55 protein-coding genes and 2 tRNA genes (2 of these 57 only partly in view) are annotated in these 56,197 nt (G+C 74.1%); 28 read left to right on the forward strand and 29 right to left on the reverse strand.

The window, feature by feature from the left end; all coding sequences use genetic code 11:
* Nucleotides 1-46, reverse strand: the 5' end (the start) of a protein-coding gene (locus Sya03_RS25680) for a methyl-accepting chemotaxis protein (protein ID WP_203940972.1). The gene continues 1,580 nt to the left of window position 1, outside the view; 46 of the gene's 1,626 nt are visible here — the first part of the coding sequence; its start codon is at nt 44-46; the stop codon falls past the left edge of the window.
* A gap of 60 nt (nt 47-106) precedes the next feature.
* A complete protein-coding gene (bcp, locus tag Sya03_RS25685; RefSeq protein WP_203940973.1) occupies nt 107-577 on the reverse strand; it encodes a thioredoxin-dependent thiol peroxidase in 471 nt (156 codons plus the stop codon).
* Nucleotides 578-680: 103 nt separating this feature from the next.
* On the opposite strand from bcp, the gene Sya03_RS25690 reads away from it, so the two are divergent.
* The 5 genes from Sya03_RS25690 (at nt 681) to Sya03_RS25710 (ending at nt 3,825) form a co-directional block, all read left to right on the forward strand.
* Nucleotides 681-1,382 carry an energy-coupling factor ABC transporter permease gene (locus tag Sya03_RS25690; RefSeq protein WP_203940974.1) on the forward strand — a complete coding sequence of 234 codons (702 nt, stop codon included), beginning with the start codon at nt 681-683 and terminating at the stop codon, nt 1,380-1,382.
* Nucleotides 1,379-1,720, forward strand: coding sequence for a PDGLE domain-containing protein (locus Sya03_RS25695; protein WP_203940975.1), 342 nt, complete (start codon nt 1,379-1,381; stop codon nt 1,718-1,720). The genes Sya03_RS25690 and Sya03_RS25695 overlap by 4 nt, the downstream gene beginning before the upstream one ends.
* Complete coding sequence (gene cbiQ / locus Sya03_RS25700; protein ID WP_203940976.1) at nt 1,721-2,485, forward strand: cobalt ECF transporter T component CbiQ; 765 nt, start codon at nt 1,721-1,723, stop codon at nt 2,483-2,485. It begins immediately after the preceding gene.
* A gap of 7 nt (nt 2,486-2,492) precedes the next feature.
* Complete coding sequence (locus tag Sya03_RS25705) at nt 2,493-3,263, forward strand: energy-coupling factor ABC transporter ATP-binding protein (RefSeq protein WP_203940977.1); 771 nt, start codon at nt 2,493-2,495, stop codon at nt 3,261-3,263.
* 79 nt (nt 3,264-3,342) lie between these two features.
* Nucleotides 3,343-3,825: a GNAT family N-acetyltransferase gene (locus tag Sya03_RS25710; protein ID WP_203940978.1), complete on the forward strand. Its 483-nt coding sequence runs from the start codon at nt 3,343-3,345 to the stop codon at nt 3,823-3,825.
* Here Sya03_RS25710 and Sya03_RS25715 read toward each other — a convergent pair.
* From Sya03_RS25715 to Sya03_RS25730, 4 genes are read right to left on the reverse strand one after another with little or no spacing between them, the layout of a single operon-like run.
* Nucleotides 3,791-4,807 carry a hypothetical protein gene (locus Sya03_RS25715; RefSeq protein WP_239107837.1) on the reverse strand — a complete coding sequence of 339 codons (1,017 nt, stop codon included), beginning with the start codon at nt 4,805-4,807 and terminating at the stop codon, nt 3,791-3,793. The genes Sya03_RS25710 and Sya03_RS25715 overlap by 35 nt on opposite strands.
* Entirely contained in the window at nt 4,804-5,517 is a 714-nt protein-coding gene (locus Sya03_RS25720; protein WP_203940979.1) for a DsbA family protein, read from the reverse strand. The genes Sya03_RS25715 and Sya03_RS25720 overlap by 4 nt, the downstream gene beginning before the upstream one ends.
* On the reverse strand, nt 5,514-6,008 hold the full coding sequence (locus tag Sya03_RS25725) for a MauE/DoxX family redox-associated membrane protein (protein ID WP_370871971.1): 495 nt from the start codon (nt 6,006-6,008) through the stop codon (nt 5,514-5,516). The genes Sya03_RS25720 and Sya03_RS25725 overlap by 4 nt, the downstream gene beginning before the upstream one ends.
* A 43-nt stretch (nt 6,009-6,051) precedes the next feature.
* Nucleotides 6,052-6,612, reverse strand: a complete 561-nt coding sequence (locus tag Sya03_RS25730; protein WP_239107839.1) for a sigma-70 family RNA polymerase sigma factor — start codon at nt 6,610-6,612, stop codon at nt 6,052-6,054.
* A gap of 143 nt (nt 6,613-6,755) precedes the next feature.
* On the opposite strand from Sya03_RS25730, the gene Sya03_RS25735 reads away from it, so the two are divergent.
* From Sya03_RS25735 to Sya03_RS25745, 3 genes are all read left to right on the forward strand, one after another.
* Nucleotides 6,756-8,435 carry a copper resistance CopC/CopD family protein gene (locus tag Sya03_RS25735; RefSeq protein ID WP_203940982.1) on the forward strand — a complete coding sequence of 560 codons (1,680 nt, stop codon included), beginning with the start codon at nt 6,756-6,758 and terminating at the stop codon, nt 8,433-8,435.
* Nucleotides 8,436-8,449: 14 nt separating this feature from the next.
* Entirely contained in the window at nt 8,450-9,178 is a 729-nt protein-coding gene (locus Sya03_RS25740; protein ID WP_203940983.1) for a YcnI family copper-binding membrane protein, read from the forward strand.
* A 157-nt stretch (nt 9,179-9,335) separates the two neighbouring features.
* Nucleotides 9,336-11,999 (forward strand): hypothetical protein, encoded by a 2,664-nt coding sequence (locus Sya03_RS25745; RefSeq protein ID WP_203940984.1) that lies wholly within the window; start codon nt 9,336-9,338, stop codon nt 11,997-11,999.
* 199 nt (nt 12,000-12,198) lie between these two features.
* Here the strand turns inward: Sya03_RS25745 and Sya03_RS25750 are convergent, their stop codons facing one another.
* Nucleotides 12,199-13,350, reverse strand: coding sequence for a glycosyltransferase family 87 protein (locus Sya03_RS25750; RefSeq protein ID WP_203940985.1), 1,152 nt, complete (start codon nt 13,348-13,350; stop codon nt 12,199-12,201).
* Nucleotides 13,351-13,421: 71 nt separating this feature from the next.
* On the opposite strand from Sya03_RS25750, the gene orn reads away from it, so the two are divergent.
* Both orn and Sya03_RS25760 read left to right on the forward strand, forming a co-directional pair.
* Nucleotides 13,422-14,012 carry an oligoribonuclease gene (gene orn / locus Sya03_RS25755; protein WP_203940986.1) on the forward strand — a complete coding sequence of 197 codons (591 nt, stop codon included), beginning with the start codon at nt 13,422-13,424 and terminating at the stop codon, nt 14,010-14,012.
* 69 nt (nt 14,013-14,081) lie between these two features.
* A tRNA-His gene (locus tag Sya03_RS25760) sits at nt 14,082-14,157 on the forward strand.
* A gap of 62 nt (nt 14,158-14,219) precedes the next feature.
* On the opposite strand, the gene Sya03_RS25765 is transcribed toward Sya03_RS25760, so the two are convergent.
* Complete coding sequence (locus Sya03_RS25765; protein ID WP_203940987.1) at nt 14,220-14,444, reverse strand: hypothetical protein; 225 nt, start codon at nt 14,442-14,444, stop codon at nt 14,220-14,222.
* A 94-nt stretch (nt 14,445-14,538) separates the two neighbouring features.
* Here Sya03_RS25765 and Sya03_RS25770 point away from each other — a divergent pair, with 94 nt between their 5' ends.
* On the forward strand, nt 14,539-15,282 hold the full coding sequence (locus Sya03_RS25770) for an ankyrin repeat domain-containing protein (RefSeq protein WP_203940988.1): 744 nt from the start codon (nt 14,539-14,541) through the stop codon (nt 15,280-15,282).
* 57 nt (nt 15,283-15,339) lie between these two features.
* Here Sya03_RS25770 and Sya03_RS25775 read toward each other — a convergent pair whose 3' ends face one another.
* A complete protein-coding gene (locus Sya03_RS25775; RefSeq protein WP_203940989.1) occupies nt 15,340-16,560 on the reverse strand; it encodes a L,D-transpeptidase in 1,221 nt (406 codons plus the stop codon).
* Nucleotides 16,561-16,725: 165 nt separating this feature from the next.
* On the reverse strand, nt 16,726-17,952 hold the full coding sequence (locus tag Sya03_RS25780; RefSeq protein ID WP_203940990.1) for a L,D-transpeptidase: 1,227 nt from the start codon (nt 17,950-17,952) through the stop codon (nt 16,726-16,728).
* A 153-nt stretch (nt 17,953-18,105) separates the two neighbouring features.
* Here Sya03_RS25780 and Sya03_RS25785 point away from each other — a divergent pair.
* Nucleotides 18,106-18,181: transfer RNA gene (locus tag Sya03_RS25785), tRNA-Lys, on the forward strand.
* Between the two features lie 247 nt (nt 18,182-18,428).
* Here Sya03_RS25785 and Sya03_RS25790 read toward each other — a convergent pair.
* The 5 genes from Sya03_RS25790 to Sya03_RS25810 form a co-directional block, all read right to left on the reverse strand.
* A complete protein-coding gene (locus Sya03_RS25790) occupies nt 18,429-19,103 on the reverse strand; it encodes a hypothetical protein (RefSeq protein ID WP_203940991.1) in 675 nt (224 codons plus the stop codon).
* Between the two features lie 101 nt (nt 19,104-19,204).
* Nucleotides 19,205-20,212, reverse strand: a complete 1,008-nt coding sequence (locus tag Sya03_RS25795) for an endonuclease/exonuclease/phosphatase family protein (RefSeq protein ID WP_239107841.1) — start codon at nt 20,210-20,212, stop codon at nt 19,205-19,207.
* A 206-nt stretch (nt 20,213-20,418) separates the two neighbouring features.
* Nucleotides 20,419-21,996, reverse strand: coding sequence for a methyl-accepting chemotaxis protein (locus Sya03_RS25800; RefSeq protein WP_203940992.1), 1,578 nt, complete (start codon nt 21,994-21,996; stop codon nt 20,419-20,421).
* A gap of 186 nt (nt 21,997-22,182) precedes the next feature.
* Nucleotides 22,183-22,812 carry a hypothetical protein gene (locus Sya03_RS25805; RefSeq protein ID WP_203940993.1) on the reverse strand — a complete coding sequence of 210 codons (630 nt, stop codon included), beginning with the start codon at nt 22,810-22,812 and terminating at the stop codon, nt 22,183-22,185.
* Nucleotides 22,813-22,880: 68 nt separating this feature from the next.
* Nucleotides 22,881-24,140 carry a hypothetical protein gene (locus tag Sya03_RS25810; protein ID WP_203940994.1) on the reverse strand — a complete coding sequence of 420 codons (1,260 nt, stop codon included), beginning with the start codon at nt 24,138-24,140 and terminating at the stop codon, nt 22,881-22,883.
* Nucleotides 24,141-24,366: 226 nt separating this feature from the next.
* Between Sya03_RS25810 and Sya03_RS25815 the strand changes: the two genes are divergently transcribed.
* Together Sya03_RS25815 and Sya03_RS25820 are read left to right on the forward strand one after the other, a co-directional pair.
* Nucleotides 24,367-25,125 carry a SigB/SigF/SigG family RNA polymerase sigma factor gene (locus Sya03_RS25815; protein WP_203941151.1) on the forward strand — a complete coding sequence of 253 codons (759 nt, stop codon included), beginning with the start codon at nt 24,367-24,369 and terminating at the stop codon, nt 25,123-25,125.
* Between the two features lie 149 nt (nt 25,126-25,274).
* Nucleotides 25,275-25,709, forward strand: coding sequence for a response regulator (locus Sya03_RS25820; RefSeq protein ID WP_203940995.1), 435 nt, complete (start codon nt 25,275-25,277; stop codon nt 25,707-25,709).
* Here Sya03_RS25820 and Sya03_RS25825 read toward each other — a convergent pair.
* Nucleotides 25,630-26,343: a hypothetical protein gene (locus Sya03_RS25825; protein ID WP_203940996.1), complete on the reverse strand. Its 714-nt coding sequence runs from the start codon at nt 26,341-26,343 to the stop codon at nt 25,630-25,632. The two genes, Sya03_RS25820 and Sya03_RS25825, sit on opposite strands and share 80 nt — an antisense overlap.
* Nucleotides 26,344-26,440: 97 nt before the next feature.
* On the opposite strand from Sya03_RS25825, the gene Sya03_RS25830 reads away from it, so the two are divergent.
* From Sya03_RS25830 to Sya03_RS25840, 3 genes are all read left to right on the forward strand, one after another.
* On the forward strand, nt 26,441-27,142 hold the full coding sequence (locus tag Sya03_RS25830) for a hypothetical protein (RefSeq protein ID WP_203940997.1): 702 nt from the start codon (nt 26,441-26,443) through the stop codon (nt 27,140-27,142).
* Nucleotides 27,139-27,495 (forward strand): transcriptional regulator, encoded by a 357-nt coding sequence (locus tag Sya03_RS25835; protein ID WP_203940998.1) that lies wholly within the window; start codon nt 27,139-27,141, stop codon nt 27,493-27,495. The genes Sya03_RS25830 and Sya03_RS25835 overlap by 4 nt, the downstream gene beginning before the upstream one ends.
* Before the next feature lie 107 nt (nt 27,496-27,602).
* A complete protein-coding gene (locus tag Sya03_RS25840; RefSeq protein WP_203940999.1) occupies nt 27,603-27,971 on the forward strand; it encodes a YciI family protein in 369 nt (122 codons plus the stop codon).
* Between the two features lie 45 nt (nt 27,972-28,016).
* Here the strand turns inward: Sya03_RS25840 and Sya03_RS25845 are convergent, their stop codons facing one another.
* The 3 genes from Sya03_RS25845 to Sya03_RS25855 form a co-directional block, all read right to left on the reverse strand.
* A complete protein-coding gene (locus Sya03_RS25845; protein WP_203941000.1) occupies nt 28,017-30,146 on the reverse strand; it encodes an MMPL family transporter in 2,130 nt (709 codons plus the stop codon).
* Between the two features lie 263 nt (nt 30,147-30,409).
* Entirely contained in the window at nt 30,410-32,014 is a 1,605-nt protein-coding gene (locus tag Sya03_RS25850) for a methyl-accepting chemotaxis protein (protein WP_203941001.1), read from the reverse strand.
* A 135-nt stretch (nt 32,015-32,149) separates the two neighbouring features.
* A complete protein-coding gene (locus Sya03_RS25855; protein ID WP_203941171.1) occupies nt 32,150-32,344 on the reverse strand; it encodes an NUDIX hydrolase in 195 nt (64 codons plus the stop codon).
* Nucleotides 32,345-32,472: 128 nt separating this feature from the next.
* On the opposite strand from Sya03_RS25855, the gene Sya03_RS25860 reads away from it, so the two are divergent.
* From Sya03_RS25860 to Sya03_RS25880, 5 genes are all read left to right on the forward strand, one after another.
* The gene (locus Sya03_RS25860; protein ID WP_239107842.1) at nt 32,473-32,844 is read left to right on the forward strand and encodes a GNAT family N-acetyltransferase; all 372 of its coding nucleotides are present in this window, start codon (nt 32,473-32,475) and stop codon (nt 32,842-32,844) included.
* 32 nt (nt 32,845-32,876) lie between these two features.
* On the forward strand, nt 32,877-33,335 hold the full coding sequence (locus Sya03_RS25865; RefSeq protein ID WP_203941002.1) for a Fur family transcriptional regulator: 459 nt from the start codon (nt 32,877-32,879) through the stop codon (nt 33,333-33,335).
* Nucleotides 33,328-35,550: a catalase/peroxidase HPI gene (gene katG / locus Sya03_RS25870; RefSeq protein WP_275411485.1), complete on the forward strand. Its 2,223-nt coding sequence runs from the start codon at nt 33,328-33,330 to the stop codon at nt 35,548-35,550. Before Sya03_RS25865 ends, katG begins: the two co-directional genes overlap by 8 nt.
* Nucleotides 35,551-35,604: 54 nt before the next feature.
* Nucleotides 35,605-36,063, forward strand: coding sequence for an SRPBCC family protein (locus Sya03_RS25875; RefSeq protein ID WP_203941004.1), 459 nt, complete (start codon nt 35,605-35,607; stop codon nt 36,061-36,063).
* A gap of 73 nt (nt 36,064-36,136) precedes the next feature.
* Nucleotides 36,137-39,229: a DUF3427 domain-containing protein gene (locus Sya03_RS25880; protein WP_203941005.1), complete on the forward strand. Its 3,093-nt coding sequence runs from the start codon at nt 36,137-36,139 to the stop codon at nt 39,227-39,229.
* 10 nt (nt 39,230-39,239) lie between these two features.
* On the opposite strand, the gene Sya03_RS25885 is transcribed toward Sya03_RS25880, so the two are convergent.
* On the reverse strand, nt 39,240-39,413 hold the full coding sequence (locus Sya03_RS25885) for a hypothetical protein (RefSeq protein ID WP_203941006.1): 174 nt from the start codon (nt 39,411-39,413) through the stop codon (nt 39,240-39,242).
* A 75-nt stretch (nt 39,414-39,488) separates the two neighbouring features.
* Nucleotides 39,489-39,692 carry a cold-shock protein gene (locus Sya03_RS25890; protein WP_203941007.1) on the reverse strand — a complete coding sequence of 68 codons (204 nt, stop codon included), beginning with the start codon at nt 39,690-39,692 and terminating at the stop codon, nt 39,489-39,491.
* A gap of 266 nt (nt 39,693-39,958) precedes the next feature.
* Here Sya03_RS25890 and Sya03_RS25895 point away from each other — a divergent pair, with 266 nt between their 5' ends.
* Nucleotides 39,959-40,621, forward strand: coding sequence for a class I SAM-dependent methyltransferase (locus tag Sya03_RS25895; protein ID WP_239107843.1), 663 nt, complete (start codon nt 39,959-39,961; stop codon nt 40,619-40,621).
* A gap of 129 nt (nt 40,622-40,750) precedes the next feature.
* Here Sya03_RS25895 and Sya03_RS25900 read toward each other — a convergent pair whose 3' ends face one another.
* Complete coding sequence (locus Sya03_RS25900; RefSeq protein ID WP_203941009.1) at nt 40,751-41,494, reverse strand: class I SAM-dependent methyltransferase; 744 nt, start codon at nt 41,492-41,494, stop codon at nt 40,751-40,753.
* Nucleotides 41,495-41,653: 159 nt separating this feature from the next.
* Here Sya03_RS25900 and Sya03_RS31680 point away from each other — a divergent pair, with 159 nt between their 5' ends.
* A complete protein-coding gene (locus tag Sya03_RS31680) occupies nt 41,654-42,985 on the forward strand; it encodes a chitosanase (protein WP_203941010.1) in 1,332 nt (443 codons plus the stop codon).
* Here the strand turns inward: Sya03_RS31680 and Sya03_RS25910 are convergent.
* A complete protein-coding gene (locus tag Sya03_RS25910; protein WP_203941011.1) occupies nt 42,978-43,313 on the reverse strand; it encodes a YnfA family protein in 336 nt (111 codons plus the stop codon). The genes Sya03_RS31680 and Sya03_RS25910 overlap by 8 nt on opposite strands.
* A 147-nt stretch (nt 43,314-43,460) precedes the next feature.
* Between Sya03_RS25910 and Sya03_RS25915 the strand changes: the two genes are divergently transcribed.
* Nucleotides 43,461-43,952, forward strand: a complete 492-nt coding sequence (locus Sya03_RS25915) for a hypothetical protein (RefSeq protein WP_203941012.1) — start codon at nt 43,461-43,463, stop codon at nt 43,950-43,952.
* Nucleotides 43,953-44,007: 55 nt separating this feature from the next.
* Here Sya03_RS25915 and Sya03_RS25920 read toward each other — a convergent pair whose 3' ends face one another.
* Entirely contained in the window at nt 44,008-46,710 is a 2,703-nt protein-coding gene (locus Sya03_RS25920) for a lipopolysaccharide biosynthesis protein (protein ID WP_203941013.1), read from the reverse strand.
* 256 nt (nt 46,711-46,966) lie between these two features.
* On the reverse strand, nt 46,967-47,848 hold the full coding sequence (locus Sya03_RS25925; RefSeq protein WP_203941014.1) for a DUF6910 family protein: 882 nt from the start codon (nt 47,846-47,848) through the stop codon (nt 46,967-46,969).
* Between the two features lie 96 nt (nt 47,849-47,944).
* Between Sya03_RS25925 and Sya03_RS25930 the strand changes: the two genes are divergently transcribed.
* Nucleotides 47,945-50,218 carry a putative bifunctional diguanylate cyclase/phosphodiesterase gene (locus Sya03_RS25930; RefSeq protein ID WP_203941015.1) on the forward strand — a complete coding sequence of 758 codons (2,274 nt, stop codon included), beginning with the start codon at nt 47,945-47,947 and terminating at the stop codon, nt 50,216-50,218.
* 222 nt (nt 50,219-50,440) lie between these two features.
* Here the strand turns inward: Sya03_RS25930 and Sya03_RS25935 are convergent, their stop codons facing one another.
* Together Sya03_RS25935 and Sya03_RS25940 are read right to left on the reverse strand one after the other, a co-directional pair.
* A complete protein-coding gene (locus Sya03_RS25935; protein WP_203941016.1) occupies nt 50,441-51,190 on the reverse strand; it encodes an ABC transporter permease in 750 nt (249 codons plus the stop codon).
* Nucleotides 51,191-51,192: 2 nt separating this feature from the next.
* Nucleotides 51,193-52,164, reverse strand: a complete 972-nt coding sequence (locus Sya03_RS25940) for an ATP-binding cassette domain-containing protein (protein WP_203941017.1) — start codon at nt 52,162-52,164, stop codon at nt 51,193-51,195.
* Between the two features lie 62 nt (nt 52,165-52,226).
* Here Sya03_RS25940 and Sya03_RS25945 point away from each other — a divergent pair, with 62 nt between their 5' ends.
* The gene (locus Sya03_RS25945; RefSeq protein WP_239107844.1) at nt 52,227-53,201 is read left to right on the forward strand and encodes a helix-turn-helix transcriptional regulator; all 975 of its coding nucleotides are present in this window, start codon (nt 52,227-52,229) and stop codon (nt 53,199-53,201) included.
* Between the two features lie 67 nt (nt 53,202-53,268).
* On the opposite strand, the gene Sya03_RS25950 is transcribed toward Sya03_RS25945, so the two are convergent.
* The gene (locus Sya03_RS25950; RefSeq protein ID WP_203941018.1) at nt 53,269-54,048 is read right to left on the reverse strand and encodes an ATP-grasp domain-containing protein; all 780 of its coding nucleotides are present in this window, start codon (nt 54,046-54,048) and stop codon (nt 53,269-53,271) included.
* A 108-nt stretch (nt 54,049-54,156) separates the two neighbouring features.
* Between Sya03_RS25950 and Sya03_RS25955 the strand changes: the two genes are divergently transcribed.
* A complete protein-coding gene (locus tag Sya03_RS25955) occupies nt 54,157-55,752 on the forward strand; it encodes a beta-N-acetylhexosaminidase (protein WP_308442166.1) in 1,596 nt (531 codons plus the stop codon).
* On the opposite strand, the gene Sya03_RS25960 is transcribed toward Sya03_RS25955, so the two are convergent.
* Nucleotides 55,715-56,197: the final stretch of a cytochrome P450 gene (locus tag Sya03_RS25960; protein WP_203941020.1), read on the reverse strand. 741 nt of this gene lie beyond the right edge of the window; the window shows 483 of its 1,224 coding nt (coding positions 742-1,224); its start codon lies off the right edge, out of view; the stop codon is at nt 55,715-55,717. The two genes, Sya03_RS25955 and Sya03_RS25960, sit on opposite strands and share 38 nt — an antisense overlap.

Below are 56,197 nucleotides of genomic sequence, written 5' to 3' on the forward strand. Positions count from 1 at the left end.
CGGCTACGGGGTTCAGCGCGCGGCGCTGCCGGGCGGGTGTCGGCATCGGGCTCTCCGGTGACGGCGGGGCGGACACCCGCCTGTTCGGCAGCGCGGCGGCGGATCTTCAGTTTTCGAGGCCGAGGTCCTTGCGCAGCTTGGCGACGTGCCCGGTGGCCTTGACGTTGTAGAAGGCGTGCTCGACGGCGCCGTCGGGGTCGATGACGAAGGTCGACCGGATGACGCCGGTGACGGTCTTGCCGTACATCTGCTTCTCGCCGTAGGCGCCGTACGCGGTCAGCACGGCCCGGTCGGCGTCGCTGACCAGCGGGAATGTGATGGCGTCGTGCTCGCGGAACTTCGCGAGCTTGGCGGGGGCGTCGGGGGAGATGCCGACGACCTCGTACCCGGCGGCCTGCAGCGAGGCGAGGGAGTCGCGGAAGTCGCAGGCCTGCTTGGTGCAGCCGGGCGTCATGGCGGCGGGGTAGGCGTAGAGGATGACCCGCCGGCCGCGCAGGTCCTTCAGCGACAGGCTGTCGCCGGTGTCGGTGGGGAGGGTGAAGTCGGGCGCCGGGTCCCCGGCGGTGAGACGCGTCATGACTAGTGAGACTAGTCCGCCCCACTGTTGCAAGGGATTCGCAACAACCATAGGCTCGCGGTGTCGGTGACCGCCCTCGTCGCCGGCTGGGGGAGGCACCGGCATGGAGCAGCTCGCGCTGCACATCAGCAACGGCGTGCTCGGCGGTCCCGTGGCCGCCGCGACCGCCGTCGTGGCCGCCGTCGGGCTGACGCTCTGCGTCCAGCGCGGCCGCCGCGACCTCGACGACCGGCTGGCCCCCATGGCCGGGCTGGTCGCCGCGTTCATCTTCGCCGTCCAGATGCTCAACTTCCCGGTCCTGCCGGGCGTCAGCGGCCACCTGCTCGGCGGCACCCTCGCCGCCCTGCTCGTCGGGCCGTGGGTCGGCGCGCTGTGCGTGTCGATCGTGCTGGTCGTGCAGGCCCTGATGTTCGCCGACGGGGGCGTCACCGCCCTCGGCGCCAACATCACCAACATGGCGCTGCTCAACACCGCCGTGGCGTACCTGCTGATCGTGGTCCTGCTGCGGGTGCTGCCGCGCACCCCCGCCGGGCTGGCCGCGACCGCGGTCGTCGCCGGCGTCGTCGCGGTGGTCGCGGCCGCGCTGGGCTTCGTCCTGCAGTACGCGCTGGGCGGCGCCACCGAACTCACCGCCGGCGGCCTCGGCTCCATCGCCGCCGTGATGACCGGCACCCACGCGCTCATCGGCATCGGCGAGGGCGTCATCACCGCCGTCACGGTCGTGACCGTCGCCAAGACCCGCCCCGACCTCGTGTACGCCCTGCGCGGCCTGCGCAAGCCCGACCTGGTGGAGAGTGCCGCGTGAGGAGGACGACCGGTTTCGTCATCGCCGGGCTGGTCGTGGCGCTGCTGCTCGCCGGCGTGGTGAGCAGCTTCGCCTCCGGCGCGCCCGACGGCCTCGACTCGGCGTCCACCCGCGGCTGCACCGTCGACGCCGCCGGCGAGATCACCGGCGGCACCTGCATGGCGCAGGGCGCGAAGGAGCACGAGGTCGGCGGCCCGTTCGCCGACTACACGTTCACCGGCGCCGGCGGTGACTTCGCCGCCACCGCCGTGTCCGGCGTCGTGGGCGTGCTCGTCACGTTCGCCCTCGCGGGCGGGCTGTTCTGGGCCACCCGGCGCCGCCGCGCCCCGGCGCAGTAGGTGGGCGCCGGGCACCACGTGCTGCACCTGGACGCCGACAGCCCCGTGCACCGGCTGGCGCCCGAGGTGAAGGTCGCCGCCACGGTGCTGTTCACGGTGGCCGTCGTGGCGACCCCCCGGCACGTGCTGTGGGCGTTCGGGCTGTACGCGCTGCTGCTGGTCGTCCCGGCCGTGGCGGCCCGGGTGCCGGCCGGCTGGCTGGGCCGCCGGGTGTGGATCGAGGCGCCGTTCGTGCTGCTGGCGTTCGCGCTGCCGTTCGCGGGCACCGGCGAGCGCGTCGACTGGCTCGGCCTGAGCCTGTCCGTCGACGGGCTGTACGGGGCGTTCAACGTGCTCGCCAAGGGCACCCTCGGCGTCGTCGCGTCCCTGCTGCTGGCCGCCACCACCACCCCGCGCGACCTCATCGTCGGCCTCGACCGGCTGCGCTGCCCGCAGGTCTTCACCACGATCGCCACGTTCATGCTGCGCTACCTGGACGTGCTCGTCGGCGAGGCCCGCCGGATGCGCGTGGCCCGGCTGTCGCGCGGCGACGACCCGCGCTTCCTGTGGCAGCTGCGCGGCTTCGCCGCCGGCATCGGCGCGCTGTTCCTGCGCGCGTACGAGCGCGGCGAGCGGGTGTACCTGGCGATGGTGTCGCGCGGCTACGACGGCCGGATGCCCGACGGCTGGCACGGCCCGCGCGCCGGCGTCCGGCAGTGGGCCGCGGCGGCGCTCGTCCCGCTGCCGGCCGTGGGGATCGCGGTCGCCGCCGCGGTCCTGGGATGATCGGGGAGTGGACCAGCCCCCGACCCTCGACGTCGCCGGCGTCTCCTACGCCTACCCCGACGGCCACCGCGCCCTGACGGGCGTCGACCTGCGGCTGGCGGCGGGCGAGCGGGTCGCGCTGCTCGGCCCCAACGGCGCCGGCAAGACCACCCTGGTCCTGCACCTCAACGGCATCCTGGCCGGCGGCGCGGGCACGGTCACCGTCGAGGGGCTGCCGGTCACCGCCGACCGCGCCCGCCTCGCCGAGATCCGCCGCCGCGTCGGCCTGGTCTTCCAGGACCCGGACGACCAGCTGTTCCTGCCCACGGTCGCCGAGGACGTCGCGTTCGGCCCCGCCAAGCTGGGGCTGCGCGGCGCCGAGCTGTCCGCCCGCGTCGACGAGGCGCTCGCCGCGGTCGGCATGGCCGAGCACCGCGACCGCGTCCCGCACCACCTGTCGTTCGGCCAGCGCCGCCGCGTCGCCGTCGCCACGGTGCTGGCGATGCGCCCGTCGCTGCTGGTGCTCGACGAGCCGTCGTCCAACCTGGACCCGGCGTCGCGGCGCGAGCTCGCCGACATCCTGCGCGGCCTGCCGGTCACGCTGCTGATGGTCACCCACGATTTGCCGTACGCGCTGGAGCTGTGCCCCCGCGCGGTGATCCTCGACCAGGGCCGGATCGTCGCGGACGGCCCGACGGACGCGCTGCTCGCCGACGCGGCACTGCTGGCCGCCCACCGGCTGGAGCTGCCGCTCGGGTTCGACCCGCGCCTGGCGGCCACCCAGCTCGGCCGCGGCTGACGCCGCCGCTGACGCCGCCGCCGGGGACTCCGGGCGATTTCGCCTTGCGGGCGCGGCCCGTCGCCGCAAGGATCCCCCCATGCCCGCTCAGGACGTGACGATCCGCCCGTACGACGCCGGCGACTGGGACGCGATCGCGCGCATCCACGACGCCGCCCGCCTCGACGAGCTGCGCGGCTCCGCGGCCGGCGTGGAGGCGTTCCTCACGCTCGCGCAGACGGCCGAGGGGGAGGGGCTGTTCGACGGCCCGCTGTGGGTGGCCGAGGCCGGCGGGGAGGTGGCCGGGTTCGTCGGGCTGGAGGACGACGAGGTCACCTGGCTGTACGTCGACCCGGGGCGCTACCGGCAGGGGATCGGCCGGGCGCTGCTGCGGCACGCGCTGACCGTCACCGGGCCCACGACCGAGGTCTGCGTGCTCGACGGCAACGCGGCGGCGCTGGCGCTCTACCTGGCCGAGGGCTTCGAGATCACCGAGACGCGCACCGGCCGGCTGGTCGGCAACGAGCGGTTCACCGTCACCGGCCACATCATGCACCGCCGGGTGGCGGCGCCGACCGGCTGAGCGGGCCGGGCGCGGCCGGGGCGCGCAGGCGCAGCACAGCCGCGACGGTCACGCCCGCCCCCGCCCCCGCCGCCAGCGCCACGGCCGCCCGCCACAGCCCCGCCGGCCCGGCCGCGGGCAGCACCGACGCCCCGGACACCCCGGCGTTGGTGAGGCCGCCGAACAGGGCCAGGGCGGCGCCGGTGAGGGCGAGGACGAGGTCGTTGACCCGGCGGCGCAGCAGCAGGGCCGCGCCCGCGACCGTGGCGGACACGCCGCTCAGCGCGGGCCACAGCGCCGCGCCCAGCAGGCCGAGCAGCACCTCGCCCACGCCGCGGGCCCCGGCATCGATGGTGGTCGCGGCGGCGTACCCCACCGTGGCGGGACCGGCGACGAGCAGGACCGGCGCGATCAGCGCGGCGCGGCGGCGGCCGGCCAGGTGGGCGCCGGCCGCGACGGCGGCGGCGAGCAGCAGCACGCCGGCCCACCAGCCGCCGGGCTGCGGCGGCGGCCGCCAGTCGAGCGTGCCGGTGAGCGGGTGGGTGGTGGCGCCGACGCGCAGCGGCACCGTCCAGTCGCGCAGGCGGTGCTGCCGGGTGGGGTCGGCGGCGGCCTGGGCGGGGGTGCCCTCGGCGTTCCACTGGGTGCGTTCGTCGTGCCAGCGGGCGACCGGCTCGGTGGAGGTGCGCCGCCAGTCCGGCGGCAGGGCGGGGGAGTCCGGCGAGTGGGTGTTGCGGTAGACCCCGTCGGGGCGGACCTCCAGCCAGGGCTCGCCCGCGTAGCCGAGGATCTCGACGGGGCGGCTGCCGCGGTTGGTGAGCTCCAGCTCCGTGCCGGCTCTGATCACCCGGACGGTCACGGGCAGGTCCGCCGGGACCGCGCCGACCGTGACGCGGTAGTCGGTGGCGCCCGGGTCGTCGCCGCCGTGGGCGGCGGCCGGCGCGCCGGCGGCGACGGCGAGCAGGACGCCGGCCGCCGCCGCGAGCGCGTACCGGTGCGTCACGGGTTGGCCGCGGCGACCGCTGCCTGCAGGCCGGCGGGGGAGCGGTCCTTCAGTTCCTGGCCGGCGACGTAGATGGTCGGGGTGCCGGTGACGCCGCGCTCGCTCGCCGCGTCGGTGGTGCGCTTGGCCCAGCCCCGGTACGTGCCGTCCTTGACCGTGGCGGCGAACTCGTCGCCGAGGCCGACGGACCGGCCGATCTCGACGAGGCGGTCGTCGCTGAGGCCGTCGGTGCCCTCGGCGGGCTGCTGGGCGTACAGCGCCTTGAGGTACGGCACGAACTTCCCGCCCTCGGCGGCCGCGGCGGACGCGGCGGCGGCCCGGGTCGAGTACTGCGTGCCGTTGGAGAACCGGTCGAGGATCGCGATGGGGTGGTAGGTGACGGTGATCTTGCCCTCGGCGGCGAGCTGGTCGACGGTCGGGCCGGTCTGCTGCTCGAACTGGTTGCACGCCGGGCACATGAAGTCGGCGTAGATGTCGACGGCGACCGGCCCGGTGCCCGCGGTGAACCCGGCGGCGGGCGGGGTGGCGCCGGAGTCCCCGCCGTCCTTCTGGCCCGCCCACACGGCCCACCCGATCAGGCCCGCCACGATCAGCACCACCACCGCGACGGCGCCCGCGAACAGCGCCCGCCGCTTGCGCTCCTGGGCCGCCAGGGCCTCCTTGGCCTGCCGGGCCGCCTCGGCGCGCCCGCGCTTCGTCGCAGTGCTCACTTGTCCCCCTGAATCCACGCGTCGACGGAGAGCCGCGTGCGCGGCCACACCAGCAGGAACCCGGCCAGCAGCAGGAAGCCGCCGTCGCGGGCCAGTTCGGTCAGGTACGCCGGGTCGGCGCCCGCGGCCAGGTCGCCGCCGCTGCCGAAGCAGCCGCAGTCGATGCGCAGCCCGCGCGCCCACGCCGAGGCGATGCCCGCCACGAACACCAGCAGCAGCGCCGCGGAGACGCCGGCCGTGACCCGCACGGCCACCCCGGCCAGCAGCAGCAGGCCGAGGGCGATCTCCACGAACGGCAGGACCGCGCCGACCACCTCGGCCGCCGCGAACGGCATCACCCGGTACGCGTTGACCGCGCGCCCCGACTCGGCCAGGTCGCCGACCTTGGCGAAGCCGGCGGCCAGCCACACCGCCGCCAGCCCGAGCCGGACGAGCGTGCCCAGCCACGGGCGCAGGGCCGGCCAGGCGGCCGTCCGCTGCTTCGTCACCACTGCCACGCCTCCTTAGTCGGCAGGAGTGTGCCGGGAGTTCCGATCAGGAAGCTTGGGCTTTGCTGAGAGCCGTGACCAGATCGTCCCGGGCGCGGGCCACCCGGGACCGGATCGTGCCGACGGGCACGTCCTCCACCTCGGCCGCCTCCGCGTACGACAGGCCCATCACCTGGGTGAGCACGAACGCGGTGCGCCGGTCGGCGGTGAGCCGGTCGAGCAGGTCGGTCGCGCCGAGGCGGTGCGCCGGGTCGGGCTGGTGACCGTCGGTGTGCGCCTGCGCCGTCAGCCGCTCGGTCAGCCGGCGCCCCCGCACCACCGTGCGCAGGTGGTCGGCGCAGGCCCGCCGGGCGATGCCGAGCAGCCACGTGCGGGCGCTGGACCGCCCCTCGAACGCGGGCAGCGCCCGGAACGCCCGCAGGAACGTGTCCTGCGTGAGGTCGTCGGCCGCGCCCGGGTCGACCAGCGCGGCGGTGAACCGCCACACCTCGGCCTGGGTGGCGCGCACGAACGCGGCCTGGGCGGCCGGGTCACCCGCGCGGGCGCGCAGGGCGAAGCCGGTGACGGCGTCGCCGCCGGGCGTCTCGTCGCGCTGACCGGGGATCACGGTTGGTAAGGGTACGCGGCGCGGGGACCCTGGCGGAGAGCCCATCGACCCGCCGGAAAAGGTCCACCGGCCCGGGAACTCCCCCGGCGGCGCCGACGACTATGGGACGTGCGGTTGTGTCGCGGTAGCGGTGATCGGGGAGCATGGCGTCCATGACCCTCGACCTCCCGCGCCGTCGCCGCACCGGCGCCGCCCTGCTGCTGGGCGTGCTGCTGGGCATGCTGGGCGTCCTGTTCGCGCCGGCCGCACCGGCCTCCGCGCACGCGGTCCTGCAGCGCAGCGATCCCCAGCCGGACTCGATCGTGCCGCAGGCGCCCGACCGGGTGACGCTGGTGTTCAGCGAGACCGTGCAGCTCGTGCAGGGCCGCACCCGGGTGGTGGCGCCCGACGGCTCCCGCGCCGACGAGGGCGAGCCCGTCATCGAGGGCACCACGCTGACCATCCGGCTGGGCGCCGAGGCCAAGGGCACCTACCTGGTCAGCTACCGGGTGGTGTCCGCCGACAGCCACCCCGTGTCGGGCGCGTTCACCTACTCGGTCGGCGCCGCGTCGGCGCCGCCGTCGGCGGGCGACGACGCCGCCGCGGGCGTCGACCCGGCCGTCGAGGTGGCCATCCCGGTCGTCAAGTTCCTCGGGTACGCCGGCCTGCTGCTGCTCGTCGGCCCGGTGATGGTGCTGGCGCTGCTGTGGCCGCACCGCCTCTCCCGCCGCGGGCCCGCCCGGCTGGTGTGGACCGGCCTGGGGCTGGTGCTCGGCAGCACCGTGGCGGCGCTCTACCTGCAGGCCCCGTACACCGCCGGCGGCGGGCTGTTCTCCGCCGGCCCCGGCGACCTGCGCGACGTGCTCGCCAGCACGTTCGGCGCGGTCATGCTGGTGCGCATCGGCGTGGTGATCGCCGCGGCCCTGCTGATCCGGCCGCTGCTCACCGGCTCCGGCGGCGAGTCCCGCAGCGACCTGGCCATCCTCGGCGTCCTCGGCGTCGCCGCCCTGGCCACCTGGCCGCTCACCGGGCACCCGTCGGCGTCGCCCGTGGCCGCGGTGTCCGTCGTGGTCGACGCGGTGCACCTGGGCGCGATGGCGGTGTGGCTGGGCGGCCTGGTCATGCTGCTCGGCTTCCTGCTGCGCCAGGCCGACAGCCGGGAACTCGGGGCGATCCTGCCGATCTGGTCGCGCTGGGCGGCCGTGGCCGTCGGCGCGCTGGTGCTCGCGGGCACCACCCAGGCGCTCATCGAGGTGGGCACGGTCAAGGGCCTCGTCGACACCACGTACGGCCGCATGATCATCGCGAAGGTGGCGCTGGTCGCGCTCGTGCTCGGCAGCGCGTTCTTCGCCCGCCGCCTCGTGCAGAAGCGCGTCGCCGAGGACGGCCCGACGCCGCTGCGCCGCATCATCGGCGTCGAGCTCGGCATCACCGCCGTCATCCTCGGCCTCACCGCCGTGCTGGTGCAGGTCACGCCCGCCCGCACGGCCGTCGAGACGGTCGCCACCACCACCGAGACCACCGTCGACACGGTGCTGTCCAACAACCTCTACTCGCTGCAGGTGCAGATCTTCCCCGCCGCGGCGGGCAACAACTCGATCCACCTGTACGCGTACACGCCCGACGGGCAACTGCTGCCCGTGGTCGAGTGGGTCGCCACCGCCGAGCTGCCGTCCGCCGGGGTGGAGCCGATCGACGTCGACCTGCTGCGCATCACCGACAGCCACGCCATCGGCGAGGTCAACCTGCCCGCCGCCGGCGACTGGACGCTCAAGTTCACGCTGCGCACCTCCGAGATCGACCAGGCCTCGGTCACCACGACCGTCAGCATCCGACAGCCCTAGGAAGGTTCTCCCCGATGACCCGTACGCCCCGCATGCTGCTGGCCGCCGCCGGCGCGACCGTTCTCGCCGTCCTCGCCACCGGCGCGCCCGCCCTCGCGCACGTCACCGTCAGCGCGCCCGCGGCGGTGCAGGGCGGGTACACCCGGGCCGCGGTGAGCGTGCCCAACGAGAGCGACACCGCCTCCACGGTGAAGGTCGAGCTGTTCATGCCGGAGCAGACGCCGGTCGCGTCGGTGCGCACCACGCCGATCGCGGGCTGGACGGCCACGGTGGAGAAGGGCAAGCCGGCTGTGCCGCTGGAGTCGCACGGCACGCCGGTCACCGAGGTCGTCACGAAGATCACCTGGACGGCCGCCGCGGGCGGGGGCGTGAAGCCGGGCGAGTTCGCCGAGTTCCCGCTGTCGATGGGCCCGCTGCCGGCCGCGCCGCGGCTGGTGTTCAAGGCGCTGCAGACGTACTCGGACGGCAACGTGTCCCGGTGGATCGAGGAGCCGCCGGCGGCCGGCGGCGAGGAGCCGGAGAGCCCGGCGCCGGTCCTGGCCCTGGCGGCGGCCCCCGCGGACGGCGCGGCGCCCGCGGCCACCGGCACCTCCGTCGAGGCGGCGGCCGACGACGACGACGACGCCGAGGAGTCCGAGTCGGGCCCGGCCCTCGGCCTGGGCATCGCGGGCCTGGTGGCGGGCCTCGCGGGCCTGGCCCTCGGCGCGCTGGCGTTCGCCCGGACCCGCAAGCAGAACGCCTGACAGCTCCCTCACGACGGCCCGGCGTTCACGCGCCGGGCCGTTTCCGTTGCGCCGCCTGGGCCTTATATAGCTGAACGGCCAGTTTAGTCCCTTTTAGCCTTGTATGGTCGGCCCAACGTGAAACCTTGAGGGGGGAGAGGCTATGCGGGTGGTCCGCGTGATCCTCGGATTGCTGTTGCTCGTCGTCGGGCTGCCGGCGCTGCTCGTGGGCGGGGCGTTCTGGTTCGCCATGCAGCACCGCGACGCCGGCGGCGCGTTCACCGCCACGATCGAACGCGCCGACACCGACGGGTTCGCCGTCGTCGTCCGCGACACCGACGGCGTCCTCGCCCAGGGCGCCCCGTTCACCCGCGCCGGCCAGTCCACGCTGCGCATCACCGCGGAGACCAGCACCGGCCCCGCCTTCGTCGGCATCGCCCCGACCCAGGCCGTCAACGAGTACCTCGCCAGCAGCTCCCACCTGCGCATCGACGCCATCGACCTCGCCACCGGCGACCTGCCGCTCACCGGCACCCCCGTCGACGGCGACAACCGCCAGCCGCTCAACCCCGCCGAGCAGACGTTCTGGCTGGCCAGCGGCTTCGGCAGCGTCGACTGGACGCCCTCGCAGCTGCGCGACACCCGCTACAGCCTCATCATCATGAACCCCGACTCGCGCGCCGGCCTCGAGGTCACCGCCACGGCCGAGGTCCGCCCCAGCTGGCTCAACACCACCACCTGGGCGCTGCTCGTGCTCGGCAGCATCTTCACCGCCCTCGGCACCCTGATCCTGGCGTGGCCGGGCCGCCGCCGCGAGGTCGTCTACGTCGTCGAACCCAGCCAGGTCGCCGACCTCGCCGAGCGCATCGGCGTCCCGCTGCCCACCACCCACGCCGCCCGCAAGGGCCGCGACAGCCGCCCCCGCACCCTGGCGGACACCGCCTGGCCGGCCCTCGGCCCGGCGACCGCACCGGTCTCCCCGGCCTCCCCGGCCGTCCCGGCCCCGGCCGGCTCGCCCGCCGGAACCCTGCCGTCGCTGGCCTGGCCGCCGCCCGCCGAGCTGGACGCTGCGTCCTCCTCCTCGTCCGCTGCCGAGGCCGCCGTGCCGGCGGCCCGGGACGGCAAGGACTCCGCCTCCGGCGCCGACCCGGCCGCCGCGCCGGCCGTCGTGCCCTCCGACCGCGGCGCGGCCGGGCGGGCCGACGAGGCGGCGAAGGTCGCGGCGGCGCTGGCCGCGGCGACCGCCGACCGGACTCCCACCTCCTCCTCGGCCGCCGAGGGTGCCGAGGCTGCGGCGGCCAAGGCCGCCGGGGCGTCCGCCGTCGAGGCGCAGGTGGCCCGCTCCGGCGGGCTGACCACCACGGGCAAGGGCGGCCGGTCCGCGAAGGACGGCGGCACCCGGACCGGCGACGCGCCGGCGCCGGGCGGCAAGGTCGCCGCCAGCGCGGCCGCGGCGGCGAAGGCCGCCGCGGGCGCACCCCGCGACACCGCCACCGCGCCGTCGGCCACGGCGTCGCCGGCCTCCGCGTCGTCGGCTGGTGCCGGAAAGCCCGGCACCGCGACCTCCGGCACTGCGGCCTCCGGCTCCGCGGCCTCCGGCACCGCGACCTCCGGCTCCGCGGCCTCTGGCGGCGCGACCTCCGGCACCGCGACTTCCGGCGGCGCCGCGGAGCGGCCGCCGGTGGCGCGCGGCGGGAAGATCCCGCCGTTCACCACCCCGGCGATCGACCGCCTGGTGGCGGAGCGCGGCGCCGAGGCCCGCCAGCCCACCTCCCGCAACGCCGCCGCCCGCGAGTCGGCGGCCCGCGAGCCGGGCACCCGGCAGGCCCCGAAGCAGCAGCCCGCCACGACCGGCTCGGGCCCGGACCGCGCCGCGACCGGTTCCCAGCAGGCACCCCGCCCCACCCAGCCCGAGCCGGCGGCCGCCTCGGCGGTGCCCGCCGCGTCGGCGCCCGCCAAGGTCACCGTCTCGGCGGCGGTCGGCGGCGACACCGCGGCCGGCCCGGCCTCGACGGCCGTCCCGGTGGCGCCCGCGGGATCCCGGCGGCAGGACGCGAAGGCCGCCTCCGCGCAGGACGCGGAGAAGGCCGGCACCGCGGGGGAGCGTGCCCCGGAGGCCGCCACCACGACGGCGCCGGGACAGCGCGGCAGCGGCCCCGACGAGAAGGGCGCCGACCGCGCGGCGACCCCGGCGGCCCGCCGGGCCACCGACTCCCGCCCGCCCGCAGGCGACACCGGGCCGGATACGACCGACCGGAAGGCGGCCGGCGCGAAGGCCACCGCGGCAGCCGGAGGGAAGGGCGCCGAGACCAACGCCGCCGACGGCCGGACCGACGCCAAGGGTGCCGAGGCCGCAGGCCGGGTTCAGGCCGAGAGCGCTGAGGCCGCAGGCCGGGTCCAGACCGAGAGCGCAGGCCGTGGACAGGCCGAGGGTGCCGAGTCCGCGGGCCGGGCCGAGGCCAAGGGTGCGGAGGCCGCGAGCAAGGCCGAGGCCAAGGGGGCCGACGCCGCAGGCCGGGCCGACGCCGCAGGCCGGGCCGAGACTGCGGGCCAGGCCGAGGCGAAGGGCGGCGAGGCCGCAGGTCGGGCCGGGACCAAGGGTGCCGAGGCCGGCGGGAAGGGTGGCGCCGGGAAGGGCGAGGCCGAGCACAAGCCCGCCTCCGTCGGCGCCGCCGCGTTGCAGGCCGCCGCCGAGCTGCTCGGCGGTGGGGGCGGCAAGCCGGCCCGGCGGCGTAAGACTGCCGGTGGGTTGCCCGCGACGGATGCGGATCTGGAGCCGATCATCAAGCCGACGCGGCCGCCGCGGCGGACGTCGCAGGCGCGGCCGCCCGCCAAGGGCTGAGGCACGACCGACACGGGGGGCGGGACCGGCGCTGCGGCGCCGGTCCCGCTCTGTAACTGAAGGGGCCCCCCGCGCTGCCGACGCGGGGGGCCACCTTACCGGGGGAAACGGAGTAACCGAAGGGGGACTTCGTCCGTTAAGCACAGTTTAGCCATGTGCGGACGCGATGGGTAGGTCTAGACCGAAAACCACGTACCTGCTATAAACGGGCATTCCTGGGCGCTTCCGGCCTCGCCGGGAGGAACGCGAGCAGCCCGAGCAGCGCCGGCAGGTACAGGCTCCGCACCAGCTGCACCCACAGCGGGTCGTCGGGCCGCACGGCGGCGCCCCAGTCGACGAACGACACCACCCCGAACACGCCGACCGCGTACAGCAGCGCCGCCGCGAGCCACCGGCGCAGGGCGACCAGCACGACCAGCGCCGGCACGAACCACCACACGTGGTGGGCCCAGGTGATGGGGCTGATCAGCGCCCCGGTCACGCCGGTCACCGTCAGCGCCGCCACCTCGTCGCCCGCGGCGGCGAGCCGGGCCGCGCGCCACAGCCCGTACCCGAGGACGAGCGCGACCAGGACCGCCCACAGCAACCGGCTGGGTTCCGCCGGCGCCGCCAGGCGGCTCAGCGTGCCCCACAGGCTCTGGTTGCCGGTGTAGTCGGTGCGGCCGACCCGCTCGGTCGCCCACAGCGCGTCGGTCCAGAAGGCCCACGACGCGGCCGGCGCCACCGCCGCCACCAGCAGCGTGACGCCGGCGGCGGTCGCCGCGGCGGTCGCGGCCGCGCGCCACCGCCGGGTGGCGAGCAGGTGCAGGATGAAGATGCCCGGGTACAGCTTCAGCGCCGTCGCCAGCCCGATGCCCGCGCCGGTCCAGCGTGCTTGTCGGGGTACGCCGATGAGCAGGTCGGCCAGGATCAGCACGATCAGCAGCATGTTGATCTGCCCGAACGTGACCGTCTCGCGGATCGGCTCCAGCAGGAACAGCGGCGGCACGGCGACGCCGAGGGCGAACCAGGCCGGCACCGGCGCCGGGCGGATCAGCCACCACGTCGTCACGAACACCGCGACGACCGTGCCGAGCGTGAAGACGGCGATGACCGCGCCGAGCGGCAGCTGCGCGAGCGGCCACATCAGCACGGCCGCCAGCGGCGGGTACGTGAAGTACAGCAGCCCCTGCACGCGGTCCGGCTGGGTGTAGTCGTAGAGCGGGTTGCCGTCGGTCCACCAGCGGATCGCGCTGACGTAGATGCGCAGGTCGTAGTAGTTGTGCCGGTCGCCGTACCAGAACAGCGCGGCCGCGCAGACGGCCGTGACGGCAGCGACGGCCGCGACGCGGCGCGGGGTGGATGCGGGCACGCCGCGACCCTATCGGGGACGGCATCGCCTGCTCGGCGGCACGACGCACGGGTGGCGCGTACGCTGGGCGGGTGCCTGATCTTCTGGTGTGGATCGACTGCGAGATGACCGGACTCGACCTCGGCAAGGACAAGCTGATCGAGGTCGCCGCCCTGGTCACCGACCCGAACCTGAACGTGCTCGGCGACGGCGTCGACCTGGTGATCCACGCCGACGACGCGGCCCTCGACGCCATGCCCGAGGTCGTGCGCACCATGCACGCCAAGTCCGGCCTCACCGACGAGGTGCGCGCCTCGACGGTCACCATGGCCGAGGCCGAGCAGCAGGTCCTCGACTACATCAGGCAGTACGTGCCGGAGCCGCGCACCGCCCCGCTGTGCGGCAACTCGATCGCCACGGATCGCGGCTTCCTCGCCCGCGACATGCCGGCCCTCGACGCGCACCTGCACTACCGGATGATCGACGTGTCCTCGATCAAGGAGCTGTGCCGCCGCTGGTACCCGCGGGTGTACTTCGGCCAGCCGTCGAAGGGCCTGGCGCACCGGGCGCTCGCCGACATCCGCGAGAGCATCCGCGAGCTCGAGTACTACCGGCGCACCGTGTTCGTGCCGCTCCCGGGCCCGGACGTGGAGGCCGCGAAGGCGATCGCCGCGGAGCTGTAACCCTGTCGACGGCGGGCGGTGGCGGGCCGCTATAGTTAGTCGTCGCCCGGGCTTCGGACCGGGCGCATGGTGGTCGTAGCTCAGCTGGTAGAGCACCGGGTTGTGGTCCCGGGGGTCGCGGGTTCAAGTCCCGTCGATCACCCCATCCGAGGTAACAGGTCGAGGGCCTGGTCGCGCGAGCGGTCGGGCCTTTCTTCTTGCGCGGGCTCACTCGCGCAGCAGCGTCGGCGTGCCGCCGGGCGGGGTGACGTCGCGGACGCCGAGGTACGCCAGGTCGGCGATGAACCGCTCCCGCGACACCGGACGCCCGGTGACCCAGCTCAGGTACTCGGCGTAGAGGGTGGCGGCCGGCTCCTCGCCCTCCCAGATCAGGCCCTCCCGCAGCCACGTGACGACGGTGGGGTCCGGGATGTGCTCGCTGTTCGTCGACATCGCCCGATTCTCCGCGCGCGGGGCCGCGCCCGGCATCTGGCTGCGGGCGGATGGCGACCGGCCGAAGGGTGGAACCGCCTCTAGGGTGGGCGGTGTGGCAGACGGCGTGATCCTCGACGCGGGCGATGCGCGCGCCGTGGCCGCCGTCGCGGCGATCCGCGGCGGCGACCCGGCTGCGCTGCGGCGGCTGCTGGCCGCCGAGCCGGGCCTGGCCACCGCCCGCATCCGCGACGGCGCCGCCACCCGCACCCTGCTGCACGTGGTCACCGACTGGCCCGGCCACGTGCCCGCCGGCCCCGCCACCGTGGCCGCCCTGGTGGCGGCGGGCGCCGACGTGAACGCCCGGTTCACCGGTGCGCACGCCGAGACACCCCTGCACTGGGCGGCCAGCTGCGACGACGTCGCCGTCCTCGACGCGCTGCTCGACGCGGGCGCCGACATCGACGCCGGCGGCGCCGTGATCGCCGGCGGCACCGCCCTGGACGACGCCCGCGCCTTCGGCCAGTGGCAGGCGGCGCACCGGCTCGTCGAGCGCGGCGCCCGCACGACCATCCACGACGCGGCGGCCCTCGGGCTGACCGGCCTGCTCGACCGCCACCTCGCCGCACGACCCGCGCCCGACGAGCTGGGCACGGCCCTGTGGTGGGCGTGCCACGGCGGTCAGCGCGCCTGCGCCGAGCGGCTGCTGGAGCACGGCGCGGACCTCGACCACCGGCCGCCGTGGGAGGACCTCACCCCGCTGGACGCGGCCGTCCGCGCCGGCGCCGCCGACCTGGCCGATGAGCTGCGCGCCCGCGGCGCCGCCACCGCGGCCGCCCGGCGCGGGCCCGGACGCTGAAGGGGCCGGCCCCCAGCTCGGGACCGGCCCCCTGCGACGTGCGGGGCGGGTGCGGCGCTACGACAGCGCGCTGCCCTGCTGGTACTGCTCCCAGCTCATGTTCCAGTCGGTCCAACCGTTGCCGTTCTGCAGCTTGCGCGGCGTGCCCTTCACCGTGACCGGGTCGCCCAGCATCGTGCGGGCGAACAGCCACGCCCCCTCCTTCATGGAGACGTTCACGCAGCCGTGCGACACGTTCGTGCGGCCCTGCACGCCCTCCGACCACGGCGCGGCGTGGATGAACTCGCCGCCCCAGGTCAGCCGCTGCGCGTACTCGATGTCGGTGCGGTAGCCCTCGCCTTCGGGCAGCTCGTCCATCGTGTCGAACACGGTCTTGCGCTTCTTCTCGATGACGACCATCGTGCCGCTCGACGACGGGGTGCTCTTCTTGCCGAGGCTGACCGGGATCTTCTTGACGACCTTGCCGTTCTGCGTGACCGTCATCTGCTTGGACGCGTTGTCGACCGTCATCACGAACGACCGGCCGATCTTCAGGTCGACGGTGAGGTCGGAGCGGCCGTACCAGCCGTCGCCCATCGGGACGCCGCCCAGGTTGACCGAGTAGCTGATCTTCGTGTCGGGCTGCCAGTACGCCTTCGGCCGGTAGTGGATCTCGGTCGGGCTGTACCAGTGCCAGGTGCCCTCCTGCTTCGGCGTGCTCTCCAGCACCATCCGGCGCTCCACGTCGGCGCGGTACTTCTCCGGCACCGCCCGGCCGAACCGCACGATCATCGGCATGCCGACGCCGACCGTCTGGCCGTCGCCCAGGAAGCTGGACACCCGGACCAGGTTGGCCGGCTTCCTCATGACCGTGAACGTGCTCACCGCCGTGCCGGTCCTACCCTCGGCGCCGGTCGCGGTGACCGTCGCCGTGTACGTGCCGCCCCAGGCCAGCTGCTTCGCCGGCACCCAGGACTTCCCGTCCTCGGCGGTGGTGCCCTCGACGGCCGTGCCGTCGGCGTCCGTCACTGCGATCTCGGCGTCGTCGGCGTTCGACGTGGTGAACTCGATCGTCGGCACCGCCGGCACGTCCGCCGACTCCGACGCCGGGCTGGTGATCGCCGCGGTGACCTGCGGGCCCTTGTCCTCGGCGGGGGCGCTCGCGCCGCCCTTGCCGTCGTTCCACGCGGGGGAGCCGCCACCGGTGCACGCCCCCGTCGCCAGGACCGCGGCCGTCAGCGCGGCCGCGGACGCCATCCGCCAGGCCCTGCGCCCCGATCGCCCTGCGCTCGCGTTCATGATCTCCTCATCACCCGCACGGTTCGTCCCCGACGACCCATCCTGCTCCACCACTGCCCGCCCACGGCTCCCGCATTCGTGCCACAGGGGGCAACGCCGGGGCGCAACGCGATATGCCGCCCGCCCGGCGAACCGGACGGGCGGCACAGAACGGCTGAAGAACGGTCAGGCGGCCTTCGGCGCCAGGTCGTCCGGCACCGGCAGGGCGCTGCCCTTCTTGAACTCGTCCCACGTCAGGTCCCACGCGGTCCACCCGTTGCCGGACACCAGCCTGCGCTCGGTGCCCTTCACGGTGATGGGGTCGCCGACCTTGGTGCGGTCGAACAACCAGCGGGCGTTGCTGGGGGAGAGATTGACACACCCGTGTGACACGTTGCGCCGCCCCTGATCGCCGACCGACCACGGCGCCGAGTGAATGTACTCGCCGCCCCACGTCAGGCGCTGCGCCAGGTCGATGTCGATCCGGTACCGATCCACGTTCGGGCCGGTCTCGTCGGTGGTGTCGAAGACGGTGGACTCCTTCTTCTCCATCACCACCATCGTCCCGCTCGACGACGGCGTCGACTTCTTGCCCAGGCTCACCGGCATCGTCCGCACCACGGCGCCGTCCTGGGTGACGACCATCTTCTTCGTCCTGTTGTCGACCGCCATCCGCAGGTCGCGCCCGATCTCGACCGTCGCCGACCGGTCCTGGTCGCCGTACCGCCCGCCGCCCGTCGGGTGCCCGCCGACCGCGATGCGCACCGACAGCTTCGTGCCGGCCTGCCAGAAGTCCGGCGCCCGGTAGTACGCCTGCGACCCGTTGCTCACCCAGTGCCACGTGCCCGGCTGCGGCGGATCCGAATCGACGAACATCCGCTTCTGCACGCCCGCCCGGTCCTTGGCCTTGATCCCGGGATGGAACTCGACGACCACCGGCATCGCCACGCCGTAGGTGTTGCCGTCGAACAGGTACAGGCCGGTGCCCGTCTCCTTCTGCGCCTTCGGCATCGTCGTGAAACTGATCTCCCGCGTCTGCGGTGCTCCGGCCCCGTCGGTCGCGGTGACCGTGCCCTCGTACCCCTTGCTGTTCTTCAAGGGCTTGCCCGGCACCCACCCGGAACCGTCCGCGCGCAGCTCACCCGCGACGGCCTTCCCGCCGGCCTCGCGCAGCGTGACCTCGGTCACCGTGCCGCCGGCCACCTTCGTCCCGATCTCCACGCTGACGGGTACGTCCTTCGCGCCGGCCGCCGGCGTTACCTCGAGACTGAACTCCTCGGCAGCCACCGGCGCGGCCGGCACCGACGTCGCCGGCGCACTCGGCGACGGCGGGTCCTCCGACGCCTCCGCTGAACACCCGGCCAGCGCCGCCACCACCACGCACGCCACCCACGACCGCCGCCACATCCCCATGAATCCTGCCTTGTTCCTGGTCACCCATCCGCGGGCACATCCTGCCTCACCCGTGCAACGGGTCGCGGCGGTTCGGAGGTGCGGTGGGGGGAGGGGGTAACCGGTTGGAGGGCGGTGATCGGTGCGTGCTAAGGTTTCCACCGTTGTCAGCGAGCGCCGCTAGCTCAACTGGCAGAGCAGCGGACTCTTAATCCGCGGGTTGTAGGTTCAAGTCCTACGCGGCGCACCAGCAACTACCAGGGCGTTTACCGAAGTCGGTAGGCGCCCTGAGTGCTTCCCGAGGCGTCTGACCGCAGCGGGGTCAGTGCTCATCCTCCTCGTCCCGATCCACGTCATCAGCGGAAAGCCTCCGGCTGCCGCGCGAGCTGGTCGCTTCCGGCGCGGACCGGCAGCGGCTGCGGTGGCTGAACGAGACACGACGAAGCCTGGCGCCCTCCTTGAACGGAACCCCCGGGGCGAACGCTTTCCGACGCTCGTCAGTTCACGCCGATGTCGTCCGGTCCGAGGACGCCGCCGCTGTCGGACGGCGGCGGGCGCAGGTCGAGCAGAAGCGGTTCTGCGATGGCCGCCGTGTCGACAGGGTCCGCGCAGAAAGGCGCAAGAGCGGCCATTCCCGGGTCGTACGGCAGATCGGAGCACCGCATGCGTCCCGAGCCGCCGCCACTCCAGGTCAAAATGGAGCCGCGGACTTCGCCGCCCTGACAGGACACGACGAAGTCGGCCGTGACCCGGTTGTTCATCGAGTAGGCGATCTGGTGTGCAGGGAAATTCTCGAACGGCGTGAGGTGACGGAGGTCGTCCTCGATGGGGGAGGACTCGAAGGCTGCGTTGTTTCGGACGGAAAGGCCTTCCAGTAGTGCGGGCAGCCAGCTGGGTGGGGCGTCGCCGCCGAGGACCGCCGGGTTCATCGGGGTCGTCCACGTGTTCCGCTTCACGCCACGGCTGTCGAAGGTCACCACACTGGTGACCTGGTGCTCGAACCGCGGCTCCGACCACGCGACGGACCCGTCTGCGGGTGTGCAGTCGGACGCCGCTGCGCGGGACTCGGCGGACGCCGAGGCGGATGCCGGCGGCTGGTGAGCCGATGGAATTTCGGCCGGCCGCGCGCATGCCAATGTCGTCATCGCCACCGCGATGAGTGCCGTACTCATCGAGGCGACTGTCCGCCGGACCGGCGTGGCTGTTCCCCGCAGGTGACTGCTCTGCCTCACACGAACTATGTCGGCCGGCATCTCCAGTGACTTGATGCAGATCACCACCCGGGCCCGAGTTCAGGCCCAGCCGGTATCGGCTGGGCCTGAACCCGTTTCTGACCCCACGCCGGCTCGGCCGACTCCCCGTCAGGGCAGGGTGACCGTGGCGACGATCGCGCGGTGGTCGCTGGACCGCTGGTGACCGGCGGGATCGGGGTGCCGTCGTACGGCCCCCAGGTGGCGATCAGGCCCGTGCCGAGGGCGTCGGCCGCGTCGGTGTAGCCGGTGCCGAGCACGCGGCGCATCGCGGCGTGGTCCAGCGTCGCGTTGAAGTCGCCCAGCAGGATGCGCAGCGGCCCGCCGGCGGTGGCCGGCGGCTGGGCGGCCAGGTCGGCGCGCCAGACGTCCAGCCGTTGCCGGGTGGCCGGGGCCCGCGGGTGCGCGGACTCGACGAGCACGGGCGGGCCGCCCGGGACGGCGACCGTGCCGTACGACTGGGCGAAGCCGCCGCCGTTGCGGCGCATCCCCGTGTCGCTCAGCGGGTGCCTCGACCACAGCCCGGAGCCGGTGGTGACGACCTCGGCGTTGCTCTGCCGGTGCGGCAGCTCCGCGGCGAGCCCGGCGGCGACCAGCGCGGCCTCGCCGTCCGAGGTGTACTCCTGCAACGCCAGCACGTCGACGCGGTACCGCCGGACCAGGTCGACGAGCTGCGCCGGGTCGGCGCTGCCGACGAACATGTTGGAGGTCATCACCCGCAGCTGCGGTCCGCGGGCGGCGGGCCGGTCGTCCGGCAGCGCGCGGGGCAGCACGGCACCGACCAAACCGACCGCCGCGACGACGGCCAACGCCCCGGGCAGCCACCGCCGGCGCAGCAGGGCGGCCAGCGCCAGCGGCACCGACCAGGCGGCGACGTACGGGGTGAAGGCGAACAGCTGCACGAGCGCGCTGCGTTCCCAGCCGCCCAGCCGGACCACCGCCCAGAGCAGCCCCGGCAGCACCAGGACCCACCACAGCAGGACGCCCCGCCGCCTGCGGGTCGGCGGTGGGGCGTCCTCGGTGATCGTCATGCGACAGACGGTAATCGCCGGGCGGACAGCGTCGTGCCGGTCCAGGGTGCCGTCGGCGCCCCGGGTCGGGAGCCGGCTCACGGGCACCGACGATCTCCTGGAACACCTGGTTGGCCGGCGTCCAGCGCCGCGGGTGAGCTTCCGGCGGGCCCGAGCCGAGCCCGGAGGCGCCGTGGGCGCCCGTTCTGCTGTCCGGCGGCGGGGCGCTACAGGCGGAAGCGGTCGACGATCTGGCGGAGGTCGCCCGACATGGTGGCGAGCTGACGGGCGGCGCGGTCCGCCTCCGCGGCGCCCTCCGTGGTCCGGCTGACGGAGGTGGCCACCTCGTTGATGGTGTCCGCCACGGTGCCGCCGGCCTGGGCGGCCACGGCGACGCTGCGGCTCATCTCGTTCGTCGTGACGGTCTGTTCCTCGACGGCGGAGGCGATCGTGGTCTGGAACTCGCTGATCCGGCCGATGATGTCGCTGATCTCGCCGATCGCCGTGACGGCGTTCTTCGTGTCGCCCTGGATGGCCGAGACGCGGTGGCCGATGTCCTCGGTCGCCTTCGCGGTCTCCTGGGCCAGGTCCTTCACCTCGCTCGCGACGACGGCGAAGCCCTTGCCGGCCTCGCCGGCGCGGGCCGCCTCGATGGTGGCGTTGAGGGCGAGCAGGTTGGTCTGTTCCGCGATCGCCGTGATCACCTTGATCACGTTGCCGATCTGCGCCGACGATTCTCCCAGCTTCGCCATCACGTCCGCGGTCGTGTGGGTCACGTCCACCGCGCGAGCGGCGACGCCGGCGGCCTGGGTGGCGCTGTGGCTGATCTCGCGGATGGACGCGCCCATCTGCTCGGCGCCCGCGGCGACGGTCTGCACGTTGGCGGACATGTCGGCCGCCGAGCGGGCGACGGCGGCGGCCTGGCGGGAGCCGGCGTCGGCGTTGGTGGCGCTGTCCCGGCTCGTGCGCGTCAGGTCCTGGGCGGCGTCGCCCAGGGCCGCCGAGTGACTCGTCAGGTCGTGGACGGTCCGGCGCAGCGTCTCCGAGGCCTGGCGCAGCGAGCCCGCCATCCGGCCCAGTTCGTCGTTCTGCCGGACGTCGGCGTCCTGCGAGAGGTCGCCCGCCGCGACGGCGTCGAGCACCCCGGACACGCGGCGCAGGGGCTGGACGATGAGCCGGGCCACCAGCAGCGCGATGGCGGCGGCCAGGACGACGGCCGCGAGGAACACCACGACCACGGCGGTGCGCGTCTTCGCCACCGTGGCGTCGAAGTCCTGGCCGGCGACCAGCGCCTCGTTGGCCCGGGTCGTCTCGGCGTCGAACAGCTGCTCGTAGGTCTTGCGCAGGTCGCGGTTGGGCCCGAGGGCCGCCGCCACGGCCGCGTCGCGGTTCGTGCCGTACGTGGTGAACTCCGTCTGCAGCGCCGCGAACCACGCGTCCGTCGCGGCCTGGATCCGGCCGACCGCCTCCTGCTCGCCGGCGGCCGCGATCGAGCGGGCCGCCGTCAGGCTCTCGTCGACGGCCTCCTTGCGGCCGAGCGCCTCGTCGCGGAAGTCGGTGTCACCGTTGATCAGGTAGCCGCGCTCGTCGTTCGCGGCGGCCTTCGCCGACAGGGCGGCCGTGTTCAGGTGGGTGATGTACCGGACGGCCTGCCCGATCTCCTGCGCGCGGGTGCGCTGCAGGTCGCTGATCCCGACGAGGGCGGTGCCCCCGGTGACGAGCGTGCCGACGACGGCCACCCCGGCGACGACGAGAATCTTGGTCGCGACACTGCGGTCGCGCATCCAGCGCCCCACGACGGACACACCGTTCTCCGCATCTACCGCCGCGCGGCGATTGTCACGGGCGCCCCTGTGTCGCCGTGGCGTCCGACCTCCGGTCCAAACGGTCTGACGATAGGCAGGTCACCGCGGGGGTCACGCGGCATTCGGCAAAGATGGCGGCACTGCGTCGTCTCCGGGAGTTCCGCGGCGGCGCCGGCACGAGGGCGTCTAGCCGTCGCGGGCCTCCCACCAGAAGGTGGGGGTGGCGGTGAGGCCCTGCGCGGCGGGGTCGTTCTGGATGGAGGCGGTGAACCGGTACGTCACGGTCGTGCCGGCGGTCCACGTGGTCGGCGACCCGCTGGTGGGGTCCTGCAGGCCTGAGGCGTGGCTGCCGTGGGCCGACGCCAGGCCGGCGAGCGTCCCCGAGTACATGACGCCGGACGCGGCGGCGTAGGTGGCGCTGTCCGGGGTGAAGCCGGTGCAGTCGGGCAGGGTGGTGCCGGTGGTGGTGCCGCGTTCGACGGTCAGGTTGAGGTAGGTGGCCAGGCCGGTGCCGCCGGACGCGGCGAACAGGCGCACCCGGGCGGGCACGGTGCCGGTGTAGGTCACCCGGATGCACCCGGTGACGGGGGCGTCGCCCGGCCGGCCGTCGTTCATGGTGAGCAGGGCGACCGCGGGGGTCGGCGTGTTGGCGTCCAGCGCGACGGTGCCGGCGGCGAAGGTGTTCGGCGGGTTGGCGGCGGTGCCGGAGAACGCCGCCCCGACGGTCGGCAGGCTGCCCAGCAGGCCCACGGCCGCGACGGCGGCGAGTGGGTAGAGCCACGAAACCCTCGACCGGGACGTGATGCAGGTGAGCATGCCCGGCTCCCTCCGCTTCATGACGTCACGGAAGACGATCGACCGGGCATGCCGGGAGCTGAGCGTGCTCAGGACGAGATGTCGGCCTCGACGAAGACGGCGTCGAAGTAGGGCTGACCGCCCATGGCCGTGGCGTACCCCATCCGGGCCCGCAGCGCGTTGAGCTTGGCGACGGTCCACGGGCCGCTGCCCGCGGCGACCGGGGTGGCCTTGTACTGGCCGGCGGACGTGCCGGGGCTCATGTCGCCGGACAGCACGACCCGTTCGGTGGCGTCGTCGAACAGCGACACCTTCGCGGAGTTGGCCTGGGTGGCCGAGGACCGCACGGACAGCAGGCCCTGGACGGCGTTGACGCATCCCGGCTGGGCGGTGTTCTGCAGGCCGACCTCGAGGTAGGCGTTGGCGTCGACGGCGGTCTGCTTGACGAAGTCCGTCATGGTGCTCATCGGGACGTCGTCGAGCCGGTCCCACGAGGCGCCGGTCACGGCGGTGCTGTCGTCGTTCTGCAGGTACCCGTTGGCGTCGGTCACGGCGGTGACCGAGTCGGGCGCCAGCCGGTGGATCCCGCCGGGCCCGATCGGGTAGTTGGCGGTGTCGGTGTCGACGACGATGTCGTCGAACCTGATGTCGAACATGTCGCCGGAGGTGTTGCCGCCCCAGCGCAGCGTGAAGAAGTTGCCGCTCGTGCCGGCGTAGGTGGCCTGGGTCTGGGCGACGCCGTCGACGGCCCAGTCGGCCACGTTGGGGTTCGCGGTGGTGTTCATCCGCGCGTCGACGACGTACCAGGTGCCGGCTGTCACGGTCATGCTGGACAGCTGCTTGGTGCCGGACCCGTACCCGAAGGTGAACCGCTGGGCGGCGGCGTTGTAGCCGAGCTGGCCCGACCGGGTCTGGCCGGCGTCGTTGACGAACTCCGCCAGTTGCGCCACGTCGCCGCTGGGCAGCGCGTTCAGGCGGATGGCGAACCTCGTCACGAGCGTCTTGGTCACGGCGATGGTGGTCGCCACGTACTGCTGGCTGCCGCTGGCCGACGCGTCGACGATGCGCAGGGCGTAGGCGCCGGTGCGGGGCGCGGCGGTGTCCAGGGTCGAGCCGCCGCCGTTGATGATGTTGAAGAAGCCGTTGCCGCCGGTGGTGAGCACGCCACCCTCGAAGCCGGACATCCACACCGGCGTCATCGTCCTGGCCACGCACGTGACGAACTGGGACGCCGCGCTCAACGAGCCTGTGGCCGACACGGTCGCGCTGAACGCCGCGAAGCTCTGCCGCCAGAGCGCGCTGGCCGCCAGCACGACGAGCAGGCAGACGACCACCACGATGCGCCTCACGACGGTTGTCATCGGCAGGCGGCGGCGCGCCATGAGCCTGCCGGCTCCGGTTCATCCGGCGTTCCCGGAAATCGGAATACGTCTGATAATTAGCGGGCGGAAATCACATCGACGCGACGGCGAACAATGGTGGCCGCCCGCGTTTCGGCCGCCGCGGCACAAGGAAATGTGGTGCGTAGTCGTCTCCGAGGAGCATGCGTTGACCACTACGCCGATGCACGTCCGCATGAGCCGCAGCGCCGACGAGCTGCGGGCTGACGAGTTGCTGCGGGAGTTCGCGACGGCGCCCGCCGGTGCGCCCGATCGGGAGTCGCTGCGGGCCCGCGCCATCGAGGCGTGGGTACCGATGGCCAACCGCCTCGCCCGCCGCTACGCCGGCCGCGGTGAACCCACCGACGACCTGCAGCAGACCGCGACGGTCGGCCTCATCAAGGCCGTGGACCGTTACGACGCCGACCGCGGCATCGACTTCGCCGTCTTCGCGATCCCCACCATCGTCGGCGAGATCAAGCGGCACTTCCGCGACCGCACCTGGTCGGTGCGGGTGCCGCGCCGGCTGCAGGAGCTGCGCCCGGCGATCAACGACGCCAACGACACCCTCACCCACGCGCTCGGCCGCGCCCCGACCGTCGCCGACATCGCGGCACACCTGGGCGTCACGGAGGACGACGTCGTGGAGGGCCTCGAGGGCGCCCGGGCCTATCAGGCCACGTCGCTGGCCACCCCGGTTGGGGGCGACAGCGGCGCCATGGAGCTCGGCGACACCCTCGGCGCCGAGGACGGCGGCTTCGAGCTGGCCGAGCTGCGCCTCGACCTGGGCCCCGCCCTGGCCGCCCTGGACGAGCGCGAGCGGCGGATCATCACCCTGCGCTTCTACGGCAACCTGACGCAGACCCAGATCGCGGAGCAGGTCGGCATCTCCCAGATGCACGTCTCCCGCCTGATCACCCGGGCGCTCCGCAAACTGCGCCACCGGATGGCCTGAACGGCCTACGCCGGCTGACGGGAATCCGCGAAGTGTGATTCACCGGTGATGAATGGTCGTCATCATGTCGGGGGGACTCCGCCCCATTCCCGCTGTCTCACGAGGCAACGCACGCCGCAGCATCGGGACCGGCTCGAAAGGCACACGAGATGACCACCGTTCCGATGCGGGTGCTGCTCGTCGACGACGACGACGCCGACCTGGCGCTCATCACCGAGGCGTTCGAGGGTCACCGGGTGCCGGCGCGGCTGCACGTCGCCCGGGACGGCGTCGAGGCGCTGGACTATCTGCACAGCGGAGCCGTGCGCCCGGACATGATCCTGCTGGACCTCAACATGCCGCGCATGGACGGCCGGGAGGTCCTCGCCGCCGTGAAGCAGGACCCGGCGCTGTCCGCCATCCCGGTCGTCGTGTTCACCACCTCGGACCAACCGGACGACATCACGGCCAGCTACCTGCGCCACGCGAACGCGTACGTCACCAAGCCGATGGAGCTGGACGACTTCACGGCGGCGGTCGACAGCATCCACACCTTCTACGGCGACCTGGCGGTGCGGTCCCCGGGGCTAGGAACCGGCCTGTGAGACGGCGATCGTCCAGTCGCAGCCGGACACGCTGAACCGGCCGGTGCTGACGTCGACCCGACCCGACGCCGCCGGCGTTACTGAGGCGGCCGGGGCCGGTCGCCGTGCCGGTGACGGTGAAGGGCTTGCCGCTGGGGACGTTCCAGAAGGAGTTGTCGGCACGCTGGACGCCGTCCGCCTCGAGGGTGACGACGACGGGCTGCTTCGGCTCCGGCGGCTGGGGTGCGGTGACCGGAGGCGCCGGCGGGGACTGCACGGTGATCGCGTCGTAGCGGACGGCCGCCTTCCGCGTCGCGTTGCCGCGGTACACCGCGCGGAAGGTGCCGCCGGCGGACGCGCGTACGACGCGCCGGAAGCTGCCGTTGCTCGCGGCCCGCGCCGATGCGGTGAACGCCCACGCCGTCGCGCCGCGTTCGAGGAAGTACAGGTCGACGCGGCCCGCGTTGCCGGTCCTGCCGTACTTCGCCCGGCCGGCCAGCGTCACCGGCGCGCCGCTGGTGACCGACGCGGGCGACGCCGAGAACGTCATGGTGACGGGCTTCTTCCCGGGCGCTACCTGTGCCGGCGCAGCGGTGAACAGCATCAGCACCGCCGTGCCGATGGCCGACACCAGGTGGGTGGCGCGAGACCTCACAGGGCTCCTTCCGCCGGACTGTGGCGACTCACCGTCACCAGCAGGTCAGGGATACCTTGCACTAGCGCAGACCGGTTTGCTGTGGAAACCTATTGGCATGACGACAGACACGGCCTCCGTCGGCGGCGATCCCCGCCGGCTCCTATCCGACGTGCGCGCCCTCGCCCACCGCGTGCGTCTCGACCAACGGATGACCTGGGCGGCGCTGCTCGTGCTGGCCGCGGCGACCCTCGTCGCGATCCCGTTCGACTGGTTCGGCATGCGGGTGGACTGCCGCCCCGACGGCGGCTGCACGTACGCCCGCCGGGGCATGCTCTTCTACTGGCCGGCCGCGATGGTGCTGGCGTACGCCACGATCGCCGTCCTGTACGTGCGGGCCGCGCGGGCGCGGGGGGTGGGCGCCCGGGTACTGCCGTACGCGATCACCGGCGCGGCGACGACCGTCGTGTTCCCCGCGGCCTGGCTGGCGGTGAACCTGTACTTCCGGAGCAACCCGTACCCGGACCAGCCGCTGCCGTACTGGTTCTTCGTGCTGGACCGGCTGGTCATGCCCTGGGGCATGATCGGGGTGGCCCTGCTGGTGCTGGCCTGGCTGGAGCGCAACACCGCGCTGGCGCTGTTCACCGGCGGCTACCTGGCGCTGGTGCTGCTGGTCCTGCCGATGTCCGACGGCTTCGGCCCGCCGCACTTCGGCATCCGGGCGGGCATGGCGGTGCCGCAGCTCATCGTGGGCGCCGTGCTGCTGCTGGGCGCGGCCGGGTTCGCGCTCGCCGACCGGCGCCGCAGGCGGACGCCGTGACCGACGCCCCGGAACAGGATGCCGCCCACCCCGTCGTCGGGCTCGACGACGTGGTGCACCAGCGGGTCCGGCTCGGCATCCTCACCGTCGCGCACGAGGCGCGCCGGGTCGAGTTCGGCTACCTGCGCACCCAGCTGGATCTGACCGCCGGCAACCTGTCCAAGCACCTGAGCGTGCTGGAGGAGGGCGGCCTGATCGAGGTGGAGAAGGGGTACGAGGGCCGGCGCGGCCGCACCTGGATCACCCTGACCGGCGCCGGCACGACCGCGCTGGCCGACGAGATCCGGCGGCTGAAGCTGCTCATCACCCGGGTCGAGGCGACCGTTGCGGGGGAGGACCCGGCGGGACGGTGACCGGGCCGCGAGAATTATCGCGGCGGGGTGTCCGATCCGGGGTGCGCCGTTCGTGGCGCAGTCGGAGGCGGCCGCACGGGGGTCGCCCGGGACAAGGGAGTCATGGCATGGCGCGGTACCTGATCTCGTTCGACGACGGCGCGATGGACCACATCGCCGACGGCGACCTGGCCGCGGTGGGCGAGGCGGCGCACGCGGTGATCCAGGACGCGGTGGACGCCGGCGTGTTCGTGTTCGGCGGCGGGCTGCAACGCCAGCAGGCGAGCATCGTCGGCACGGACGGGCTGGTCACCGACGGCCCGTACCCGGAGACCAAGGAGGTCGTCGGCGGGTTCGTGGTCGTCGACGTGGCCTCCCGCGAGGAGGCGCTCGCGTGGGCGGCGAAGATCGCCGGCGCCTGCCGCTGCGCGCAGGAGGTCCGGGAGATCATGGCCGATCCCCGGCTGGACGAGATGCTGCGCCCGGCCGGGCGCTGACGACGCGGCGGCCGGGCGGGGCCGGAGGCGGGCTCGGCGGGACGCTCATCCCACCGGCACGGCCTCCGGCGCCGCCGGCTCCGCGGCGGCCGCGCCCGGCCGCCACCAGTTCCACCGGCCGAGCAGCGACATCGTCGCCGGCAGGAGCAGGCCGCGCACCACGGTGACGTCCAGCAGCACCGCCACGGCCATGCCGACGCCGATCTCCTTCACCGCCACCAGCTCGCCCAGCACGAAGCCGAGGAAGACGATGCCGATGGCCAGGGCGGCCGTGGTGACCACCGGGCCGGTGGCGGTGATGCCGGCCAGCACGGCGCGGTCGTTGGCCGCGCGGTCGGCGGACCTCCGCCGGTCCCACTCCTCCTTGATGCGGGCCAGCAGGAACACCTCGTAGTCCATGGACAGGCCGAAGGCGAAGACGAACAGCAGCAGCGGGGTGGTCAGGTCGAGGGCCCCCCACGGCTCGAAGCCCAGCAGGCCGGCGCCCCAGCCCCACTGGAAGACCGCGACCAGCACGCCCATGGTCGCGGTCAGCGTCAGCAGGTTCAGCAGGACGGCCTTCACCGGTACGACCACCGAGCGGGTGAGTGCGAACAGCAGCACTCCCGTCGCCAGCACGATGATCGCCAGCGCGAGCGGCAGTCGCTCGGCCACCGACCGCTTGCCGTCGACCAGCTCGGCGGCGGGACCGGCCACCAGCACGGGCGCGGGCGCGTCCAGCCCGCGCAGGGTGTCGACGAGCCGCTGGGCCTCCGGCCCGTCGGCGGGCCCGGCCGGGACGACGTCGGCGACGCCGACGCCCGGCGGCAGGCCGGTGCGCACGAAGACGTCCGACACGCCGGGCAGCTGCTCCACCCGGTCGAACAGGGTCGTCAGCGCGGCCGGGTCGGCCTCGGCCAGCACGGTCAGCGGCTGCTTCGGCGGATCGGCGAAGTCGTTCTGCACCTTCTCGTACGTCTGCCGCGCCTCGCTGGCCGCCGGCAGCGCCCGGACGTCGGAGTTGCGGAACTCCGCGGACAGCAGCGGGACGCTCAGCGCGAGCAGCCCCGCGGCCGCCGCCAGCGCCACCGGGCCGGGCCGGCGCTGCGCGAACGCGGCCAGCCGCGCCAGGGCGCCGGCCCCGTCCCGCTGCGCGGGGCCCCGCCCCGGCCGGGGCCACCCGCCGGCCGCCGGGATGCGCCGGTGCGCGGTCGCGACCAGCGCGGGTACGAGGGTCAGCCCGGTCGCCGTCGCCAGGGCGACCACCAGCGCACCGCCCATCGCCATCGCGGCCAGCAGCGGCTCGCCGAACGCGAACAGGCCCACCAGCGCGGCCGTGACGGCCAGGCCGGACACCAGCACCGCCCGGCCGGCGGTGGCGACCGTGCGGGCCGTCAGCTCGGCCAGCGGCGCGCGCGGGTCCGCGGCCCGCTCCTCACGGAACCGGGCGATCATCAGCAGGCTGTAGTCGACGGCCAGGCCGATGCCGAGCAGCGTGACCACGTTGACCGCGTACTCGCTGACCGGCAGCAGCCGGGCCAGCCCGGTCAGCGCCAGCAGCGTCGCGGTGATCGCGCCGACGGCGGCCGCCAGCGGCAGCAGGCCCGCCACCAGACCGCCCAGCACCAGGGCCAGCAGGATCGCCACGCAGACCAGCGCGACCGACTCGCCGACGGCGGCGTCGCGGACCGCCTGCTCGCCGAACTCCCGCTCGGCCAGCAGCTCGCCGCCCACCAGGATGTCGGGGGCGTCGATGCGCAGCAGGGCCTCGCGCACCCGGTCGGCGACGCGCAGCGCCTCGTCGTCGCTCAGGCCCGGGTCCAGCTCGACCGTGATGAGCGAGCTGGTGCCGTCGCGGGAGATCTGCCGCATCCCGCTGGTGTACGAGTCCTCGACGGCGGCCACCCCGGCCATGTCCCGGATCTCGAACGCGATCCGGGTGACGCTGTTGATCAGCTCGATGGCGTTCACGTCGCGGCCGGAGATCACCGCCACCACGCGGTCGCCCTCGGGGGAGAGGGCGTCGAGGCGGTCCTGCGCCACCGCGGCCGGGGCCCCTGCGGGCAGCGGATCGATCGACCGGGTGCGGTCGTACACGGAGCCGCCGAACACGGCCCCCGCCAGCGCGACCACCACCCACGCCACGATGACGGCGAGGCGCCGGCGGTACACCGAGCGACCAAGTGCAGCGAGCATGACGGCCTCCTGACCGGCGCCGGACGGACAGCCGCGGCACATGCAACCACTGCGGGACGACGTGGTGCAACCACCTGTGTGCGGACGGGAAACGGGAACGCCGCGCGAATGCGGCGTGAATCCGGCGTGGCGCGCGGATGCCGTCCGACGTGGACAGTCACCGATTCGTGCCACTGACGGATGTCCATCCGCACCGGGTCGCCCGCGTCGGGCGCTACGCGTACCGGCGGCTCGACTGCGAGACCAGGGAGCTGGCCGCAAGGTCAGACGCGGAAGCGGCCCACGAGGGTCTGCAGTTCGCCGCTCATCCGGGCCAGCTCGGCCGACGCCTGCTGCGCCTGCGTCACGCCCTGCGTCGTCTCGCTCGCGGCCTGGGCCACGCCGGTGATGTTGGAGGCGATCTCGCTGGAGCTGGAGGCGGCCTCGGCGACGGAGCGGCCCATCTCGTTGGTGGTGGCCGCCTGCTGCTCGACGGCCGACGAGATGGTCATCTGGTACTCGTTGATGCGTTCGATGACCGCCGCGATCTCGCCGATGGCCGACGTGGCGAGGCCGGTGTCGGACTGGATCGCGGCGACGCGCTGGTAGATGTCCTGGGTGGCGCGGGCCGTCTCCTGGGCCAGTTCCTTGACCTCGCTGGCGACCACGGCGAAGCCCTTGCCCGCCTCGCCGGCCCGGGCGGCCTCGATGGTGGCGTTGAGGGCGAGCAGGTTGGTCTGCTCGGCGATGGACGTGATGACCTTGACGACCTCGCCGATCTGCTGCGACGAGTCGCCGAGCTTGGCGACGGTGGCGGTGGTGCCGGCGGCGGTGGCGACGGCGCCGTTGGCGACCTCGGCGGCCTGGGAGGCGTTCTGGGCGATCTCGCGGATCGAGGCGCCCATCTCCTCGGAACCGGCGGCGACGGTCTGCACGTGGTGGGAGACCTGGTCGGAGGCGCTGGAGACGGCGGTGGCCTGGGCGGCGGTCTGCTCGGCGGCCGCGGCGATGGTGAGTGAGGTGGCGTCGAGCTGCTGGGCGGCGGCGCTGAGGCCGTCGGCGTTGCCGCCGATGCGGCGGACCAGTTCGGCGACGGCGCGGTTGGAGCTGTTCAGGGTGGTGGCGAGGCGGCCGACCTCGTCGCGGCTGTCGATGTCGGCGGTGGCCGTCAGGTCGCCCTGCTCGACGCGGTTGAGCACGTCCACGAGCCGGCTGAGGGGCCGGCTGATGGATCGGGCGACGTACACGCCGGCGACCACGGCCAGGATCAGGCCGACGACCAGGACGACCAGCAGGGTGGTGCGGGCGCCCTGATACGTCGACTCGGAGTTCTGGGCCGCCGCGGTCGCCTGGGCCGTCTCCAGCTCGTTGAGGCGGGTGAGCGCCGCGCTGACCCGGTCGAACGCGGGGTCGAACCGTTCGGTCTCGGCCGTCCGGGCGCCCGCCACGTCGTTGGCGCGGCTCCGCGGGAGCATGTCGTTGTCGGCGACCGTGTACATGGCGGCGAGGGCGGTGTCGAAGTCCTGGCGGGCGGCCTGCTCGTCGCTGGTGCCGGGGTCCGCCGTGTAGTCGCGCCACACGGTGGCCACGCCGTCGCGGAAGCCCGCGAGTTCGCGATCCAGCTGCGCCATCTGGGCCTCGTCGGTGGAGAGGACGTGCCGCAGCATGGTGGCCCGCACCTCGTTCACGTTGCCGTCGATCTCGGCCAGCGTGGACACGGGCAGCAGGTTGCGTTCGTAGATGCCGCCGCCGGTCTCGTCGACGGCGCCGAGCTTCACGATGCCGACGATGCCGATGGTCACCGCGGCCAGCCCGGCAATCGCGATCGCCGACAGGATCTTGGCCGTGACGGGCAGGTCACGCCACAGGTGACCACCGGGAGCGGACATCGGAACCTCCCCTGCGCGGCGAGCGCCGACGACGACGGACGAGAACACGGGGGCGGCACCAGGTGGCACGCCCGAATGTGAAGATTACGTGCAATCCGGGCGGTGACGCGGGCGAATCGGGAGGACGCGGGGCCGTCAGCCGTGCCGCGCCAGCCGGTCGGCGAGGCCCGCCGGGTACAGGGGCGCGACGGGGCCGAGGCTGCCGGCGTCGTCGACGATCTCGCCGACCACGTCGCGCTCGTACAGGGCCGGGTCGGCGAGCCGGCAGCCGAAGACGAACACGATCTCGTGCCCGGCGCGGCCGAACGCGTGGAAGATGTTCTCCAGCACGCCCGCGGGCCGGACGTCCAGCAGCTCGGCGCCGAGCTCCTCGCGCAGCTCCCGGCCTGCTCGGCCGTCTCGCCGAACTCGATGCCGCCGCCCAGCGGGCGGTAGGACGTCTCGTCCCTGGTCGCGTCGTGGTGCGGCCGTCCTGGCTCGGGGTCGCCCACCACGGCCGGGGGTACGGGACGGAGGCGCGCGCCGGGCTGCTCACGCCGGCCTTCGACCACCCGGGCGCGCGGGCCGCCCGCACCGAGGTGTTCCAGGACACCCACGCGTCGCAGGGCGTCTCCCGCAAGCTCGGCTACGAGCCCGACGGCGTCTCCGTGGACGCCCGCGACGGCGCGGCCGTGGTCTCCGACCGGCTGCGGCTCACCCGGCAGCGATGGGCGCGGGTGCCGCGGCCGGCGGTGGAGGTGCGCGGCGTGCGGCCGTGCCGGGCGCTGTTCGGCGCGCCGCCGGACCCGTCGGCGACGGCTCGGTCCACGGCCGGAGATCCTGATACTTGATTGGTTCCAGAAAATGGGCCAGACTCTGCGACGTGCCGTCGGCGTCGCATCTCCAGAGCGTGCTGCGCGGCGCCGCGCTCCGGGTGACCCGTCCGCGGGTGGCCGTGCTGGCCGCGGTGCACGCGCACCCGCACGCCGACACCGACGCGGTCCTCGCCGACGTGCGGGCCCGGCTCGGCGACGTGTCCCACCAGGCCGTCTACGACATCCTGCGGGCGCTGACCGGGGCCGGCCTGGTGCGGCGGTTCGAGCCGATGGGCTCCGCCGCGCGCTACGAGGCGCGGGTCGGTGACCACCACCACCATGTGGTGTGCCGGTCCTGCGGCGCCATCGCCGACGTGGACGCCGCCGCCGGGCCCGCCGCCGCCTGCCTCACGCCCACCGACGACGCCGGCTACGACATCGACGAGGCCGAGGTCATCTTCTGGGGCCGTTGCCCCGCATGTGCCGCACGAACCGAACCGAGACAGGGGAAGGACCGACGTGTCTGAGTCAGACAAGAAGGACGCGACCGAGAGCGTCAGCGAGAGCGAGAACCCGGCAATCCCCGCACCCACCGTCAAGTCGACGCGCCCCCGCACCAACCGCGACTGGTGGCCGAACCAGCTGGACCTCTCGGTGCTGCACCAGCACTCGGCGAAGTCCAACCCGATGGGCGCCGACTTCGACTACGCCGAGGAGTTCAAGACCCTCGACGTGGAGGCGCTGCGGCGCGACCTGTTCGAGCTGATGACCACCTCGCAGGACTGGTGGCCGGCCGACTACGGCCACTACGGGCCGCTGTTCATCCGGATGAGCTGGCACGCCGCCGGCACCTACCGCATCGCCGACGGCCGCGGTGGCGGCGGCAGCGGCGCGCAGCGCTTCGCGCCGCTCAACAGCTGGCCCGACAACGCCAGCCTGGACAAGGCGCGCCGGCTGCTGTGGCCCGTCAAGCAGAAGTACGGCCGCAAGATCTCCTGGGCCGACCTGCTCGTGTTCGCCGGCAACTGCGCGTACGAGTCGATGGGGTTCCGGACCTTCGGTTTCGGGTTCGGCCGCCAGGACATCTGGGAGCCCGAGGAGATCTTCTGGGGCCCCGAGGACACCTGGCTCGGCGACGAGCGCTACAGCGGCGACGAGCGCGAGCTCGCCGAGACGCTCGGCTCCGTCCAGATGGGTCTGATCTACGTCAACCCGGAGGGCCCGGCCGGGCACCCGGACGCGCTGGCGTCCGCCCGCGACATCCGCGAGACGTTCGCCCGGATGGCGATGAACGACGAGGAGACCGTGGCGCTGATCGTGGGCGGCCACACCATCGGCAAGGCGCACGGCGCCGTCGACCCGCAGTACCTCGGGCCGGAGCCGGAGGGCGCCCCCGTCGAGCAGCAGGGCCTCGGCTGGAAGAACTCGTACGGTGAGGGCAAGGGCCGCGACACGCTGACCAGCGGCCTCGAGGGCGCCTGGACCAACGAGCCGACCCGCTGGGACAACGGCTACCTCGACAACCTCTTCCGGTACGACTGGGAGCTGACCACCAGCCCCGCCGGCGCGAAGCAGTGGCGCCCCAAGGACGCGGCCGCCCAGGACACGGTGCCGGACGCGCACGACCCGTCGAGGCGGCACGCGCCGATGATGCTGACGTCCGACCTGGCGCTGAAGATCGACCCGATCTACGAGCCGATCGCCCGCCGCTTCTGGGAGAACCCGGCCCAGCTCGACGAGGCGTTCGCCAAGGCCTGGTTCAAGCTGCTGCACCGCGACATGGGCCCCGTCTCGCGCTACCTCGGCCCGTGGGTGCCGGAGCAGCAGCTGTGGCAGGACCCGATCCCCGCCGTCGACCACGAGCTGGTCACCGACGAGGACGTCGCCGCGCTCAAGGCCACCGTCCTGGGCTCCGGCCTGTCCGTGTCGCAGCTCGTCGGCACCGCGTGGGCGTCGGCGGCGAGCTTCCGCAGCACCGACAAGCGCGGCGGCGCCAACGGCGCCCGCATCCGGCTCGCCCCGCAGCGCGACTGGGCCGTCAACGACCCGGCCGAGCTGGCCGTCGTGCTGGAGACGCTCGAGAAGATCCAGCAGGACTTCAACGCCGCCCAGGCCGGCGGCAAGCGGGTGTCCCTGGCGGACCTGATCGTGCTGGCCGGCTGCGCCGGCGTCGAGCAGGCCGCCCGCAACGCCGGGCACGACGTCACGGTGCCGTTCACCCCGGGCCGCACCGACGCGTCGCAGGAGCAGACCGACGTGGACACGTTCGCGGTCCTCGAACCGCGGGCCGACGGGTTCCGCAACTACCTGCGGGCCGGCGAGAAGCTGTCGCCGGAGACCCTGCTGCTCGACCGCGCGTACATGCTGAGCCTCACCGCCCCCGAGATGACGGTGCTGATCGGCGGCCTGCGGGCCCTCAACATCAACGCCGGCCGCACCGCGCACGGCGTCTTCACCACCCGCCCGGGCACGCTGACGAACGACTTCTTCGTCAACCTGCTCGACATGAACACCGAGTGGAAGGCGGCCGAGTCCGCCGAGCACGTGTACGAGGGCCGCGACCGCGCCACCGGCCAGGTCGTCTGGACCGCGACGGCCGTCGACCTCGTCTTCGGCTCGCACTCCCAGCTCCGCGCCAACGCGGAGGTCTACGCGACCGACGACGCCAAGGACAAGTTCGTCCGCGACTTCGTCGCCGCCTGGGACAAGGTCATGAACCTCGACCGGTACGACCTGGCCTGATCGCGTACGCCCGGGCCGGCCGCACACCGGCCGGCCCGGGTGCCACGATGAGGCATGACCAACCCGCCCGACACCGCCCGCGTCGTCAGCGCCGCCCGCGACATCGCGGCCCCGGCCGAGACGATCTTCGAGCTCATCGCCGACCCGGCGCAGCAACCCCGCTGGGACGGCAACGACAACCTGGCCGAGGCGCCGTCCGGCCAGCGCGTCCACGCCACCGGCGACGTCTTCACCATGACGACGACGAGCGGCAACACGCGCGACAATCACGTCGTCGAGTTCACCGAGAACCGCCGCATCGCCTGGCGCCCCGCCGAACCGGGCCGGACGCCGCCGGGCCACCTGTGGCGCTGGGAACTCGACCCCCTCGACGCGACCCACACCCGCGTCACCCACACCTACGACTGGACCGCCCTGACGGACGAGCGCCGCATCCCGCGCGCCCAGGCGACCACCGCCGACCGCCTGCACGCGTCGATCGACCGGCTCGCCACCCTCGCCGAGGGCCACTGACCCGCGGTCAGCCCGACGCGGCGGGCGGCGCCAATACCGTTGATCGGCGCCGCCCTCCGGCAGGATGAGCGGGGTGGCCGAGGATCTCACTGCCGGGTTGTACGAACACATCGTCACCCGGGCGCTCGAGGACCGGTTGTCGGCGATCGACGCGGAGCTCGTCCAGCGGCAGGGGCTGCGGTCGGCCGAGGCCCCGGACCGCATCGCCCAGCTGCTGGCGCGGCAGATCGAGCGCGCCCTGGACGCCGTTCCGGAGGCGGACCGCGTAGCCACCGGTGTGGAGGTGGCGCAGCGGTTGCTGGAGACGCTCGGTGCCCGCCTGCCGAAGACCGATCCGGGGCGGGAGTCGCCGGTGCCGGCGGGGCAGCTGCTCAGCGGCATCGGCGAGCGGCGCCCGGACGGCTCCGTGCGGGTGGCGGGCCGGCCGCTCATCCCGCTGCTGGACACCACGTTGCTGACGAACGCGCCGGGTGAGCCGCGGGTCGGCAGCCAGGTGCTTACGGAGATCGCCTCGGCCGACTCGATCGACCTGGTGATGGCGTTCATCCGCCGCAGCGGCCTGCTGCCGATGGTCGCCGCCCTGCGCGCGCACTGCGAGCGGGGCAGGCCCCTGCGGGTGCTCACGACCACGTACACGGGGTCGACCGAGGCCAAGGCGCTGGACCTTTTGGTGGACCTCGGCGCCGACGTCCGGGTCTCCTACGACCTGTCGACCACCCGGCTGCACGCGAAGGCGTGGCTGTTCCACCGCCGGACCGCGTTCGACACGGCGTACGTGGGGTCGTCGAACCTCACGCACTCCGCGCAGGTCGCCGGGGTGGAGTGGAACGTGCGGGTGTCGGCGGCGCGCAACCCCGACGTGGTGAAGAAGATCGGCGCCGTCGTCGAGAGCTACTGGCAGGGCGGCGACTTCGTGCCGTACGACCCCGCGCAGTTCGCCGAGGCCCTGGAGCGGCACCGCCGGGTCAGCGATCGCGGCGCGGTGCTGCTGAGCCCGTTCGAGATCCGCCTGGAGCCGTTCCAGGAGCGCATGCTCGAACTGATCGAGCTGTCCCGCCTGCAGGGCCACCACCGCAACCTGCTCGTGTCGGCGACCGGCACCGGCAAGACGGTGATGGCGGCGATGGACTACGCCGCGCTGCGGACCAGCCTGCCCCGGGCGCGGCTGCTGTTCGTCGCGCACCGCGAGGAGATCCTCGACCAGAGCCTGGCGACGTTCCGGCACGCGCTCGGCGATCACGCGTTCGGCGAGAAGTGGGTGGGCGGTGAGCGGCCCACGGCGTTCGACCACGTCTTCGCGTCGATCCAGAGCCTGACGGCGAACCGGCTGGAACACCTCGCCGCGGACCACTTCGACGTGATCGTCGTCGACGAGTTCCACCACGCCGCCGCGCCGTCGTACCGGTTCATCATGGACGAGCTGGCGCCGCGGGAGCTGCTGGGTCTGACCGCCACCCCGGAACGGGCCGACGGCCTGCCCATTCTGCACTGGTTCGGTGACCGGATCGCCGCCGAACTGCGGCTGTGGGACGCCGTCGAGCAGCACCGGCTCACCCCGTTCGCCTACTACGGCATCCACGACGGTGTCGACCTGCGCGAGGTGCCGTGGCGCCGCGGGCGCGGCTACGACGAGGCGGCGCTGACGGACGTCTACACCGGCGATCACGCCTGGGCCCGGTTCGTCTACCGGCAGCTCGACGCGCACGTGGACGACCTGGCGTCCATCCGGTGCCTCGGTTTCTGCGTCAGCGTCGCGCACGCGCGGTTCATGGCGGCGCGCTTCCGGGAACTCGGCGTCGCCGCGGTCGCGATCTGGGGCGAGACGCCGGAGGAGGAACGGCGCGCCGCGCTGCGCGACCTGCGCGACGGCGCCATCCAGGTGGTCTTCTCGGTCGACCTGTTCAACGAGGGCGTCGACGTGCCCCGGGTGGACACCATCCTCATGCTGCGGCCCACGCAGAGCGCCACGCTCTTCCTCCAGCAGCTGGGCCGCGGTCTGCGCACGGCCAGGGGCAAGACGATCTGCACGGTGCTCGACTTCGTCGGCCTGCACCGCCGCGAGTTCCGGTTCGACCTGCGGTACCGGGCCCTGCTCGGCGGCACCCGGCGCGACCTGGAGCGGGCCGTCGAGGAGGGGTTCCCGTTCCTGCCGGCGGGCTGCCACATGGAACTGGACCGGGTGGCCCGCGACATCGTGCTGCGCAGCGTCCGCGACGCCATCCCGTCGATGTGGCCGGCCAAGGTGCGGGAGTTGCAGGCGCTCGCGCAGCGGCCGGAGCCGGTCACCATGGCCCGCTACCTGCACGAGACCGGCCTCGAGGTCGCCGACGTGTACGCGAGCAACCGCTCCTGGTCGGCGCTGTGCGAGGCCGCCGGGGTGCCGGTCGCCCCGGCGGGCCCGCACGAGCAGGCGCTGCGCCGGGGCATCGCCCGGCTCCAGCACGTCGACGACCATGAGCGGCTGAACGCCTACCGGGCGCTGCTCGACGATGCCGCGCCGGACGTCGCGGCGATGAGCGAGCTGGAACGGCGTCTCGCCCGCATGCTCGTCGCCAACCTGGCGGACCAGGTGGTGACGGCCGCGACGTCGTTGCAGTCGGCGATCGACGTGGTGTGGGCGCACCCGCAGGTGCTCGCCGAGCTGCGCGAGTTGCTGACCGTCCTCGGCGACGCACCCCGGCACGTGCCGCAGCCGGCGCTGCCGGGCGTGCCGCTGCAGGTGCACAGCCGGTACACGCGGATCGAGATTCTCGCGGCCGTCGGCGAGGGCACGGGCACGAAGACGCCGCCGTGGCGGGAGGGCGTGTACGACGCGAAGGCGACGGGCGCGGACCTGCTCGTCTTCACCCTGGACAAGACCAGCGGAGACTTCTCACCGACCACGCGGTATCGCGATTATGCGATCAGCCGCGATCTGATCCACTGGGAAAGTCAGTCGACGACCCGGGCGGACGGCAAGACCGGACTGCGGTATCGCGGGCACGTCGCGCTCGGTCGTTCGGTGTTGCTGTTCGCGCGGACGCGCGCGGACGAGCGGGCGTTCTGGTTCCTCGGGCGAGCGACGTACGTCCGGCACGAGGGGGAACGACCGATGGCCGTCACCTGGCGATTGTCCACGCCGTTGTCCGGTGATCTGTTCGCCGCATTCGCCGCGGCGGTCGCCTGAACGGCGAGAATTACGCGCGGCCGGAAATCTGCGGTGACGATTCCGGGCGGGCGACTGCGAACGGGTTGCGCAGGACGCGCATCGCCGATTCGGCGCGGTCCGGGCTGGCCGGGCCGGTGAAGGGTTCCACTGTGGTGGGTGGGGCGATGAAGTCTGCCGTGCGGGCGGAGTCCGCAGCGGTCATCGTGGTCTCTTTTCGTCAGAGAATGCCGGAGCGGCGGCCCGCTGAACCAGTCGGGCCGCCGCCGCGGGGCTGGGGTCAGACCGGGCGGATGTTGGCCGCCTGCGGGCCCTTCGCGCCCTGCGTGATGTCGAACTCGACGCGCTGGTTCTCCTCGAGGCTGCGGAAGCCGTCGGCGGCGATGGCCGAGTAGTGGGCGAAGACGTCGGCGCCGCCGCCGTCCTGGCTGATGAAGCCGAAGCCCTTTTCGCCGTTGAACCATTTAACGGTGCCGGATGCCATGTCTGCTCCTTGCAGGCTGGTGCCGGGGGCCGCGCGGTGCGGCGCCCCCGTCGCTCGTTGATCACCCGCGTCCGGAGGGACACGACCAAAAAGAATAGGCGCCGATGGGTCTCAGATACCCATCAGGCGCCGTCAACGTCTTCGGAAATCAAAAGTGCAACGTGTTCACCGTAGCACGATTGGTGTGCCCCGCCGGGGAACCGCCGGGTCCGGCGGTCGTGCTACCTTCGCGCGGACCGCGGCGAGGCCGTGGCACATATCGGAGGGTGGCGCCCATTTTCCCGGAGCCCGGCACGGCCCCCACCCTGGACGGACTCCGGTTGCAGCCGGTGCCGCTGACGCCCGAGATCAGCCTGTACCTGTCGGACGATCCGACGCTGCTGTGGGCGCGGCTGGAGGCGGCGGCGGGGCACCGGCTGGCGGCGCCGTACTGGGCGTCGGCGTGGGCCGGCGGGCAGGCGCTGGGCCGGTACGTGCTGGACCACCCGGAGTGTGTGGCGCGGCGGACGGTGGTGGATGTGGCCGCCGGGTCGGGTCTGGTGGCGATCGCGGCCGTGCGGGCCGGGGCCGCCGCGGTGGTGGCCAACGACGTCGACCCGTACGCGGCCGCCGCGATCGAGGCGAACGCGCAGGTCAACGGGGTGCGCGTGGAGTCGTCGGCGGTGGACCTGCTGGACCGCGACGACCGGGTGGCCGAGGTGGTGCTGGCCGGCGACGCGCTGTACGAGGGCGGGCTGGCGGTGCGGATGCGGGCGTTCCTGGTGCGGCAGGCGGCGCTGGGCGCGGTGGTGCTGGTGGGGGATCCGGGGCGGGGACACGTCGCGGTGAACTGGCCGGCGCCCGTGGCCTCGTACCGGCATCAGCATCTCGGCCCGGACGACGACCGGCGCAGCCGGGAGACGGCGGTGTTCCGGCTCGACGCCGGGTGACGGTCAGGCGGGGCAGCGCTCGTGCAGCGCCGCCACGCCGGGGCCGGTGAGGTCGGCGAGGTGAGCGGCCGGAGATCGGTCATGCCGGGTACGACCGCCGCGGCGGCCGGGAATCGTCGCGGCCCACGGTCAGTGCGGCTTGGTGGCCTGCAGCACCAGGATCGACGCCAGGGAGGCGCGGCGGCTGAGCAGCCCGTCGAGCCACCACAGCGGCCGGGGGACGGCGTGGAACCGGGCGCCGCGCACCAGCTCGGGCCGCAGGCCGGACTGGGCGACGAGGTCGAGCAGCGCGCGCCGGTTGAACAGGCGCAGGTGCCCCACGGGCAGGGTGTCCTGTTTGAGGGCGCGCAGCGGTCCCGCCCCGACGGCGGTGGACCGGCTGGACGTCTCGTAGAAGACCGGCTGGATGCCGGCGGGGAACAGCAGGCGGTTGAACCAGGCGTGCAGGTTCGGGGTGGTGAGCACGAGCCGGCCGCCGGGGCGCAGGACCCGGGCGCACTCGTCGACGAGCAGGTCGGGGTCGGTGAGGTGTTCGATGACCTCGGTGGCGTAGACCAGGTCGGCGCTGGCGTCGGGCAGGGGGATGCCCTGGTCGAGGTCGCAGCGGTGGAACTCGTGGGGCAGGGCGGCGGCCTTGGCGAGCTGGTGGTCGGAGTAGTCGACGCCGATCCAGTGCAGCGCCGGGTTGCCGACGTGGGTGGCGACGGTGTCGAGGAAGCTGCCGTCGCCGCAGCCGACGTCGAGGACGGTGCCGCCGGGCAGGCCGGTGAGCGCCCGGGCGATCAGGTCGCGCGCGACGACCTGGCGGGGGAGCAGGTCGGCCGCCGGCCGGCCGCCCCAACCCTTGGCGCCGTAATAGTCGATCACCGGCACGGCTCGCAGCATAGTTGCCGGATGGGCGAGCGTCGATGGTGCGCGGGGCCGGGTGGCGCGGGTGGCGCCGTCCAGGGTGGACGGGAGCCGTCGCAAGTCTTCCTTAAATTTAGCTTGTAAATATAGCCGGGTGTCGCTGGCTTTGATCGACTCGCGGCCATGAAATCCCGAGCCAGACTCGCCGCCCTCGGCGCGGTGTCCGCCGTCGCCGTGTCCGTGCCCCTCGCCGTCGTGCTCACCGCCGACGCCGCCGTGACCAGCCTCGCGACCGGGCGCCCCGCCACCGCCTCGTCGATCGAGGACGCGTCGCTCGGCCCGGCCGCCGCCGTCGACGGCGACACCGGCACCCGCTGGGCCAGCGCCGAGGGCCCCGGCACCCAGTGGCTGAGCATCGACCTGGGCGCCGTCACGGCGGTCAACCGCGTCGTGCTGCGCTGGGAGGCCGCGTACGCCCGGGCGTACCGGATCCAGGTCTCCGCCGACGGCGCCACCTGGACCGACGCGTTCGCCACCACCACCGGCAACGGCCGCACCGACGATCTCACCGGCCTCACCGCGACGGGCCGCCACCTGCGGGTGCTCGCCACCCGGCGCGGCACGCAGTGGGGCTACTCGCTGTACGAGGTGGAGGTGTACGGCGGCGGCTCCGCCCCGGCGAGCCCGACCGCCCCGCCGGCGACGGTCGCGCCCACGAGCGTCCCGCCCACCACGGCGCCGCCCACGACCGCGCCGCCCACCACCGTCCCGCCCACGACCGCGCCCACCACGCCGCCGACCACGGCGCCGCCCACCGGGGTGGACCTCGACGACCCGCGCAAGAAGGACGTCGCGATGCAGATCGTGTCGACCGCCGAGAACAGCTCCACGAACTGGCGCGGGCAGTTCGGCTACATCGAGGACATCCGCGACGGCCGCGGCTACACCGCCGGCATCATCGGCTTCTGCTCGGGGACGTCCGACATGCTCGCGCTGGTGCAGGAGTACACCCGCCGCAAGCCGGACAACGTGCTCGCCAGGTACCTGCCCGCGCTGCGCGCCGTCAACGGCACCGCCTCGCACGCCGGGCTCGACCCGGACTACCCCCGCGACTGGCGGACCGCCGCCGCCGACCCGGTGTTCCAGCAGGCGCAGGAGGACGAGCGCGACCGGCAGTACTTCAACCCCTCGCTGAAGCAGGCCAAGGCCGACGGGCTGCGCGCGCTCGGCCAGTTCGCCTACTACGACGCGGCCGTCATGCACGGCTTCGGGGGCATGAAGAGCGTCCGCGCGCAGGCGCTCAAGAAGGCCAAGCCGCCGTCCCAGGGCGGCGACGAGACCGCGTACCTGCACGCCTTCCTCGACGCCCGGGTGGCGGAGATGAAGAAGGAGGCGGCGCACGACAACACGACCCGGGTGGACACCGCGCAGCGGGTCTTCCTGAACAACGGCAACCTCGACCTGAACACCCCGCTGGTGTTCAAGGTGTACGGGCAGACCTTCCGGATCAACTAGCCCGCGGGGCGTACATGATGACGGCGACGCCGGCGAGGCACAGTGCCGCGCCGGCGACGTCCCACCGGTCCGGGCGGAAGCCGTCGACGAGCATGCCCCAGGCCAGCGAGCCGGCCACGAACACCCCGCCGTACGCGGCGAGGATGCGGCCGAAGTTCGGGTCCGGCTGGAAGGTGGCGACGAACCCGTACGCCCCGAGGGCCAGCACGCCGCCGGCCACCCACAGCAGCCCGCGGTGCTCGCGCAGGCCCTGCCACACCAGCCAGGCGCCGCCGATCTCGGCGAGGGCGGCGAGCAGGAACAGCAGCACCGAGCGCAGGACCGTCACGTCTGCGCAGGCTACGGGACGCCGCCGTCGGCCGGTCGGGGGAATCCCGGCGAATCTCCGAACCGGATGAAAGGGGCGAACTAGCGTCGGGCCCATTCCGGGCGGGCCACCACCCGCCGCAGACGGCACGGCTGGAGGAGTGAGCACATGGGAACGACGACCCGGCGGGCGATCACAGCGACGGTGGCGGCGGCGGTCGTGGGCGCGGCGCCGCTCGCCGGGGCGGCCCCGGCGCAGGCCGCGGCGGCCGGTCCGCGGCTGATCGTCCGGGCGGTCGGCGCGATCGACTCCGGCGAGCCGACCTGGGTGAGCGCCTACTGGACCACCGGCCGGGACATCTGCGGCGCCCGGGTCACCGCCACGGCCCCGCGGGTCGGCGTCGGCTACCCGGCCAACACCGCCGACCACTCGTCGTTCTCGCGGGGCGCGGCACTGGCCCGCCGGACGGTCGACCACACCGCGTTCCGCCTCGACGCCGAGGACACCGCCCGCACCCGGGTCACCCGGCTCACGCTGACCATGACGTACACCGAGCTCGCCGGCGGCGCCCTCGTGCCGTGGGCGGGCGACGACGACGTGGACTGCCGGGGCGCCGAGAAGTCGGTCACGACGACGGCGCTGCTGGTCGTCAACCCCTGAGGACGCGCGGGAGGAGGGGCCGGCCCGATCGGGCCGGCCCCTCCTGTCTTCCCGCTCAGGCCGCCGCGGCGTCCATCAGCAGCGCCGCCGGGTCGGTGCAGACCAGCTCCAGCGCCCGGGCGATCACCGCCCGGTCGTACGTCGAGGCGTGGAACGTGGCCTCCACGTGCAGCACGCCGTTCATCTCCGACGTGGTGATCGTGATGTCCGCCGGGCCGCTCAGCGTCGGCACGCTGTGGTTGACCCGGCCCTCGGGCGGCGCCGCCCACGGCAGGTCCGACAGGACGTCGTGCCGGCCCTGGTTGCTGAACGTCAGGTTCGGCCGCCGCCGCGCGCCCAGCTCGGTGGGGTACGCGTCCGGGAAGCCCGGCGCGCCGGTCAGCGCGATCTTCGTCTCGCGCAGCCCCATCATCGCCAGGATCCGGCCGCCCTTCAGCTCCTCCTTCAGCGCCTTGTGGATGGCGCTCGGGTCGGTCAGCGACGCCGGCGTCAGGTACTGGCCCCAGCAGAAGTTGCCGCCGACCTGCGCGCCGTCGGCCGGGACGAAGCGCCGGGCGTCGAACAGGAACACGCCGCCCTCGGTGCGCGGGTTCACGCCCAGCTCGATGAGCGCGCTGGTGAACGCCGCGAACGTGATGGCCGCCGTCGTGGTGCCGGGGGCGTGGGTGTCGCGCCAGGCGCGCATCTTGGTGAGCACGTCCGCCGAGCGGTTGGTCTCGACGGTCAGGCCGGCCGTCCACGGCTGCGGGTCGCTCGCGTCGTGCGCGGGCGGTGCGGCCAGCCGCAGCGCCGGGCGCAGCCGGGACGGGTGCTTGCCGAAGAAGTCCCACAGCGCGCGGCGCAGCGGCCGCCTGGGCTCGGTCGTCTCGAACCGGGCCGGGCGCGCCTCGGCGGCCGCCGTGACGAGCTCGCGGACCAGGGTGTTGACGGGGCCGGCGTCGCCGTACACGTGGGCGACCTTGATCGCGACGTAGCCGCCGCCGGCCAGGATGCGCACCGGGTGGTGGCCGCGCGGCTCGGACTGCAGCCGCCGGGTCATGGCGTCGGGCTCGGCGTCGGCGCCGGACACCTCCTCGACGGCCTCGGCGGCGTAGGCGAGGAAGGTGGGGGCGTCCATGTGCAGCCAGCGGGCGGTGTCCCGGTCGATCCGGCTCACCGCCGGGTGGGTGCGGTCGGCCGCGTGCAGGCCGATCAGCGCGGCGCGCAGCCGGGCCGCGTCCACCCCGGTCACCGGGCCGACGGTGCGGATGTACTCCAGCGGCAGCCAGGCGCGCTCCCGCAGCGTCATGCGGTGCGACGTCACGATCCCCTCCAGCTTGTCGGTGGTCCGGCGCGCGGGCAGGACCACCCGCAGCACGGTCGGTGCGACGAGGACGGTCTCCACCGCCATCACGCCGGCCACGCACCACACGAGCGTGGTGAGGGTGCCGTGGGTGCCGCCCCAGTAGGCGGCGGCCAGCTCGGCGAGCCCGGCGAAGACGCTGAAGACACCCGCCCGGCGGACCCGGTTGTTGACCCGGGAGATCGCCAGGAAGAAGTGGTGGAACACGAACGGCACGTAGGTCAGCGCCAGGATGGCGAGCGCGCCCCCGGCGGTGGCGGCGTACTGCGCGCCGAAGATCGACATGATGAGGTCGGCGAACAGGTACGTCACGATCGACGCGGGCAGGCCCAGCACCAGGCAGATCGCCAGGCCCATGCGCACCTTGGAGCGCAGCGCGGCCTGGTCGCCGGCGGCCACCGCGAACAGCGTCAGCGCCACGTTGCCCGGCACCATCGCCAGGAACGAGATCACCATGAACGCGGTGTAGAAGGCGGCGTTCGCCTCGGCCGACAGCACCGCCGTCACGACCAGCGGCAGCGCCGCCCGCGGCAGGTACGTCGCCATGTTGAGCAGGTTGTGGTCGAAGGTCTTGCCGCCCATGCCGCGCAGCAGCTTCACGTTCGGCCGCAGCGAGTCGACCATGCGGCGGCGCTTGAGCGCCCGGGCCAGCACGGCCGCGCTGAGCACGATGCCGGCGATCCAGGCGAGCAGCAGCTCGGTGCCCGTGAGGGTGACCGGCAGGACGACCAGCGCGCCGAGGATCACGAGCTTGACGAACGCGAACACCGCGTTGCGCATGAGCTGCAGCGGCCCGGCCAGCAGGCCGACGAGGGCCTCGTCGAGGACCAGGGTCATGGCGTTGAGGGCGATGCCGGCCACCAGCGCGACGGTGGCGACGGTGTCGCCGAGCGCATCGCGCAGGCCGGGCACCCAGAAGTGCGCGATCGCGAGGTAGGCGAGGGCGCCGACGGTGGCCACGCTGCCGGAGACCAGCAGGCACGTCGAGATGAGGTCCCACTTGCGGTCGCCGCGGCGCGGCAGCTCGGCGATGAGCATGGTGCCCATGCCGAACATGCCGATGGTGCCGATGAGCGTCATCGCCGACACGGCCGCGGACGCCTGGCCGACGGCCTCGGGGGAGGCGCTGCGCGCGGCCAGCCACCAGTACGCGAAGCCGAGCAGCGAGGTGATCGCGGTGGCGGCCATCAGCGAGCCGGCGTTGGTGAACAGGTCGAGGTGGCGCTTGAGCCCGCGCGCCGGGGCGGGCGCGACCGCAGCCGCCGCCGGCGCCGCGGCGGGCGCGTCGGCGGCCGTGGGCTCGGCGTGCGGGCGCCCGGGCCGGGCGACGCCGCCGGGGCCGGGGACCACGGGTACGACGATCGGCCGCGCCGGCGCCGGGTCCTGCGCGCCGGTCTTGTTCTCGGCGATCTTCATGCGGTCTGCCTCCGGGAGGGGTGAGACATCCGGACCCTGGTGGCCCATACCGAAGGTAGTGACTCGCCGTATTTGACCGGTACGTGTGAAAGGCCCGTCCCGTCATCACCGACGGTGACCGGCGCTGCCGGTTCGGCGGACCGCCCCGGCCGAACGTCGTAGGTGTTCCGTCCCAGTCGTCTCAGCAGCTCACGCGGGCCACGACAGTCCCGCCCGGCACCCGCTGGGCGGGCCCGGTGACCTTCGTCTCCTCACCTTACGCTAAGTAGTCCCACTCCACCCGCAGAGTCAGCTCGGTCGAGGGGATCTCCGGGTCGTCGGCGTCCACGACCGCGATCAGGCGGGCCCCGCCGGGCCACTCCGCCCGCACCGCCAGGCCCTCGATCTTGTCCGGCACCGGCGCGGTGACCACCAGCGGCGCCGCGCCGTCCGCCGGCAGCAGGGCCAGGGCCGAGCCGGTGACCGGCCCGTCGTCGTACGCGTTCGGGGTGTCCTCGGCGGCCGCGCTGACCAGCACCCCGGGCGCGACGGCCACCGCGTCGGTGACCGCCAGGCCGTCCGCGCCCAGGTCGTACCGGCGGGCCGACCCCACGTCCAGGGTCGCCGCCCGGCCCTCCACGACCGCGACGAGCGACGTCAGGTCCAGGTCGACGCTGGCCGAGGCGACGCCCGCGTGCGCGTTGCCGCGCTGGAACCAGCGCAGCCGGTCGCCGACGCGGCACGCGCCCTCCAGGTTCAGCTCGCCCGCCGGGACGCCCAGCGCGGCGGCGACGGCGCCGTACAGGGCGGTCAGGTCGGCGGCGACCGGCTCCCGGCCCGGGCGGGCCACGACGGCGCGCATCCGGGCCGGCGTCGACCCGGAGCCGAGCAGCAGCACCCCGTCCTCCAGCGGGCAGGCCGCCTCCAGGTCCGGCTTCAGGTGCTTGGTGCCCGCCGCCGCGCTGAACGCGTCCAGCCCCTCGACCGGCGGCAGCAGGCGCACCGGCGTGATCTCGTCCGGGCGCACCCAGGCCGCGACCGTGCCGTCGTCCTGGGCGACGAGCAGCCCGTCGCCGAACGGGCCCACGGCCGACGCGGCCCGCACGGGCTCGCCGGTGGTGAAGCGCAGGGGACGGCGGGACTCCAGCTCGACGCGCATACCGCCGATGTTCCCCTTGCACCCCGCCCGACACCTGCGCGCACCCGGCCGGCAGCCGGGCCCCGCGATCCTTGCGCTGTGGCAAGAATGCGGACCGTGGCGTGGCGGTGGTACCTCACCGCCGGCCTCGCCGTGGTCGGCGCCGGGCCGTTCCTGCCCGAGGTCGTGCAGCAGGCCGGGTACACGGTGCTCGGGTTCAGCGTGCTCGGTGCCGTGACCGCCGGCCTGCGCGTGCACCGGCCGGCGCGGCCGCTGGCGTGGCGGCTGCTGCTCGTCGCGATGACCGTCGTGGTGCTCGCCAACGCCGGGTGGGCCGTCGAGACCGCGCTCGGCGTCGAGGAGCACGGCGTCTCCGTCACCGACGTGGTCTACCTGCTCATGTACCCGCTCATCGCGGCCTGCCTGGCGATCCTGCCCGTGCAGGGCCGGTACGGCTCGCGGTTCGCCGGCATGACCGAGGCCGGGGTGATCACCGCCACCGCCACCGTGCTGACCTGGACACTGCTCATCGACCCCCTCGTGTCCGACACCGGGCGGCTGCCGATCGACGCCGAGGTCGTCGCGTACCCGGTGCTGGACCTGCTGATCCTCGCCATGGTGGTCCGGATGGCGCTGGTCACCGGCATGCGCACCCGCGCGCACCAGCTGATCGCCGGCACCTCCGTGGCGCTGCTGGTCGCCGACACCGTGTACTTCGTCGACGTGGCGGGCGGCGGCGACACCGGCGGCTCGGCGCTGACCGTCGCGGGCTGGCTGCTGGCGAACACGCTGGTCGGGGCGGCGGCGCTGCACCCGTCGATGGCGCGGTTCGGCGCGACCGGCCCGGGCGAGCGCCCGCCGGACCGGCCGGTGTCGCTGCCGGTGTTCGTGCTCCTGGTCCTGCTCAGCCCGGTGCTGACCGCGGTGTCGCTGGTGAGCGAGCTGCGCGCCGGGCAGCTCGGCCTGCTCGACGTGCTCATCCCCACCACCGCCACGATGGTCACCGCCGTGCTGCTGGTGGTGCGGCTCGGCCAGCTGACCGGCGTCGCCCAGCGGCGCGCCGTCGACCTGGAGGCGCTGCGCGGCGAGCTGAGCCACCGCGCCCTGCACGACCCGCTGACCGGGCTGCCGAACCGCACCTCCCTGCAGCAGCGGCTGGCCGAGGGCGGCGGGGCGCTGCTCATGTTCGACCTGGACGGCTTCAAGGACGTCAACGACCGCTACGGCCACCCCGTCGGCGACCGCCTGCTCACCGAGGTGGCCGCGCGGGTGACGGCGCTGGTGCCGGACGGCGGGATGCTGGCCCGGCTCGGCGGCGACGAGTTCGCCCTCGTCGTGCCCGGCGACGACGCCCTGGAGGTGGGCGCCGCGATCCTGACCGAGATGCGCCGCCCGGTCGACGTGCAGGGCCGCCAGCTGTACGCCACCGCCAGTGTCGGCCTGCGCCGGCTGTCCGGCCCGGACGCACCGGCAGCGGACGGCGCGGAGGACGCCGAGGACGCCGAGGACGCGGTCCGCGACGCCGACGTGGCGCTGTACGCGGCGAAGGCGGCCGGCAAGGACTGCCTGGTCGAGTTCGACGACGCGCTGCGCCAGGAGCAGCTGGTCCAGGCCCGTACCCTGGACCGGGTGCGCGGCGCGCTGGCCGTGGGCGCGTTCGTGGTGCACTACCAGCCGCTGGTGCGGCTGCGCGACGAGCGGATCGTCGGCGTGGAGGCGCTGGTGCGCTGGCCCACCGCGGGCGGCATGGTCCCGCCGGACGCGTTCGTGCCGGTGGCCGAGTCCAGCGGGCTGATCGTGCCGCTCGGCGAGTGGGTGCTGCGCCGCGCCTGCCGCGACGCCGCCGCCTGGCACCGGGCGCACGGCACCGGCCTGTCGGTGAACGTGTCGCCGCGGCAGCTCGCCGAGCCGGACTTCGCCGCGGTGGTGCTGCGCGCCCTCGCCGACGCGGGCCTGCCGCCGGCCGCGCTCACCCTGGAGATCACCGAGAACGTGCTGGTCGGCGCCGGCCGCCGCGCCGACCGGGCGGTGGGGCACCTGGTGGAGCTGCGCCGGCACGGGGTGCGGGTGGCGCTGGACGACTTCGGCACCGGCTACTCGTCGCTGGCGTACCTGCGCGACCTGCCCATCGACGAGGTGAAGGTGGACCGGTCGTTCGCCCCCGCGGGCGCGGAGGCGGGCCGCCGGATGCCGCTGGTGCGGGCCATCGTCGACCTGGCGACCGCGCTGGGGCTGAAGACGGTCGCGGAGGGCGTGGAGGACGCGGCGACCGCCGACCGGCTGCGCGGCCTGGGCTGCGACCTGGCGCAGGGCCACCACTTCGCCGGGGCGCTGGAGGCGGGCGACGTGCCCCGGCTGCTGACCGCCACCGGTGCGGCGGTGCCCCGGTGATCCGCCCGGGCCCCCGCTGGCGGACCCGCGCCGGGGTGCGGGTGACCGCCGGGGCGCTGGCCGTCGTCGTGCTGGTGATCGTGCCGGTGGCGCTGGTGCTGCTGGTCGCCGCCGGGCTGCGCCGGCTGCACCGGCTGCGCCGTGGCCCGGCCGCCGCCGGGCCGCCGCCCGCGCCGCGGCGCGACCCGGTGCCCCGGGCCGCGCCGCACACGGTCGGCGCGGTCAGGCGCTGCGCCGCATCGCCCGCACCCCGACCGCCAGCCCGAGCGCCCCGACGGCCACCGCCGCGAGCGCGCCGGTCACGGTCGTCGCGGCGGCAACCTCGCCGTTGAACAGGGCCCGCTCGGCGTCCACCACGTACGTCAGCGGGTTGAACCGGGCCGCGGTCTGCAGCCAGCCGGGGCCGCCCTCGACGGGCAGCAGCATGCCGGCGAGCAGCAGCAGCGGGAACAGCAGCGTCTGCTGCACGGTCCAGAACAGCCACTCCTGGTTCTTGCTGGCCAGCGCCAGCGTGTACGACAGCGCGCCCAGCCCGACGCAGAACGCGGCCAGGACGGCGAGCCCGAGGAGAGCGCCGCCGAGGTGCACCTCGAAGCCGAACGGGACGCACACCGCGACGATGAGCGCGGCCTGCGCGAACATCGGCACGATCTCCTTCAGCGCGCGGCCGACGAGCAGCGCGGGCCGGCGCAGGGGGGTGACGAGCATCCGCTCGTGCGACCCGGTCTGCATCTCGAACAGCAGGTTCGAGCCGGTCATCGAGGTGCCGAACAGGCAGGACATGACGACGATGCCGGGCACGAACCATTGCAGGGCGGAGCTGCCGTCGGGGGTGTCGGGCAGCAGCGGCGCGAACAGCGCCAGGAAGAACAGCGGCTGCACCATGCTGAACACGATGGACGCCGGGTTGCGCAGCACGGGCCGCAGTTCGCGGCTGAAGACGGTGACGGTGTCGGCGGCGAACGTGGTCATGGTCAGGCCCCCACGAGGTCGAGGTCGGCGGCGACCGGCGCGCCCTCGCGCAGGCTGCGGCCGGTGAGGTTGAGGAAGACGTCGTCGAGGGTCGGGCGGGACACCTCGACCGCGGCGACGGTGACGCCGTCGGCGCGCAGGTCCGCGAGCAGGCCGGGCACGAGCGCGGGGGCGCCGGGCACGGCGATGTGCAGGGTGCGGCCGCCGCGGGTGACGGTCGCGGCGGGGACCCGGGCGGACAGCGCCGCCGCGCGGTCGGCGTCCGCGCCGGTGGCGAGCGTCAGCACGACGCGGTCGCCGGCGTGCACGGCCTTGAGCCGGTCGGGGGTGTCGTCGGCGACGATGCGCCCGTGGTCGACCACGATGACCCGCTCGGCGAGGGAGTCGGCCTCGTCGAGGTAGTGGGTGGTCAGCAGGATCGTGGTGCCGTGCTCGCGGCGCAGCGCGACGATGTGCTCCTGGAGGTTGGCGCGGTTCTGCGGGTCGAGGCCGGTGGACGGCTCGTCGAGGAACAGCAGCCGCGGCGCGTGGATGAGCCCCATCGCGATGTCCAGGCGGCGGCGCTGCCCGCCGGACAGCGTCGAGACGGTGCGGTCGGCGACCTCGCCGAGCCCGAGCGAGTCGATCAGCTCGGCGGCCCGGGCGCGGGCGGCGCGCACCGTCAGCCCGTACGCGCGGCCCTGGCTGATCAGCTCGTCGCGGCCGCGCTGGCTGTGCGCGGCGCCGTTGCCCTGCCCGATGTAGCCGATGTGCTGCCGCACCTGCCGCTGCTGGCGGGTCACGTCGAACCCGGCGACGCGGGCGGTGCCGGACGTCGGCGGGATCAGCGTGGTGAGCATCCGCAGCGTCGTGGACTTGCCGGCGCCGTTCGGGCCCAGCAGGGCGACCAGCTCGCCCTCGGCCACCCGCAGGTCGATGCCGTCGACCGCCCTCACGTCCTTGAAATGCCTGGTCAGCTCGTGCGTCTCAATCATGGTTCCCACGCTAGAGTTGGTTGCGGCCACTTCCTGACCTCAATGCGGGAGACCCTGTCGTCATGGCGAACACCAGTGCGCGGATGCTGCGGCTGCTCTCCCTGCTCCAGACGTACCGGTACTGGCCCGGTGGCGAACTGGCCGGCCGCCTCGAGGTCAGCCCGCGCACCCTGCGCCGCGACGTCGACCGGCTGCGCGAGCTCGGCTACCCGGTCGCCGCCGCGCGCGGCGTGGCGGGCGGCTACCAGCTCAAGGCCGGCGCCGCCGTGCCGCCGCTGCTGCTCGACGACGAGGAGGCCGTGGCCATCGCGGTCGGCCTGCGCAGCGCCGCCGCCGGCGCCGTCGCCGGCCTGGAGGAGACGTCGGTACGGGCACTCAGCAAGGTCATCCAGCTGCTGCCGCCGCGGCTGCGCAAGCGCATCGACGCCCTTCAGGCGGTCACCACCCCCGCCGTGTTCGGCGGCGGCCCCACCGTCGACGCGAACACGCTGACCACCATCGCCCAGGCCACCCGCGGCGAGGAGCGGCTGCGGTTCGCCTACGCCCCGCGCGACGGCGAGCCCGCCACCCGGCACGTCGAGCCGCACCGGCTCGTGCCGCTCGGCCGCCGCTGGTACCTCGTCGCCTGGGACCTGGAACGCGGCGACTGGCGCTCGTTCCGCGTCGACCGGCTCACCGCCCCGCAGCTCACCGGGGCCCGCTTCCGCCCCCGCGACCTGCCCGGCGACGGCGACCCCGCCACCTGGCTGCGCGAACGCCTCACCCTCGTGCCGCAGCGCTACGAGGTCTCCGTGGTGATCCAGGCCCCGGCCGAGCGGGTGCGCGCCGCGGTCGGCCAGTGGAGCGTCGTCGAGGAACTGGACGCCGGCTCCTGCCGGATGCTGATGAGCACCGACTCGCTCGACTGGCCCGTCATGGCCGTCGGGGTGATCGGCGCGGAGGTGCGCGTGGAACGCCCCGCCGAGCTGGTCGACCGGATGCGCGACGTCGCGGCGCTGCTCACCCGCGCCACGCGGGCGGACCCGGCGGCCGGCTAGACCATGTCGTACGTGGACACCGCCGGCACCCGGGTGACGGGCCGTGATGCGGCGGTGAAGCCGGCGATCACCGACCGGCGGCCGCCACCAGCGCCGCGAACAGCACCGCCGGGTCCGCGACGGACGGCAGCTCGCTGACCTGCCCGTCACCCACCTCGACCACCCGCCAGACCCCGTCGGCGCGCAGCGCCAGGTCGGTGGTCACGAAGCGGCAGCCCAGCTCCCGCACCAGCGGCGCGACGTGGCCCAGCGGCGGCTCGGGCACCTCCGGCGGGCCGTCCGGGTGCGGGCCGGTCAGCACCGGCTCGCCGTCCAGCCACCACACCCGCACCTCCGGGCCGGTGAACGACTCGAAGGCGCGCACCACCACGTTGCCGGCGAGGAAGTCCTCCTGCCGCTCGGCGAACGTCGCCGCCACCGCGGGCAGCCGCCCGGCGTCCGGGGCGAAGCACGCCGAGTCCCACTCGTGCTTGCGGGACTTCACGTAGTCCTTGACGACGAACGGCCCGTCGCCGAGCGCCGCGGCGGCGGCCGGCAGCCCGGCCAGCGGCGCGCCCGGCGGCAGCCACACGCTCGCCGGGGTCACCGCCGCGAACACCGGGTACCAGCCGGGCAGCTCGTGCGCCCGGCGGTACATGTCCGGTGTGGTGCACAGCTCGAACGGCAGGGCCGCGTACCGCTCGGGCGTCAGCATCCAGCCGCGGTACCAGGCCGGTTCGGCGGCGCCGGGGGCCGAGTCGAGCAGTACCCGGGCGCCCGCCTCGCGGGCCGCGTCGGCCTCGGCGCGGAAGTGCTCGTCAACTCGGCGGGGGCGCAGCGGATCGGCGGGGAAGACGACGGCGGTCATCCGGCCATGATCACCGACGGTGCCCGGATCGTCCACGGGGCGGTGCACAATCGGGCAACTTTGTTTAAAGTCGTGTGCCGGGCGTCACGAGCGAGAGGCGGGCCTGCTGTGCGCGTACCCCTGACGAGGTTGGCCCTCACCGCGGTGCTGGCGGTGCCCGCCCTCGTGGCGTGCTCCGCCGACGAGCCCGCGCCCGCCGGCGCCGGCGGCGGGGCGGCGGCCGCGGCGATGTCGCTGGACGCCGTGGTGCCCGTCCCGGCCGAGGTGACGCCGCGCGACGGCGCCGGGTTCCGGCTGACGGCCGACACGCGGATCCGGGCCGAGGAGGCCGCCGCCGACGGCGTCGCCCGGCAGCTGCAGGCGGCGCTGCGGCCGTCCACCGGGTTCGGGCTGGTCATCGGCACCGGCGGGCCCGAGAACGCGATCACGCTGACGCTGGACGCGGACCGGTCGGTCGGCCGGCAGGGCTACGAACTGGACATCGCCGCCGACCGGGTGACGCTGCGGGCGCGCACCGGCGCCGGGCTGTTCGCCGGGGTGCAGACCATCCGGCAGCTGCTGCCGCCGCGCGTCGACGCCGACACCCTGCAGCAGGCCGAGTGGGTGCTGCCCGGCGGGCGCATCGTCGACCGGCCCCGGTTCGAGTACCGCGGGGCGATGCTCGACGTGGCCCGGCACTTCCACGCGCCGGACGAGATCAAGGCGTACATCGACCTGATCGCCCAGTACAAGATGAACCACCTGCACCTGCACCTCAGCGACGACCAGGGCTGGCGCATCGAGATCGAGGCCTGGCCGGAGCTGACGAAGAGGGCGGGCGGCGCGGGCACCGGCGTCGACGGCGAGGGCCCCGGTTTCCTGACCAAGCAGGACTACAGCGACCTCGTCGCGTACGCCGCCGAGCGGCACGTCACGATCGTGCCCGAGATCGACCTGCCCGGGCACACCAACGCCGCGCTGTCCACGTACCCGGAGCTGAACTGCGACGGCACCGCGCCCGCACCGCGCACCGACACCGAGGTCGGCTACAGCTCGCTGTGCGTGTCGAAGGAGGTGACGTACCGGTTCGTCGAGGACGTCGTCAAGGAGATCGCCGCGCTGACGCCCGGCCCGTACCTGCACATCGGCGGCGACGAGGCCAAGGCCACCACCGACGAGCAGTACGGCACGTTCATGAAGCGGGTGCTGCCGCTCGTCGCGAAGTACGGCAAGACGCCCGTCGGCTGGCACGAGATCGCCGCCGTGCCGCTGCCCGACGACGCCGTCCCGCAGTACTGGGGCACCGAGCCCGAGCAGCCGGACACCGCCGCGGCCGCCGCCGCCGGCAACCGCATCCTCATGTCGCCCGCCAACCGGGTCTACCTCGACATGAAGTACGACAAGTCGACCGAGCTCGGCTTCGACTGGGCGGCCCGCATCGAGGTCAAGGACGCCTACGACTGGGACCCGGCGCGCCGCCTGGCCGGCGTGGGGGAGCGCGACATCCTCGGCGTCGAGGCGCCGCTGTGGTCCGAGACGCTGCGCACCCTGGACGACATCGAGTTCATGGCGTTCCCGCGGCTGCCCGCGATCGCCGAGCTGGCCTGGTCGCCGCAGGCCGAACGCGACTGGGACACGTTCCGCGGGCGGCTGGCCCAGCAGGGCCCGCGCTGGGAGGCGCAGGGCGTCAACTTCTACCGCTCGCCGCAGATCGACTGGAAGTGACCGCCCCGGCGCGCCGGGGCACGACGACCACGCCGTCGGCCGGCCGGGCCGGGATGCGCCGCAGCGAGATGCCCAGGTCCTGCGGAGGCAGGTCGTAGTCCAGCGCGGCCAGCCGCCGCACCAGCGCCGTCAGCACCGCGACCGTGATCTGCTCGCCCGGGCAGCGGTGGCCGGTGCGCGGGTCGCCGCCGCCCTGCGGGATCAGCTCGGTGGCGCCGACCGGACGGCCGACGAAGCGCTCCGGACGGAACGCGAACGGCTCCGGCCACAGTGTCGCGTCGTGGTTCTGGCCCCACAGGTCCAGCAGCACCATCGAGCCGCGCGGGATCGCCACCCCGCCGAACTCCAGGTCCGCCACCGCCCGGCCGCCCACGAACGGCGCGAACGGGTAGAACCGCCGGACCTCGTGCGTGAACGCCGTCGCGAACGCCTCGTCGGCCAGCCG

The sequence above is a fragment of the Spirilliplanes yamanashiensis genome (assembly GCF_016863475.1).
Classification (GTDB): Bacteria; Actinomycetota; Actinomycetes; order Mycobacteriales; family Micromonosporaceae; genus Spirilliplanes; species Spirilliplanes yamanashiensis.

What these genes read in the sequence shown, in the direction of transcription:
- bcp (WP_203940973.1), bottom strand. Translation starts at nt 577, where the DNA reads ATGACGCGTCTCACCGCCGGGGACCCGGCGCCCGACTTCACCCTCCCC.
- Sya03_RS25690 (WP_203940974.1), top strand. Translation starts at nt 681, where the DNA reads ATGGAGCAGCTCGCGCTGCACATCAGCAACGGCGTGCTCGGCGGTCCC.
- Sya03_RS25710 (WP_203940978.1), top strand. Translation starts at nt 3,343, where the DNA reads ATGCCCGCTCAGGACGTGACGATCCGCCCGTACGACGCCGGCGACTGG.
- Sya03_RS25735 (WP_203940982.1), top strand. Translation starts at nt 6,756, where the DNA reads ATGGCGTCCATGACCCTCGACCTCCCGCGCCGTCGCCGCACCGGCGCC.
- Sya03_RS25740 (WP_203940983.1), top strand. Translation starts at nt 8,450, where the DNA reads ATGACCCGTACGCCCCGCATGCTGCTGGCCGCCGCCGGCGCGACCGTT.
- Sya03_RS25765 (WP_203940987.1), bottom strand. Translation starts at nt 14,444, where the DNA reads ATGTCGACGAACAGCGAGCACATCCCGGACCCCACCGTCGTCACGTGG.
- Sya03_RS25775 (WP_203940989.1), bottom strand. Translation starts at nt 16,560, where the DNA reads ATGAACGCGAGCGCAGGGCGATCGGGGCGCAGGGCCTGGCGGATGGCG.
- Sya03_RS25780 (WP_203940990.1), bottom strand. Translation starts at nt 17,952, where the DNA reads ATGGGGATGTGGCGGCGGTCGTGGGTGGCGTGCGTGGTGGTGGCGGCG.
- Sya03_RS25790 (WP_203940991.1), bottom strand. Translation starts at nt 19,103, where the DNA reads ATGAGTACGGCACTCATCGCGGTGGCGATGACGACATTGGCATGCGCG.
- Sya03_RS25795 (WP_239107841.1), bottom strand. Translation starts at nt 20,212, where the DNA reads ATGACGATCACCGAGGACGCCCCACCGCCGACCCGCAGGCGGCGGGGC.
- Sya03_RS25805 (WP_203940993.1), bottom strand. Translation starts at nt 22,812, where the DNA reads ATGCTCACCTGCATCACGTCCCGGTCGAGGGTTTCGTGGCTCTACCCA.
- Sya03_RS25815 (WP_203941151.1), top strand. Translation starts at nt 24,367, where the DNA reads ATGAGCCGCAGCGCCGACGAGCTGCGGGCTGACGAGTTGCTGCGGGAG.
- Sya03_RS25820 (WP_203940995.1), top strand. Translation starts at nt 25,275, where the DNA reads ATGACCACCGTTCCGATGCGGGTGCTGCTCGTCGACGACGACGACGCC.
- Sya03_RS25830 (WP_203940997.1), top strand. Translation starts at nt 26,441, where the DNA reads ATGACGACAGACACGGCCTCCGTCGGCGGCGATCCCCGCCGGCTCCTA.
- Sya03_RS25840 (WP_203940999.1), top strand. Translation starts at nt 27,603, where the DNA reads ATGGCGCGGTACCTGATCTCGTTCGACGACGGCGCGATGGACCACATC.
- Sya03_RS25845 (WP_203941000.1), bottom strand. Translation starts at nt 30,146, where the DNA reads ATGCTCGCTGCACTTGGTCGCTCGGTGTACCGCCGGCGCCTCGCCGTC.
- Sya03_RS25850 (WP_203941001.1), bottom strand. Translation starts at nt 32,014, where the DNA reads ATGTCCGCTCCCGGTGGTCACCTGTGGCGTGACCTGCCCGTCACGGCC.
- Sya03_RS25875 (WP_203941004.1), top strand. Translation starts at nt 35,605, where the DNA reads ATGACCAACCCGCCCGACACCGCCCGCGTCGTCAGCGCCGCCCGCGAC.
- Sya03_RS25885 (WP_203941006.1), bottom strand. Translation starts at nt 39,413, where the DNA reads ATGACCGCTGCGGACTCCGCCCGCACGGCAGACTTCATCGCCCCACCC.
- Sya03_RS25890 (WP_203941007.1), bottom strand. Translation starts at nt 39,692, where the DNA reads ATGGCATCCGGCACCGTTAAATGGTTCAACGGCGAAAAGGGCTTCGGC.
- Sya03_RS31680 (WP_203941010.1), top strand. Translation starts at nt 41,654, where the DNA reads ATGAAATCCCGAGCCAGACTCGCCGCCCTCGGCGCGGTGTCCGCCGTC.
- Sya03_RS25915 (WP_203941012.1), top strand. Translation starts at nt 43,461, where the DNA reads ATGGGAACGACGACCCGGCGGGCGATCACAGCGACGGTGGCGGCGGCG.
- Sya03_RS25920 (WP_203941013.1), bottom strand. Translation starts at nt 46,710, where the DNA reads ATGAAGATCGCCGAGAACAAGACCGGCGCGCAGGACCCGGCGCCGGCG.
- Sya03_RS25925 (WP_203941014.1), bottom strand. Translation starts at nt 47,848, where the DNA reads ATGCGCGTCGAGCTGGAGTCCCGCCGTCCCCTGCGCTTCACCACCGGC.
- Sya03_RS25935 (WP_203941016.1), bottom strand. Translation starts at nt 51,190, where the DNA reads ATGACCACGTTCGCCGCCGACACCGTCACCGTCTTCAGCCGCGAACTG.
- Sya03_RS25940 (WP_203941017.1), bottom strand. Translation starts at nt 52,164, where the DNA reads ATGATTGAGACGCACGAGCTGACCAGGCATTTCAAGGACGTGAGGGCG.
- Sya03_RS25945 (WP_239107844.1), top strand. Translation starts at nt 52,227, where the DNA reads ATGGCGAACACCAGTGCGCGGATGCTGCGGCTGCTCTCCCTGCTCCAG.
- Sya03_RS25950 (WP_203941018.1), bottom strand. Translation starts at nt 54,048, where the DNA reads ATGACCGCCGTCGTCTTCCCCGCCGATCCGCTGCGCCCCCGCCGAGTT.